Source organism: Ensifer sp., from assembly GCF_035999185.1.
Lineage (GTDB): Bacteria > Pseudomonadota > Alphaproteobacteria > Rhizobiales > Rhizobiaceae > Ensifer.
Window position 1 is genome coordinate 1 of record NZ_DASYHB010000219.1, and the last position, 57671, is coordinate 57671.

Below are 57671 nucleotides of genomic sequence, written 5' to 3' on the forward strand. Positions count from 1 at the left end.
TGAACCGACGAAACAAATGCATATGCGAACTCCACGACCAAGGCTTGACATTTTCTGCAGCCGAAGACGCCACCACAATTTCATGGTAAAGGGTTTGTTGACCACGTTTCTGTAGATTCGTTGCAATCCGGCAATGCAACACGCGCGGCCGGATCCGAAACAGGAGCCGCCGACGACTGCCCCCACCGTCGAGGCTGGCCCCAGACTGCCACCTTGCGGAGTGATTCGGGCCATGACGGCCGAAGCCCCGCAGAGAAACGGAACCGACAGCTGATGATCAGAAACCGCAGGACGTTTTTCCGTCATATCGCAGCCGCCCTCGTCCTATCTGCCGTGACACTCGGCACATCGCCGGCGCGCGCCGACGCCGGATTCCAGAACTGGATCAACGAATTCTACGCGACCGCGGCCAAGGCCGGGATCACCAAGGCGACCTATCGTCAGGCCTTTGCCGGCGTGAAATCGCCCGACCAGACCGTCATCGAAAAGGCGAACTACCAGCCGGAGTTCAAGCACAAGATCTGGGAATACATCGATTCCCGCGTGAACCCCTACACCAAGCGCGTCGGCCAGGAGATGGCCACGAAGCACGCCCGCACGCTGAAGGCGCTGGAAAAGCATTTCGGAGTCGACAAGACCATCCTGCTTGCGATCTGGTCGATGGAATCCAACTACGGCGCGGTGCTTGAGAAGGACGACCGCCTGCACTACGTGCCGCGCGCTCTGGCAACGCTTGCCTATGCCGACCCGAAGCGGTCGAACTATGCCAAGAAGCAGCTGATCGCTGCACTGAAGATCCTCCAGAGCGGAGACATCACGCCGCGCGAGCTGACCGGCTCCTGGGCCGGCGCCATGGGCCACACCCAGTTCATCCCGACGAGCTATCTGCTCTACGCGGTCGATGCCGATGGCAACGGTCATCGCGATATCTGGAACTCGGTGCCGGATGCTCTCGCAACCGCCGCCAACCTTCTGAAGAAGAACGGCTGGCAATCCGGCGAGACCTGGGGCTACGAAGTCGCGCCGCCGGCAAATGCCTCAAAGTACTCCGGCCAGACCAAGACGCTCAAGGAATGGGCTTCGCTGGGCTTCATCAGGCCGAACGGCAAGGGCTTCCGCAACGGCGGCACGCGCGCCGAACTGAAGCTGCCGAGCGGCGGCGAAGGTCCCGGCTTCCTGATGACCAAGAACTTCTTCGTCATCAAGCGCTACAATGCGTCCGACAGCTACGCGCTCGGCGTCGGCCTGCTTGCCGACCAGATCGCCGGCTATCAGGGTATGCAGCAGCGCTGGCCGCGCCCGGACGGTTCGCTCGACATCAGCGAAAAGTTCGAGTTGCAGAACCGCCTGAAGGAACTCGGCTACTACAACGGCGAGGTGGACGGCAACTTCGGCTCCGGCTCGAAGGCCGCCATCCAGGCGTTCCAGTCGCAGAACGGCCTTGCCCCGGACGGACAGCCGACCCAGATGCTCCTGCGGGCATTGCGCAACTGACGCGGCCCTCCGCGTCCATGCAGCATTGCAAAGTGCTACGGCGACCTTGGCGCGTCTGATAAGGACGCGCGGCGCTGTAGGGTTTCGCGATCGCCCCATCCGTGAGACCATGTGTCGACAAGCGCGCCCGCACCTTCGCGTGCGGCGCGCCGTGTCATGACGGCGGCACATTGCCGCGCGAATAAAGAGCAATGAACAAAATGACGAGCAAGCGCCGCCCGCAACTGCGCCGAACGCCCCTCACGCTTGCGACGACCTGCATCGCCGCCCTGGCGATGCTTGTGGGCGGTCTGTACGCCGGCTTTGCCGCAGCGCAGGAACCAGTCCCGCGTCGCAATCTGTTTCAGATGCTCTTTGGCGGGCTCAGCCGCGATCGGCCTGTCTACGAAGACCGCTCCTATTTTCCCGAACAGCCGCGCCCGAAACGCCAGCGCCAACAGCAGCAGCGGCAGAAGGGCCAGGGACAGCAGAAGCCCAAGACGAAGCTTGCGGACACCCCTGCCCCGCCCCCCCAGGTCGTGGAGAAGACGCCGGATGCCAAGAAGGTTCTGGTCGTCGGCGATTTCATGGCCGGCAGCCTCGGCGACGGCCTGAAGACCGCCTTCGAGATGACGCCCGGCATTGCCGTCGAGACCCGCGCCAACGGCTCCTCGGGACTGGTGCGCGAAGACTACTTCAATTGGCCCGGCACCCTTCCCGGCTATGTTGGCGAAGTAAAACCCTCCGTGATCATCGTCAGCCTCGGCGCCAATGATCGACAGCTGATGCAGATCGGCGACGCCAAGGAGAAGTTCCGCACCGACGCCTGGACGGCGGAATACCGCAAGCGCGTCAATGCGCTCGCCACCCTTGCACGGAAGGAAAAGCTTCCGGTCCTCTGGGTCGGCATGCCGCCCTTCCAGTCGGCGGCAATGACCGCCGACATGGTGACCTTCAACGGCATCTACCGCGAAGAAATCGAAAAGGTCGGCGGCCAGTTCGTCGACATCTGGGACGGTTTCGTCGACGAGGGCGGCAAGTTCGTCCTGACCGGCTCCGACATCAACGGCCAGCAGGTGCGTCTGCGCGGGGCCGATGGCGTGAATTTGACCAAGGCCGGCAAACGCAAGCTTGCCTTCTATGTCGAAAAGGACATTCGCCGGCTGCTCGGCGATGCCGCCACAACTGACAAGAACGTGCCCGGGGCGGACGAGCTCAAGGATCTGGTGGTAACGGCGCCGCTCGGCAACGAGGACATCGTCAAGACCCAGCCGATCGGGCTCACCGATCCGGAACTGGATGGCGCCGGGTCGCTGCTTGGCAGCACCGCGCCCGACAAGGGAAATGGCAAGAGCCCCCGCGATCTGTTGGTCGACAAAGGCGACGTCGCATCGGCACCGGCCGGCCGAGTCGACGATTTCCGACTGTCAAAGCCGGGCACGGTGATCAGCAATCCGGTGATCCGCAACTGAAGTCCCGGCGGGAATGACGTATCTGGTCGATCTGTGACCGAAAAAAAGCCCCGCATCACTGCGGGGCTTTTTCATGCTTGGGAGTAAATTGATCAGCGCGGCAGGGTAGTCGAGCCCATCAGCGCCTCGTCGATCGCGCGGGCGGCCTGGCGGCCTTCGCGGATCGCCCAGACGACCAGCGACTGGCCGCGGCGCACGTCGCCCGCGGTCCAGAGCTTGTCGACGGAAGTCTTGTAGTCGCGTTCATTGGCAACGACGTTGGTCGAGCCGCGACGGTCGGTGTTGAGCGTCAGCTTGTCGCCAAGATCCTTCACGACACTGTTGGTGAACGGACCGCTGAAGCCGATGGCGATGAAGGCGAGGTCCGCCTTGATGATGAACTCCGTGCCGGCAACCGGCTTGCGGCGATCATCCACCTGGCAGCACTTCACGCCGGTCAAGTTACCGTCCTCGTCGCCGATGAATTCAAGCGTCGCCACCTGGAATTCGCGGATGGCACCCTCGGCCTGGCTGGAGGAGGTGCGCATCTTCGTCGCCCAGAACGGCCAGACGGCGAGCTTGTCTTCCTTTTCCGGCGGCTGCGGACGGATGTCGAGCTGGGTCACCTTGACCGCGCCCTGGCGGAAGGCGGTGCCGACGCAGTCGGACGCGGTATCACCACCGCCGACAACGACGATGTGCTTGCCGCCGGCAAGGATCGGCTGCGACGGCCAGCCGACGCTGTCGATGTTCTCGCGGCCGACGCGGCGGTTCTGTTGGACCAGATAGGGCATGGCGTCATGCACGCCGGCAAACTCGACACCGGGGATGCCCGCGTCGCGCGGCGTTTCCGAGCCGCCGCAGTAGAGCACGGCATCGTGGTCGTCGAGCAGGCGCTGCATCGGCATGTCGACACCGACATTGATGCCGCAATGGAAGGTGACGCCTTCGCCGCGCATCTGGTCGACGCGGCGGTCGATGAAGTTCTTCTCCATCTTGAAGTCCGGGATGCCGTAGCGCAGCAAGCCACCGGGCTTGGTCTCGCGCTCGTAGACATGAACCTCGTGGCCGGCGCGCGCCATCTGCTGGGCGGCCGCCATGCCGGCAGGTCCAGAGCCGATGACAGCGACCTTCTTGCCGGTCTTGGTGACAGCCGGCTGCGGCACGATGTAGCCCATCTCATAGGCCTTGTCGGCGATCGCCTGCTCGACGGTCTTGATCGCGACCGGCGTGTCTTCGAGGTTCAGCGTGCAGGCTTCCTCGCACGGCGCCGGGCAGACGCGACCGGTGAATTCCGGGAAGTTGTTGGTCGAATGCAGGTTGCGGATCGCCTCGTCCCAGTTGCCATTGTAGACGAGATCGTTCCAGTCCGGGATCTGGTTGTGCACAGGGCAGCCGGTCGGCCCGTGGCAATAGGGGATGCCACAGTCCATGCAGCGAGCGGCCTGCTTCTGCACTTCCGGTTCGGACATCGGAATGGTGAATTCGCGAAAATGGCGGATGCGGTCGGAGGCCGGCTGGTACTTTGCCACTTGCCGGTCGATCTCGAGAAATCCAGTTACCTTACCCATCGTATCATCCTGAAAGCTTTGCGTCTGAACAGGCGCTTTTGACAAGCGCGCGTGAGGGACCCCCGAACCGATCTGTGATGAACCGGGAGCCTTGGTCACCGGGGCCTCCTATTCGGCCGCCTCTGCCATTTTCATGCGTTCCATATCCTCGAGCGCACGGCGGTATTCGACCGGCATGACCTTGCGGAATTTCGGCCGGTAATCCGCCCAGTGATCGAGGATCTCCTTCGCCCGGGGCGAACCCGTGTGGTGAAGGTGGTTGGATATCAGCTGGTAGAGCCGCTCCTCGTCGTGGCGCGTCATGTCGCCGGAGACGTCGACCATGCCCTTGTGCATGATGTCACCGCCGTGATGGTGCAGCTTCTCCAGCATGTCGTCCTCTTCCGGAACCGGCTGCAGCTCGACCATCGCCATGTTGCAGCGTCGGGCGAAATCGCCTTCCTCGTCAAGCACATAGGCGACACCGCCGGACATGCCGGCCGCAAAGTTGCGGCCCGTCGTGCCGAGCACGACGACGACACCGCCGGTCATGTATTCGCAGCCGTGGTCACCCACGCCCTCGACGACCGCGACCGCGCCGGAGTTGCGTACGGCGAAGCGTTCGCCGGCCACCCCGTTGAAGTAGCACTCGCCCGAAATCGCGCCGTAGAGCACAGTGTTGCCGACGATGATCGATTCCTGCGGAACGATCGTCGCGTTTTCCGGCGGCCGGACGATGATGCGTCCGCCCGAGAGACCCTTGCCGACATAGTCGTTGCCGTCACCCACGAGGTCGAAGGTGATGCCGCGGGCGAGAAACGCGCCGAAGGACTGGCCCGCCGTGCCCTTGAGGGTCACGTGGATGGTATCGTCCTTCAGGCCCTTGTGGCCCCAACGCTTGGCAAGCGCACCGGCAAGCATCGCGCCCGCCGAGCGGTCGACGTTCTTGATCTCGGCTTCGATCTTCACCGGAGCCTTGGTTTCCAGCGCGACCTTGGCCTCCGCGATCAGCTTGCGGTCGAGAATGTCGTCGATCGGATGCTTCTGGCGCGTGGTCCAGTAGGTCTCTTCCTTCTTTGCTTCCACCTTGTGGAAGATCTTCGAGAAGTCGAGGCCGTTCGCCTTCCAGTGCGCGAGCGCACCATCCTTTTCGAGCAGCTCGGACGCGCCGATGATCTCGTCGAGCTTCTTGACGCCAAGCGACGCCAGGATCTCGCGCACTTCCTCAGCGACGAAGAAGAAGTAGTTGATGACGTGCTCGGCCGTGCCCTTGAAGCGCTTGCGCAGGACCGGGTCCTGGGTGGCGACACCGACGGGACAGGTGTTGAGGTGGCACTTGCGCATCATGATGCAGCCAGCGGCAATCAGCGGCGCGGTGGCGAAGCCGAACTCGTCGGCACCCAGCAGCGCACCGATGATGACGTCGCGGCCGGTCTTGAGGCCGCCGTCGACCTGAAGGGCGACGCGCGAGCGCAGGCCGTTCAGCACCAGCGTCTGCTGGGTTTCGGCCAGGCCAATTTCCCACGGGCTGCCGGCGTGCTTCAGCGAGGTCAGCGGCGAGGCGCCGGTGCCGCCGTCGAAGCCGGCAACGGTGATGTGGTCGGCACGCGCCTTGGCAACGCCGGCGGCAACCGTGCCGACGCCGACTTCCGAGACGAGCTTGACCGAGACGTCCGCTTCCGGATTGACGTTCTTCAGATCGTAGATCAGCTGCGCCAGGTCTTCGATCGAATAGATGTCGTGGTGCGGCGGCGGCGAGATCAGGCCGACGCCCGGCGTCGAATGCCGGGTCTTGGCAACCGTTGCGTCGACCTTGTGGCCGGGCAGCTGGCCGCCTTCGCCGGGCTTCGCCCCTTGCGCCACCTTGATCTGCAGCATGTCGGCATTGACCAGATATTCGGTGGTCACGCCGAAACGGCCGGAAGCGATCTGCTTGATCGCCGAACGCTCGGGGTTAGCAGAGCCATCCGGCAGCGGCAGGTAGCGGTCGCTTTCCTCGCCGCCTTCGCCGGTGTTCGACTTGCCGCCGATCCGGTTCATGGCGATTGCGAGCGTCGTATGCGCCTCGCGGCTGATCGAGCCGAAGGACATGGCGCCGGTCGAGAAGCGCTTGACGATATCGGCAGCCGCTTCCACCTCGTCGACGGAGATCGGCTTGCGGCCGGCAGCCTCGGCGCTCTTCACAGTGAACAGGCCGCGGATCGTGTTCATGCGCAACGCCGAGGTGTTCACCATCTCGGCGAACTCGCGGTAGCGGTCCTGGGCATTGCCGCGCACGGCATGCTGCAGCGAGGCGATCGCGTCCGGCGTCCAGGCATGGGCTTCGCCGCGCATGCGGTAGGCATACTCGCCGCCGATGTCGAGCGTGTTGGCAAGCACCGGATCGGCACCGAAAGCCGCCTTGTGGCGGGCGACGGTCTCGGCGGCGATCTCGTCGAGACCAATGCCTTCGATCGTCGTCGCCGTGCCGAAGAAGAACTGGTCGACGAGCTTCGAGGACAGGCCGACGGCGTCAAAGATCTGCGCGCCGCAATAGGATTGGTAGGTCGAGATGCCCATCTTGGACATGACCTTGAGGATGCCCTTACCGACCGCCTTGATGTAGCGGTAGACCACTTCGCTGCCGTCGACTTCCTTGGGGAAGTCGCCGCGCTTGTGCATGTCGGTCAGCGTGTCGAAGGCGAGATAGGGGTTGATCGCCTCGGCGCCGTAACCAGCGAGCAGGCAGAAGTGGTGCACTTCGCGCGGCTCGCCGGATTCAAGCACGATGCCGACCGAGGTGCGCAGCCCCTTGCGGATCAGGTGGTGGTGCACGGCGGCGGTCGCCAGCAGCGCCGGGATCGCGACACGATCCGGGCCGACCTGGCGGTCGGACAGAACGATGATGTTGTAGCCGCCCTTTACCGCCGCTTCCGCGCGCTCGCACAGACGGTCGAGCATTTCGGGCATGCCTTCGGCACCGCGCGAAATGTCATAGGTGAAGTCGAGCGTCTTGGTGTCGAAGCGGTCTTCCGTGTGACCGATCGAGCGGATCTTTTCGAGATCGCCATTGGTCAGGATCGGCTGGCGCACTTCGAGCCGCTTGGCATGCGCCATGCCTTCATGGTCGAGAATGTTCGGACGCGGGCCGATGAAGGAGACGAGGCTCATCACCAGTTCTTCGCGGATCGGGTCGATCGGCGGGTTGGTGACCTGCGCAAAGTTCTGCTTGAAATAGGTGTAGAGCAGCTTGCGCTTGTCCGACATTGCCGAGATCGGCGTGTCGGTGCCCATCGAGCCGATCGCTTCCTGACCGGTCGTCGCCATCGGCGACATCAGGATCTTGGTGTCTTCAAGCGTGTAGCCGAAGGCCTGCTGGCGGTCGATCAGCGAGACGTCGCGACGCAGAGCCCGCGGCTCCACCGGCTTCAGGTCTTCGAGGATCAGCTGGGTGTCTTCAAGCCACTTGCTGTAGGGGTGCTTCTGGGCAAGCGACGACTTCACCTCCTCGTCGGAGATGATGCGGCCCTGCTCCATGTCGATGAGCAGCATCTTGCCCGGCTGCAGGCGCCACTTCTTGACGATCTTTTCCTCGTCGACCGGCAGCACGCCGGCTTCGGATGCGAGAATGACGCGATCGTCGGACGTGACGATGTAACGGGCCGGACGCAGACCGTTGCGGTCGAGGGTTGCGCCGATCTGGCGACCGTCGGTGAAGGCAACAGCGGCCGGTCCGTCCCACGGCTCCATCAGCGCTGCATGGTATTCGTAGAACGCCTTGCGCTCGGGCGACATCAGCTGGTTGCCGGCCCATGCTTCCGGGATCAGCATCATGACGGCATGCGACAGCGAGTAACCGCCCTGCACGAGGAACTCGAGCGCGTTGTCGAAACAGGCGGTGTCCGACTGGCCTTCATAGGAGATCGGCCAGAGCTTGGAGATGTCGTCGCCGAAGAGCGGCGAAGAGACCGACGCCTGACGTGCCGCCATCCAGTTGACGTTGCCGCGCAGCGTGTTGATTTCGCCGTTGTGCGCGACCATGCGGTAGGGATGCGCAAGCTTCCACGACGGGAAGGTGTTGGTGGAGAAGCGCTGGTGGACGAGCGCGACCGCACTTTCGAACCGCGGGTCGGCCAGGTCCTTGTAATAGGCGCCAACCTGGTAGGCGAGGAACATGCCCTTGTAGACGATCGTCGAGGACGACAGCGACACGGGATAGAAGTTGCTCTCCTCGCCCTTGTATTCATCATAGATGCGGTTGGAGATCACCTTGCGCAGCGTAAAGAGACGGCGCTCGAACTCGGGGTTCGTGGCCGCGTCGCGGCCGGCACCGATGAAGATCTGGACATGGCGCGGCTCTGTCGCGGCGATCTCGGGCGCCTTCGACAACGACGAATTGTCGACCGGTACGTCACGGTAGCCGATGAGCACCTGGCCCTCGTCAGTGACGACGTCCTTGATCACCTGCTTGAAGTGTTCGACGAGCGCATCGTCCTGCGGCATGAAGATGTGGCCGACGGCATATTCGCCCGCCTTCGGCAGGGTGATGCCTTGCTTGGCCATCTCTTCGCGGAAGAAGCGGTCGGGGATCTGCACGAGGATGCCAGCACCATCGCCCATCAGCGGGTCGGCGCCGACGGCACCGCGGTGCGTCAGGTTTTCGAGCATGAAGAGGCCGTCGCGCACGATCTGGTGCGACTTCTGACCCTTCATATGCGCGACGAAGCCGACACCACAGGCGTCATGTTCATTGCGCGGATCGTAGAGACCCTGTTTTCGCGGCAGGCCAGTCGGGAATGCGGGCGTTTTTTCAGCCGTCGCAACGCTGTGTGCGAGGTTGAGCCCAGATTGCTGTGATGGCGAATGATCCGTCATCGTTTTCCCTCCTGTTGAACCCGGCGACCGCCGGGCATGGCACCGCCCGCGCATGACTCTTCGTTGCGTGCGAAGGCACGCTGAAAAGCCGGGGCATTCATCGTCTCATGATCCTGATCAGGTCGCAAATAAGCACGGCATCATCAGGCACTGATGTCTGCGACCATCCTGACGGCAGGCGTTAACAACCGGATGAAATCCGGCCAATCCCCCTGCTGCGCACGCCGGATGCCATTTTTTTAGGCACTCGCGGCGATTGTTCCGGTCCCTAGACCGAAATAGGACAGCAAACCTGTCCTATTTCATGTGCTCTATGCCAGAAACCACCCCCCTCCGCAAGGGGCATATCAGCAAATAATAGAGAAGATTTTGCCGAACATTGCCGGAAATTTCCGGCTTTTATAATTTAATTACGGCTTGCCGGCGTTTTCTTCCATTTGGTTTCAAACAGCCCTCCTGTTGGCCTCCCGGCGCCAAACCGCGATTGATCCCGTCAAGAACTCAGCTAAGGTCGGATAAACCCGTCAAAAACACGGTAAAACAGAGTGAGAAGTGATGATTTTTTCGTCTGACAACTGGGCCGGCGCCCATCCTGCGATTGCCGAAAGCCTGATGGCGCATGCCAGCGGCTACGCGTCGGCCTACGGTACAAGCGAGCTCGACCGGAAGGTGGAAAAGAAATTCGCCGAGGTTTTCGAGCGGGACGTCGCCGTCTTCTTCGTCGGCACCGGAACCGCTGCCAATTCGTTGGCGCTCGCGAGCGCCAACCGCGCCGGCGGCATCGCATTCGGTCATCGCGAGGCGCATGTGATTGCCGACGAGTGCGGCGCACCGGAGTTCTTCTCGCACGGCTCCCGGCTGAAGCCCGTGGACGGACCGCGCGGCAAGATGGAAGCCGCACGGCTGGAAGCCGAGATCCGCCGCTTCCCGCTCGACAATGTCCATGGCGGCCAGCCGGCGGCGGTGACGCTGACCCAGGCAACGGAAAGTGGCACGGTCTATTCGCTCACCGAGATCGAGGCGATCGCCAAGGTTGCCAAGGCGCACAAGCTGCCGGTCCACATGGACGGCGCGCGCTTTGCCAATGCGCTGGTCAGTCTTGGCGCGACACCGGCCGAAATGACCTGGAAGCGCGGTGTCGATCTCGTCTCCTTCGGCGGCACGAAAAACGGTTGCTGGTGCGCCGAGGCATTGGTGCTCTTCGATCTCTCGAAGGCGCATGAAATGCACTTCCTCAGGAAGCGCGCAGCACAACTCTTCTCCAAGTCCCGCTTCGTCGCCGCCCAGTTCGACGCCTATCTCTCGGGCGACCTCTGGCTGAACCTTGCCCGTCATGCCAACGCCATGGCCGCGCGCCTTGCGGAAGGCATCGCCGCATCCGCCACGAGCCGGCTCGCCTGGCCTGCGGATGCCAACGAAGTCTTCGCAATCATCAGGAAGGACGTGGCGGCCAAGCTTCGCCAACAGGGCGCGGTCTTCTATGACTGGCCGGTGCCGCACGACCTTGATGGCCACCTCAGCGAAAACGAAGGCCTCTATCGCCTGGTCACCAGTTTTGCGACCAAAGCCGACGACGTCGATCGGTTCGTCGCCGCCTGCTGAAGCATCAGGCCTGCCCCTGCAGCGTCCTCAGATTGGCGAGGATCTCGACCGAGAGTGCAGCACTCAGCTTTCGGTCGACGCCCTTGCTTGGCACCAGCACGAATTCCACGTCTTCAAGCGGCGGCAGGGCACCCGGGGGCATTTCCTTCAACCCCTGCGGCACCATGCTGCGCGGCTGGACAAGCACGCCCATGCCGGCGCGCGCCGCCGCCGTTAGCCCACTGAGACTGCCGCAGGTGCACACGATCCGCCATGGCAAGCGGTGCCGGTCGAGCACTTCGAGGGCGACGCTGCGGGTGATGCTCGGTGGCGGAAACGCGATCAGCGGCAGCACCTTGTCGCGCTTCACTCTTTCCGGATCGCGCGCCAGCCATACGAGCGGCTCGCGATAGACGAGCTCGCCCCTGATATCGCCGAGCCTGCGTTTGGCGAGCACGAGATCGATCTCGCCATTGTCCTGCATCTGATAGAGCACGCCGCTCAAGGCAACCGTGAGCTCCAGGTCGACGGACGGATGCGCGCGGACGAAATCCTCGAGCACCGCCGGCAGCCGGCTCATGACGAAATCTTCGGACACCCCGAGCCGCAGGCGGCCGCGTAGGCTGCTCTCGGCAAAAAGCGCCGTGACCTCGCCGTCGATCGCCAACATCGAACGGGCGTGGGCAAGCAGCGCCTGCCCGTCCGCGGTCAGCGAAACGCGATGGGTGTCGCGGTCAACCAGCGTGCGCCCGAGAGACGCTTCAAGCCTTTGAATATGCTGGCTGACCGTCGATTGTCCGAGCGACAGTTTCTCCGCCGCAAGCGTGAAACTGCCCATCTGCTCCAGGGCGACAAAGCTGCGCAGCTGCACGAGATCCAACATGGCTCATCTCAAATCGTGATAACTGTTATTCCTTGCATCCTGCTTCATAATGCATGATCCCGGCAAGACGTTTCATGACGAGCAAGTGACCCGATATGCGCCGCTACCTACCCGATACGTTCACGATCCTGCTTCTCGCGACGGTGCTCCTCGCATCGGTCCTGCCGATCCACGGAGAGCCGACCGTCTGGTTTGGCCTGGCGACGAAGGTGGCGGTCGGCATGGTCTTCTTCCTCCACGGCGCGCGCCTGTCGCGCGACGTGGTCATCGCCGGCATCCTGCACTGGCGGCTGCATCTGACGATCCTTGCCTCGACCTTCGTGCTCTTCCCGCTGATCGGCCTTGCCATCGGCTTCGTGCCCGACAGTGTGCTGCCGCAATCGCTCTACACCGGCCTGCTGTTCCTCTGCGTGCTGCCCTCAACGGTGCAGTCGTCGATTGCCTTCACCTCGATGGCCGGCGGCAACGTGCCGGCGGCAATCTGCTCGGCGTCTGCCTCCAACATCTTCGGCATGTTCCTGACGCCGCTTCTGGTCGGGTTGCTGTTTTCCGCCGGCGGCCACGGCACCGTCACGCTTGATGCGGTCAAGCAGATCCTGCTGCAGCTGCTCGCACCCTTTGTCATCGGCCAGATGTTGCAGCCCTTGATCGGCAACTGGATCCGCGCCCGCAAGGGACTGCTTGCGCCCGTCGACCGCGGCTCGATCCTGATGGTCGTCTATCTCGCCTTCAGCCAGGCTGTGACCTCGGGCCTGTGGCAGACCTTCTCGCTCACCGATCTCGGCGTGCTCGTCGTCATCGAAATCGTCATGCTGGCAGTCGTATTGGCCGTCACCATGTATGGCAGCCGCCTGCTCGGCTTCGACAAGGCGGACGAGATCGCCATCACCTTCTGCGGTTCGAAGAAGAGCCTCGCGAGCGGCGTCCCCATGGCAAGCGCCATCTTCGCCGGCCAGAACATCGGCGCAATCGTGCTGCCGGTCATGCTGTTCCACCAGATCCAGCTGATGGCCTGCGCCGTGATCGCCCAGCGCTATGCCGCCAAGAAAGCGGCAGCGACAGCCTCCACCGTGCCGGCGCCGGCCCAGTCCTGATAAGCAAAAAGCGGCGCCCCTGAGGGACGCCGCTCCTTTTGGGAGGCCTGTTTCGTGCCCTACCCGGGCATGAGGCTTAGAGGCTCTGGGCCTCGATCTGCTTGGCTTGCGCGGCGACCGACGCGATTTCGATCCGGCGCGGCTTGGCGGCTTCCGGGATCTCGCGGGTGAGGTCGATGTGAAGCAGCCCGTTTTTCAGCGAAGCGGACTTGATCTCCACATGGTCGGCAAGCTGGAAGCGGCGCTCGAAGGCGCGCTTGGCGATACCGCGATGGAGAAACTGGCTTTCATCGCCCTTTTCATCCGCCTTTTCGCCCTTGACCGTCAGCGTGTGCTCGCGCGCCTCGATCGAAAGCTCGCTCTCGTCAAAGCCGGCAACGGCCATGGTGATGCGATAGGCGTTTTCGCCGGTGCGCTCGATATTGTAGGGCGGATAGGTCTGGGGCTCCCCCGGCTGGCCGAGGCTGTCGAGCATGGTGAAGAGGCGGTCGAAGCCGACGGTGGAGCGGTAGAGGGGGGAGAAATCGAAATGACGCATTGTGTCCTCCTGGGAGCAACTGTTTGCGATGTCTGGTCGGCCACCCCATTCTGGCAGCGGCGAGACCGGTGAACGGACCCGTCTTCGGCGTCCGTGACCCTGATTTGGGGAGGCGATTTCGCGAGTTCAAGACGCGACCGCCGACGATTTTTTGGTGAACCCGACATGAATGCCGGCTTCGGTTCCGGTTCAGGAGCGGGAGACTAGAAATGAAACCCTGGAAGGAAACTTCCAGGCTGAAGTGACATGTCCCTTCCCCTTCAGCGGCCGGAAACGGTGATCGTCCGGATTTCACCCACCGTTTCCGGCTTTTTTCTTTGACGGCGATGACCCTGCCGCCTATCCCTGATGAAACCGATCAACTCGTTTTACTCGGCTTCGCGTCCATGACCTCGATCCTCCACGCTTCCCCGGACAATCCGGTACCGGACAACCATGTGGCAGGCTTCTTCGATGGCGTCGGTGGCCGCAAGATCCGCTACGCGATCTTCAAAACGAAGCAGCCGATGGCGCGTGGTACGGTCGTTCTGCTGCAAGGTCGCAACGAGTCCATCGAGAAATATTTCGAAACGATCGCGGACCTGACGGCCGCTGGCCTCTGGGTCGCCACCTTCGATTGGCGCGGCCAGGCTGGCTCCGAGCGGCTGCTGCCACAGGCGGGGCGCGGCTATGTCGACCACTTTTCCAACTATGAGCGCGACCTCAGTACGTTCATCGAGCAGATCGTGCTGCCGGATACCCGCCTGCCGTTTTCGATCGTCGCCCATTCCATGGGCGCGCTCGTCGCGCTGTCACTGGCGCCGATGCTCGCAAGCCGCATCGACCGGCTGGTGGTGCTCGCCCCCTTCGTTGGCCTTGGCGGCCAGGCGCTCGGCGAGAAGAGCATCGCGACGGTCGCAACCCTTATGCGCTGCGTCGGTCTCGGCGCCGTTCCGGCCCACCCCGACAAGGGCAATCGCCCGTTTGAAAAGAACGTGCTGACGGCCGACCGCCGCCGCTACGCGCGCAACATCGCACTGACGGACGCGCATCCGGAGTTGCGGCTCGGCCCACCGACGGCGCGTTGGCTGAGCGAAGCGTTCCGTGCCATGCGCCGGGTCATCCGCCGTGAGCATCTGACGCGCATCACTCTCCCGACGATCATTCTGGCGCCGACGGCGGACCGGCTGGTGCCGCATTTTTCCGTCGAGTGGCTGGCGCGCAATTTCCGCGCCGCCCAGATGATCCCGATCGATGGCGCGCGCCACGAACTGCTGCACGAAGCCGACCGCTATCGCGCCCAGGCAATGGCGGCGATCCTTGCCTTCATAATCCCTGAGGAAAGCGACGAACGCGAATATCCGGCCGCCTGACCTCTCCGCCAGAGGTCAGATCTCGTTTGCCGATTGATCTTGCGGGTATTTTCCGGACGTCCCACAGTGAACGTGGCGCGTTCAGCCGTTGAGGATTGCCAGAGCCTGAGCGTGCAGTTCGGCACTGCCGGCAGCGACGACTTCTCCGCCCATTTCCGCCGGTCCGCCCTGCCAGTTGGTGACGATCCCGCCGGCCTGCTCGATCAGCGGGATCAGGCCGCCGACGTCATAGGGCTTCAGCCCGCACTCGATGACGAGGTCGATGTGACCGGCAGCGAGAAGCGCGAAGGCGTAGCAATCGCAACCGTAGCGGAAGAGACGGACCTTGCTCTGGACCGCCTCGTATTTGTTCTTGAACTCGCCGGTGTAGAGGTGCGGCGACGTGGTGAAGAGGACCGCATCCGCAAGCGAATTGCAGGACCGCGTCGAAAGCACCTTTTCGCCGTCGGGGCCGCGGTAGATGGTCTTCTTGCCATCGGCAAAATAGCGCTCTCCGGTAAACGGCTGGTCCATCAGGCCCATGACTGCTTCACCGTTGCGGTAAAGGCCGATCAACGTGCCCCAGACCGGCAATCCGGAGATGAAGGCGCGTGTGCCGTCGATCGGATCGATGACCCAGACATATTCGCGGTCGAGCCCGACATTGCCGTGCTCTTCGCCGAGGATGCCGTGATCGGGGAAGTGTTCTTCGATCAGTGCCCGGATCGCCGCTTCCGACGACTGGTCGGCTTCGGTCACCGGGTCAAAACCACCTTCAAGCTTGTTGACGACGCTCGTGCCGATACGAAATCGCGGCAGGGTCTCCGCCTTGGCGGCTTCGGCAAGGCGATCGAAGAAGGCGCGGTCGGGCAGCATGGCTCTCTCTCAGGGAAGATGGCGGAAGGTGCATTCTGAATAGACGAAAATTTCGGAAAGGCAAACGGCCAGCCTCACCGCCGTCTCGCGCGTCGCGTCTCCCGTCCGGCGGGCAAGCCCCGCAAGCCTGCCCCGTGTTTTGGTCCGATCCGCCGCCAATCTGCAGTTTCGCGCCGTTAAATCGTTTCAAGCACCGCTTGCGAGTGAAATTCTTTTGATGCGACGCAAAAGTTTTCAACGTCTCAACTTGACATTTGTGCAGTGCAATATTATGGTTTTCGTACAGTCACCTGTGACTGTAAATACCCTCCTTGGGTGTTTCCTCCCTAGACTTGACCGCGCCACCGGCGCGGTTTTTTTTGAAGCTCCCCGACAGAAGAATACGGACGCGCCAAGCGCCTTCCCGCGGCGAAAGATCAGGCGCGCAACGGCGTCATCGCACTCGGTTGGTTGCGATCCGTGGTTGGCCAAGGATTTGCGGGCAGAAGCTATTCAGCCGCCAGCGGCAGATCAGAGCCGTAGTCCTCGACATGACGGGCAAGCGACGCGATGAAGGTCGTGAGATCTGCGACCAGCGCGCCAAAGCCAGGCTTGCGCACCAATGTCGCTTCATCGACGTAAAGCGACCGGTTGATCTCGATCTGAAGCGCGTGCAGCCCGCGCGTCGGCCGGCCGTAATGTTCGGTAATGAAACCGCCGGCATAGGGCTTGTTGCGCACCACGCTGTAGCCGAGCTGCTGCAGCAAATCGACCGCGGCCCGCGAAAGCTCGCCCGCGGCACTGGTCCCATAGCGATCGCCGATAATGAAGTCCGGACGCTGGGCGCTGCCAGGCAAATGCACATTGCCTGGCATCGAATGGCAATCGATCAGCACCGAGAGACCGAACTGGACGTGGGTTCGGGCGATCAGCTTGCGCAAGGTGGCATGGTACGGCTTGTAGATCGCCTCGATGCGCGCAAGCGCGTCCTCGACCGGGAAACGTCCGCGATAGATTTCCATGTTCTCGGCCACAAGCCGGGGGATCGTGCCGAGCCCGCCGGCAACGCGCATCGAACTGATGTTGGCGTGTGGTGGCAGCGGCCCGTCGAACATGCGCGGGTCGAGTTCGTACGGCTCGCGGTTGACGTCGAGGAAGGCGCGGGGGAAATGCGCCAAAAGCATCGGCGCGCCGAGGAACGTCGCATTCTGGAACAGCTCGTCGACATAGTGGTCTTCCGACCGACGTATGGAAAGCGCATCAAGGCGCGACTGGTCGAGAAAACTCTGGGGATAGGACCGGCCGCTATGCGGCGAATTGAACACAAAGGGAATGCGCTGGATCGGAGGTTCCAGGACCTCAAACAGTTCCCTCTCCGCAATTTCCCCCATCTGAACCCTTTTTTACCATATGCTGTACTTGCAATTGTCATCATGTTGCCAGTTGGCCCGCTCTGTGTCCATAGTGGCCAATCACAGCATCCTGGGGAATTGACGCCCCGCGTTCACGAGATATTTACCGCGTTGCGGTTTGGATAAATCGCCGCAATCTGCGCGCAATGAACTGAATAAAGAGAAGCACGGCCGAATTCATGACTGCGAAAATCCTTCTTGCCGAAGACGACAACGACATGCGCCGGTTCCTGGTCAAGGCGCTCGAAAAGGCCGGCTACAAGGTCATGTCCTATGACAACGGAGCCAGCGCCTACGACCGGCTTCGCGAAGAGCCGTTCTCGCTTCTCCTGACCGATATCGTCATGCCGGAGATGGACGGCATCGAGCTTGCCCGCCGGGCGACCGAGCTCGACCCGGACCTTAAAGTCATGTTCATCACCGGCTTTGCCGCCGTGGCGCTGAACCCCGACAGCAAGGCGCCCAAGGATGCCAAGGTGCTGTCCAAGCCCTTCCATCTCCGTGACCTCGTCGACGAGGTCAACAAGATGCTGACTGCCGCCTGATCACGACAGTTTTCCACAGGCGCGGCCTCTCGCGACTGTACTGATTACGACTTCGAGCCGACCGCCGCGATCCACAAGGATCTCCGGCGGTCTTTTCGTTTCAATACCTTAGCGGAAACCCAGGAAATCCGGGGCTTTGCCGATGGCTCATCCACGCTGTTCCAATCGCGAAAACCACCACCTTAAAATTTCTGTCAAAAAACCTTCGGAAACCCTATTGACGCGACAACGGCTTTTGTGGTCTATGCGCCTCATCGGATGGGCGTGTAGCTCAGCGGGAGAGCACTACGTTGACATCGTAGGGGTCACAAGTTCGATCCTTGTCACGCCCACCATTCGAATTCAAAAGGCCTTTCGAGAAATCGAAAGGCCTTTTTTCGTACTTGGGATCTGTTGACCTTCCCGACCGCGGAGCGCGCCGCAAATCCTTCGCACAAACCGCTACCACATATGCTTAGGACTTAGGTCCGACGTGAGCTGGCAAAGGTCCGGGGCACGTTGCCGAATCTGCGGCGAGATGCATTGATACGGTCAGCGCCCGGGAGCACAGCCCGCCACCAGGGCGCACCGGTCCCAGGGCGGCGCCCCGAAGCCCCAAAACCGCAGCTCTGGGACCCCGCCCTTTCCTCGCCTTTTCGCAATCCATCGACCGCCACTGTCAAAGGGCCTCCTGGGCACGAGGGCTGGCGTCTCTACCGATAATAATTGTGGTTTGCGTCATGGAAGCCGCGCCTGCCCACCCTAACTTTCCCTGTGCTATCGCCTTGCCACCTACCGGAGTTGATCAGGCACGAAGGAAGTTCGCCGAACAGACGGCGCACACCATGCCGCGCATGAGTGACCGGAGGCGGCTGCGATGTCGAACCGACCACCTCTCCATCCAAGCGAAAGGAACGGAGCATGCCTGCCGTCAAGAACATCGTGCTCGTACACGGCGCCTGGGGCGACGCCTCCCATTGGCGTCATGTGATCCCGCCACTGCATTCGAAAGGGTATAGGATTGCCGCGGTACAGAACCCGCTGACATCGCTTGCCGACGACGTCGAGCGCACGCGCAAGCTGGCGGAATCACTTGATGGCCCGACGCTGCTCGTCGGCCACTCCTATGGCGGCGCGGTCATCAGCGGCGCCGGTCATGCGGCCAACGTCGTCGGCCTCGTCTATGTCGCTGCCTTCGCGCCGGATGAAGGCGACAGCCTCGGCAGCATTTTCGCGCGGCGCGAACCGCCTTCGGGTGCCGTCAGCATTCGTCCGGACAAGGATGGCTTCCTCTGGCTTGATCAGGCTTCCTTCCGCCAGAGCTTCGGCCAGGACCTGAGCGAGACGGACGCCCTGGTGATGGCCGTAGCGCAAAAGCCGATCGCCGGGCGCTGCTTTGAAGACAAGGCCGGACCGCCTGCGTGGAAGACAAAGCCGAGCTGGTATCAGGTATCGAGCCAAGACCACATGATTCCGCCGGAGACCGAGCAATGGATGGCAGAGCGCATCAAGGCGAAGAAGATCGTCACGCTTGACGCCAGCCACGCTTCGCTCGCCTCGCATGCCAAGGAGATCGTTGCGCTGATTGACGAGGCAATCGCGTCGCTTGGTTAGAGCGGCCCGTTCATAGAATTGCGCGCAAGACGCTCTGGACTCCGCTTCCAGAGCGTCTTTCCGCCTCAGCTGATAACAAGTGAGGCCGGATGCTTTGGCTTTTGCGCCGGCAGAACGCGGCGGCGACGCCCCGCTCACAAGCACACGTTCGACATGGCCTGCGGGGCATCAGTCAAGGCTTCCGGTCGCGACTGATGCCCCTTTGCGATCACGAATGGGCGCGACGTCGCCGCTGCGGCAAGGCGTTGGTTGCGTGCGAAAACGTATCAAGATCGATGGCGGCCCCTTCCGGCGCGCGGCAAACCTCTTCCGGATGCCGGTCGCTTGCCTCGACGGCAAAGTGGATGGCCGCCGTCTCATTGGTGAAGAGGCCACCGACCACACCCTTGCGGTCGGAGACGACCCACCAGCCATGCCGGTCGCGGCCAACGACGAAACGTGCACGTGCAAGAAAACCACGACGGATCTGCTGCGTACTGCCCATGATAAAATGGTTCCTGTTGAAAATGAGGTTGAGCTCAGCCGGCGATCCAGGGAATGGCGGCCTGGATGCCGTAGGCAAGGCAAAGCACGATACCGAGCCGGATGCCGATACCGAGGAAGGCGTCGCGAACCGCGGTGTCGTTGCCGCGATGGCGCTCGGTGCTTTCAGCCGGTTTGGCGCGCCGACGCAGTTCAGCCTGGGCGGCGAGGTGAGGAAGGCGTGACATCATCTGTCTCCTGTGCGGGGGGGGCTGGGATGGAAAGCGGTCGCAACGGTCCGAGCTCGGCACGCGGCGCGACAGCGGGGTTTCGGTTGTTTTTGGCGTTGACGGCAGCGTCAGCCGGCGAGCGCGATGCGGACGCTGCGACCGATGTGCGTGGCCGGAATATCCGTCAGCGGCTCAAGCGCTGCCCGGATCTCTGCAGCGGTTTCGGGCGCGATCGGGGTAAGCGGCAGCCGCATTTCAGGGCTGAGCGCCCGCACCAGATGCAGCGCGTACTTGATCGGCCCCGGATTGGTCTCCCGCTCGAGCGCTGCAAGCAGTGGCCGCAGCCGTTCATGGATGGCGATCGCCGAAGCAACGTTGCCCGTCGCGATCGCCTGATGCATGGCCACCATCAGCCGAGGGACCACGTTGGACGCCACCGATATGGTGCCGTGGCCACCGCAAAGGTTGAACGGCAGGGCCGTCTGATCGTGGCCGGAGAGTTGGCAGAGCCGGCTCTTCACGGCCGTAGACGATGTGAGGAAACGGCCGAGATCACCAGTCGCGTCCTTGATGCCGACGATGCCAGGGAGCGCGGCCAGCCGCTCGATCGTCCGTGCCGCGAGATCAACACCGGTGCGGGACGGCACGTTGTAGATGATGATGGGCAGGTCGACGGCGCTGGTGACGGCCTCAAAGTGGCGAAAGAGGCCTTCCTGGGAGGGTTTGCTGTAATAGGGCGCGACGACAAGTGCCGCATCGGCGCCGAGCGCCCTGGCTTCCTGCGTCAGTGCGATCGTCGTCTCGGTGCTGTTGGTACCGGTTCCGGCAAGGATAGGGATCCGGCCCTCGGCAACCTCGACGCAACGCTCGATCACCATGGCCCGCTCGGCGCGCGACAGCGTTGGCGCTTCGCCGGTCGTGCCGCAGGCAACGATGCCGGAGATACCATGGCGGATCTGCCACTCGACCAGCGACATCAGTCCGACGATATCGACCTTGCCGTCACGAAACGGCGTGACGAGCGCAGTGATCGCCCCTTCGAGGCGCAGCGAATGCATGTTCATGGATATGTCCTTCAGATCGGAAAGTGGCCGCGACCGGTGGCTCCGATTGCGAGCCGATGACCGCGGCAGGAGCGCAGGAAGGCGCCAAGGATCGCAGCCGCCAGGTCGGCGTGCCGCGCTTTGAATGTGACCCGGCCGGCGCCCGGCGGCTGATAGCGCAGCGCGCAGGTCCAAAGTCCCAATTCATGGTTGAGCGTGCGCAGGCAGAGTTTCGCCTCGGTCGACGACGTCAGATGAATGGCGGCATCGACGAGCGCGTCCGCCGCCATCAATTCGCGGAACCGTCGCGACGGAAACGCGCCGGGCGCAAGGCCGGGCAATTCACGGACGAGCCGCACGGCTTCCCAGACATGATGTTCGCGCAGGCGGCGGACCGCAGACAGTCGCAGAAGCAGTGCATCCAGCCCGTCGGCAACCATTTCGCCGCCACCGGATCGTTCGCACAGCTCCTTATCGGATGGACCGCTCGAAACAGGGCGAAGGAAACTGAAATCGTGAAGAGACATGACACGCATCCGTATTCGATGCGGAAGAAGCTAATGCCGCTTGGCGTCCGGTTTCGATTCCGACTTCAGGTGCTGCGCATAAGATTTCCGTAAAGGTCCCGCTTTGCCGCTGTGCAAGGCTCGGGCGCGCCGCTAGACTTGGCACGTGAAGAGACGGAAACCCGGCAAAGCGCGGGCGCGCAGGCGTCGAAATAATCTGACGCAAAAGATGACGCGCACGCAATTTTGCGCTAGGTAGCCCCTTCGGTGGCGATCCGGATCGCCATATCCGCGCAATACCCCTGTCCGTGAAGGAACATGCCATGCCTGCCTATCGCTCACGTACCACCACCCACGGCCGCAACATGGCCGGTGCCCGCGGCCTCTGGCGCGCGACAGGCATGAAGGACAGCGATTTTGGCAAGCCGATTATCGCCGTGGTGAACTCGTTCACCCAGTTCGTGCCAGGCCACGTTCACCTCAAGGATCTCGGCCAGCTTGTGGCCCGCGAGATCGAGGCGGCCGGCGGGGTCGCCAAGGAATTCAACACCATCGCCGTCGACGACGGTATCGCCATGGGCCATGACGGCATGCTCTATTCGCTGCCGTCGCGCGAGATCATCGCCGACAGTGTCGAATACATGGTCAACGCCCATTGCGCCGACGCCATGGTCTGCATCTCCAACTGCGACAAGATCACCCCCGGCATGCTGATGGCGGCACTGCGCCTCAACATTCCCGCGGTCTTCGTCTCCGGCGGCCCGATGGAAGCCGGCAAGGTCGTGCTGCACGGCAAGACGCATGCGCTCGACCTGGTCGACGCCATGGTCGCTGCCGCCGACGACAATGTCTCGGATGAGGACGTCAAGATCATCGAGCGCTCCGCCTGCCCGACCTGCGGCTCCTGCTCCGGCATGTTCACCGCCAACTCGATGAACTGTCTGACCGAGGCGCTCGGCCTGTCGCTGCCAGGCAACGGCTCGACGCTTGCCACCCATGCCGATCGCAAGCGCCTGTTCGTCGAAGCCGGCCATCTGGTCGTCGACATAGCCCGCCGCTACTATGAACAGGAAGACGAAAGCGTTCTGCCGCGCAGCGTCGCCTCCAAGAAGGCTTTCGAAAACGCCATGGCGCTCGATATCGCCATGGGCGGCTCGACCAACACGGTTCTGCACATTCTCGCCGCCGCCCATGAGGGCGAGGTCGATTTCACCATGGCCGATATCGACCGGCTGTCGCGCAAGGTGCCGTGCCTTTCGAAGGTGGCGCCCGCCAAGAGCGACGTGCACATGGAAGACGTGCACCGCGCCGGCGGCATCATGTCGATCCTCGGCGAGCTCGAAAAGGGCGGCCTCATCAACCGCGACTGCCCGACAGTTCATAGTGCCACGATCGGCGACGCCATCGACCGCTGGGACATCACCCGCACGTCGAGCGAAACCGTTCGCACCTTCTTCCGTGCCGCCCCGGGCGGCATTCCGACCCAGGTGGCCTTCAGCCAGGAAGCGCGTTGGGACGAACTCGACACCGACCGTGAAAAGGGCGTCATCCGTTCGGTCGAACACCCCTTCTCCAAGGACGGCGGCCTCGCCGTGCTCAAGGGCAACATCGCGCTTGACGGCTGCATCGTGAAGACCGCCGGCGTCGATGAAAGCATCCTGAAGTTCTCCGGTCCGGCCCGCGTGTTCGAGAGCCAGGACGCTTCGGTCAAGGCGATCCTCGGCAACGAGATCAAGGCCGGCGACGTCGTCGTCATCCGCTATGAAGGCCCGAAGGGCGGCCCGGGCATGCAGGAAATGCTCTATCCGACGAGCTATCTGAAGTCGAAGGGCCTCGGCAAGGCCTGCGCGCTGATCACCGACGGTCGCTTCTCCGGCGGCACGTCGGGCCTTTCGATTGGCCACGTTTCACCCGAAGCGGCCAACGGCGGCACGATCGGCCTGGTGCGCGAAGGCGACATGATCGACATCGACATCCCGAACCGCACGATCAGCCTGCGCGTCGACGAGGCGGAACTTGACCGCCGCCGCACGGAGCAGGATGCAAAGGGCTGGAAGCCGACCGAGATCCGCAAGCGCAAGGTGACGACGGCGCTGAAGGCCTATGCCGCCTTCGCAACGTCGGCCGACCGCGGCGCGGTACGCGACCTCGGCGAGCTTTAGAGCAATTCCAGGAAAAGTGTAGAGCGGTTTTACGTCCAGAATTGCTAGATATCAGAGAGTGAAATCATTTCACTGTTTCGACGAAACAATGAAATGATCCAAACTTCGGTGCAGACAACAAGAAAAGGCTCCCGCATGTCGGGAGCCTTTTTCGTTGCTCGTCTTCCGCCCGCAATCTGCGTATCGCTTTGCCGGACGGAACCCATCTGTTATTTTAGGTCAATCTAAAATCAAACAGGTGGATCATGGCCAACGAGTCCGAACTGCTCGGCACCTGGAAAATGCTCTCCTGGACACGGGAGGTCGTCGCCACTGGTCAGGTGAGCGACGCCATGGGACCCAATCCCATCGGTTATCTCTCGTATTTTCCGGATGGTCGCATGAGCGCCGTGGTCGTGAAGCGCGAGCGGCCCCAACTCAAGGGACTCGTGCCGTCGCACGATGAAAAGGCGGCGCTGTTTGATTCCATGCTCGCCTATTCCGGTTCCTACACGCTGGAAGACGGCCGGATCATCCACCATGTCGACGCAAGCTGGAACCCCGCCTGGGGCGTATCCGACCTGATCCGGCCCTTTGTGGTGGAAGGGGACAGGCTGGTGATCTACGGCGCGCCGGGCATGGACCCGGCGACCGGCGAGGAAGTCATCTACCACCTCGAATTTCGCAAGATGTGACGGGCATTCACATGCCTGATATCAGAGATGGCGGGTTTCGGCCGGCGCGTGGAACCAGTTGTTGTTGCGACCGTCCATGTATTGCACCGGCGCTTCGGCCAGAACAGCCGGGTCGAGATCGTCGAGGCAGGCGACGTTGACGGAGTAGTAGGCACCGCCGATTTCCTCGATGTAGCCGTGACCGAAGGCAGCAACGCCGCATGTCTTGCAGAATCGGTGATGCACGCTGTTGCTGTTGAACTGGTAGTCGGCGATACCGGCCTCGTCGCACTGAAGACGAAAATCCTCGGGCTTGACGATCGCGCCCCAATAGCGCCGCTTCCAGCAGATCGAGCAGTTGCACTTTCCGGTGCCGGCATCGAGGTCGATATCAGCCTCGTAGCGGATGTTTCCGCAATGGCAGCTTCCCTTGTAGGTCAGTTTCATCACCATCATTCCCTGTGCTTGGGTCGCCACCAGTGTGACAACATATTGTCATAATCGCTTTTTGCATAATGACAATATGTTGTCAATAGCGGGCGCAGGCTTGCGACAACTCCGCAAGAATGACAACATACTGTCATTCGCAGTTGCCAACAGAAGCCGACACAGCCGCATGGACGATCCCGAACGCACCCCCGCCGGCGACGCTTTCGCCGAATTTGCCATCTCGGTTCTCCGTCTGGCCGGCCCGCTGACCGTGGCGGGCGACGCGCTTTCGAAACCATCCGGCCAGACGAGCGCCCGCTGGCAGGTGCTCGCCGCGGCCAATCACGGACCCATGTCCGTTGCCGACGCGGCGCGCGCGCTGGGCCTGGCCCGGCAGGGCGTACAGCGCATCGCAGACCTTTTGGCGGAGGAAGGGCTGATTGGCTATGAGGACAACCCGGTTCACCAGCGCGCCAAGCTGATGGTGCTGACTGGGCAAGGCAGCCGCATCCTCCACGATATCAAGCAGCGACAGGCCGTCTGGGCGGACAGTTTTGGAGAAGAGCTTGGAGAAGAGCGGCTGCGTCAGGCCTCGGCGTTGATCGCCGAAGCGATTGCCATCCTGAAGCCGACCGCCAGGGCTTCAGGCGAAACGTGACCTGCAGACGGAGCGCACGACCGTCACCCCCGGCCAAGGGTCAGGAGATCGGAGCGCAGTCGCCCGGCTCCTCCGTCAAGCATCGGATCTAGGGTCGCATGCAGCGCCTTCCAGGTTGGGATGGAGCGCGAAAGCAACGCTTCTCCTTCCGCAGTGAGCTGCAACCGCCTGGATCGTCGGTCATCGGGATCCGGGAAACTCTGGACCAGCCCACGCCGCTCCAAAGGCTTCAGAGCCGCCGTCAGTGTTGTCCGGTCCATGGCGAGCAACGAGGCAACCGAGCCCATGTTCGGAGCCGCCGGTCGGTTGAGCGACATCAGTAGGGAAAATTGTCCGTTGGTGATGTCGAAGGGCCGCAGCGCCTCGTCGAACCGACGGGCCATGGCGCGCGCGGCGCGCTGCACATGCAGGCAGAGACAGGTATCCCGCACATGCAGGGTCGTCTCGAACGGAACGGGGGGCTGCTTTGACATGGCCCATTAATGTTGATATCAACATAAATAGTCAAGTGCGGCGTTTGAAGGAGGAGCGGGCATGAGACACGAGCATGCAGTCGTATCGCCGGAGGCGTGGTTGAGGGCGCGCAAAGCTCTACTTGCGCTGGAGAAGGAACACACCCACCTGCGCGACAAGGTCAATGCCGCCCGCTTGGCATTGCCCTGGGTGAAAATGGAAAAGACCTACGTCTTCGACACGCCGACCGGCCGCAAGACACTGGCCGAACTATTCGACGGGCGCAGCCAGCTTGTCGTCTATCACTTCATGTTCGGCCCCTCCTGGGAGGCCGGATGCCCAAGCTGTTCCTTCCTGGTTGATCATTTCTCGGGCATGCTGCCGCATCTCAACCATCATGACGTGACCTTGATTGCCGCAGCGAACGCACCGCTTGCCAAGATCGAGGCCTACAAGAAGCGCATGAACTGGGACTTCCCCTGGGTTTCCGCCGCAGGCAACGGTTTCAACCATGATTTCCATGTGGCTTTCTCGCCGGAAGAACTCTCAAGCGGCGCGGTCTCCTACAATTTCACCGAGATCGCCAGCGCCAACGCGCATGAGGAACTGCCGGGACTGAGCGCCTTTCAGAAGGGCGAGGACGGCGCGCTTTATCACACCTATTCGACCTATGCCCGCGGGCTGGAGGAACTGGCCGGCACACTGATGCTGCTCGACCGGGCACCGAAAGGCCGCAACGAAGAGACAGCCATGAGCTTCGTGCGACGCCACGACGAATACGGGCGGCCGCGAAAGGCGGGCTAAGCCGATGCAGGCGGAACATTTCGCCCGTAGCGGCGTTTGACGAACACCCGTTTGCCGGGCCGAGAACCTGTGCCCGCACGCAACTGACATAAGAACCAAGAGCCGCACCAAAAATAAGGATGTGCCGTGAGCGTCGAACCGGAAGAAGCGCATCGCTGGCTCGAGCAAATGCTAGGCGACTGGCACGTTCGCACGCTTGGCGCAGATGGTGAGTCCGACGGCAGCGGCCCCTGGACGGAGCATGTCCGTTCGCTCCACGGTCTCTGGATCGTATGCGAGGGACAGGGAACGATGCCTGGCGGCGGCTTCGGCCAGACATTGATGACACTTGGCTTCAATCCCGAGACGAAACGCTATGTCGGGACCTGGGTCGGGTCCATGATGACCCACATGTGGATCTATGACGGCGAACTGGACGCAAATGGCATGTCTCTGTCGCTCCATTGTGACGGTCCGGATTTCGAGAACCCGGGCCAGACAGCGCGTTACCGTGACGTCATCACGCTCGTTGACCATTCCCGCCGCCTGCTGACCGCCCAGGTTCAGGCACCAGACGGAAGCTGGCGCACGATGATGACCGCGCAGTACAGCCGCAGCGACTGAAGGCGACATAAGGAAAAGCATGGCCGCTTTTCCGCCCCGTCCCGCGCGCGGATTCGAAGAGATCTTCGGGCACGGGAACAGGAGACGAGGCGCCGGGCACGCCGGATCGAAACCACCTGCAAACTGGAGGAAGGCAATGGCAGATCACGGTAAATTCGTTTGGTACGAACTGATGACGACCGACATGGCAGCCGCTGAGACCTTCTACAGGGACGTTGTCGGCTGGGATGCTCGCGATTCCGGCATGACCGGCATCAGCTACACGCTGTTTAATGTCGGTGACATGCCGGTGGCGGGCCTGATGGCCATGCCCGAAGGCGCGCTCGACATGAAGGTGCCGCCTGCCTGGCTCGGCTATATCGGCGTCGACGACGTCGATGCGGCGGCTGCCAAGATCGCGGCCAAGGGGGGCAAGGTTCATCGCGCCCCGGACGACATTCCGGGCATCGGACGCTTTGCTGTCGTGACCGACCCGCACGGCGCCGTGTTCTCCATCTTCAGGGGGATCGGCGATCCACCTCCTGTCACCGATCCGATGACGCCGGGTCTTGTCGGCTGGCACGAACTGGCCGCGGGTGATCTCGACACGGCCTTTCCCTTCTACGCCGAGCTCTTCGGCTGGACGAAGGACCAGGCCATGGACATGGGCGAGATGGGCATCTACCAGATCTTCGCCCAGGGCGGCGCTCCGATCGGCGGTATGATGACCAAGCCGAAAGAGGTTCCCGGGCCATACTGGCTCTACTACATCAACGTGTCGGGTCTCGACGCTTCCATTGAACGCATCAAGGCTGGCGGCGGCAAGATCGTGCTTGAGCCGATGGAAGTGCCCGGAGGGGCCTGGATCGTTCAGGCGCTCGACCCACAAGGCGCGCTCTTCGCACTGGTCGGGCCCAGGCGCTAGAGCAATTCCAGGAATTGTGTAGAACGGTTTTCCGTACGGAATGGCGTAATATCAGAGAGTTAGATCATTTCACTGTTTCGACGAAACAATGAAATGATCTCGTTGCAACGTCTTCGGCGCTCAGGCCGAGATTGTCGCAACAGTGTTTCCGAAGTAAAAAAGGATCAATACAAAGATGAGGTCCGCTTTCGGAAAGAAAGCGGACCTCATCCGTTGTCTCTGGAAGACCGAGTAACCAGCACCGATCCCGAGATCGCCAATGCTGCCCTGCGTCTGGCGCATCCCTCGGTTGCGGTTTAGCCCCTAGTATTTCAGGGTATTTCAAGGTTATTTAACACCTTATACGTTAACAGGCGTGGCAGGCACACTGATTTCGGATGGGTTTCTTGTCGCTTGGCAAGAATTTGTCGCGACAGCCGAGCGACGAGCGGCGACATGAGTGGAGCAACTTCGCATCGATGAGCAACAATGGCGGCAGCTTTGCGTCCCCTGCGGCGGGCGTTGCGGAAGTGCGCACGGCCAAGGTGCTGCGCCGCAAGCTTCAATGGCTCGTCGCGATCGTCGTCGCCTGCACGGGCGTTCTTGCCACCGAGATCATCGCGGCCTCCTACAGCGATTTCGTGATCGCCCGGCGCAACCTGACCGAGGTCATGGCTTTTTGTCGGGTCCTGGACGCGGCCAACTATCTTTCGGCCGAACGTGGTCCGTCGAATGGCATGCTCGGCATCGGGGTTGCGCCCGGATCACCGGTTGAAGCCCGTCTCGCCGAATTCCGTGCCCGCAGCGACGCGGCACTCGCACAACTCACCGCCGACATCGACAATGCCAGCCGCTCCGAACCGGCCGGCGCCCTTTCGCCGATCCTCTCCGAGGTCCAGCGTCGCCTGACGCTTGCGCGCGCAGAAGTCGACCGCATTGCCGCGCTGCCCCCGGAAAAGCGCGACCTTACCGAAATCCAGGCGACGATCGAGGCGATGTTCGGTGTCATCGATGCGCTTCGCCCGGCGATCGACTGGAACATTCAGCGCCTCACCAACACAGACCCGAACCTGGCCGGTATTGCGCTTGCGGCCCAGATGCTCGCCAACCTGCGCGAGGACGGCGGCCGCCTCGGTTCGCAGATCATGGCACCGGTCGCAGTCGGCAAGCCGCTCGGAGCCAAGAACCTGGCTGACAGCGAGCGCACGCGCGGCAGGTTGCAGGAGATCTGGTCGATCGTCGGCAAACCGGGCGCCCTTCCCGGCCTCAGCCAGAAAAACATAGGCGACCTTGCGAAAATCGATCGCGAATTCTTCGCAGAAGGCCTTGCGATCATCGACGGCGTCATCGCCGTAGGCAAGCATTCGGGCGCCTACCCGATGACCGCCGAGCAGCTCACCGACCGCTTTGTCCCGAAAATGAAGCCGCTCGAGGACCTGCGCCGCGCCTTCATGGATTCGACCGTCGAGCGGCTTTCGGCCAACAAGACGCGGGCGTCGGTCAAGCTTGCAATTGCCAGCCTTGCAACCTTCTCGCTGTTCCTCGTGCTGCTCATCCTGATGCGCCGCGCCCGCTCGCTGGTGTTCGAGCCGTTGCTGCTCGCCCGACACAGCATCATCGAGCTTGCCAACGACCGGCCCATCGCCCGCCTTCAGGGCAAGGGTGGCGAAGGCGAGATGGGTCGTCTGTTCGACGCGATCGACGTGCTGCGCCAAAGGCTCGACGAGCGCACGCTGCTGATGCAGCATCTTGAGCGCCAGGCCGAAACGGACGAGTTGACCGGCCTGCTCAATCGCCGTGCTCTGGAGCTCATCGGTAGTGCCGAACACAAGAACGGCGGCGATCAGGAGGCCTGCCTGATCCTGATGGATATCGACCGCTTCAAGCAGATCAACGACACCTACGGCCACCTGGTCGGCGATATCGTGCTGAAGGAAACCGCCCGCATCATTCGCAATTCGGTGCGCAGCTCGGACCTTGTCGCGCGTTTCGGCGGCGAAGAATTTGCCGTCATTACCCCCGGCGACAGCATCGAGTCCGCCCTTGCCCTCGCAGAGAGAATAAGGGCCAATCTGGCGCGCGAGCCGATCGTCGTTTCGGAAGGCCAGGCACTGACCGTGACGGCCAGCTTCGGCGTGGCTGAGGGACGAAGCGCCAATGGCGGTTGGAAACGCCTGATCGCACGCGCCGACACCGAACTTTACCGCGCCAAATCCGAGGGTCGCAACCGCGTCTGCGGCCACCCGGCGGGCTTGTCGATCGCCCACCTCACGACGGCGAAATCCGCGCGCGCGTAGCGAGAAAATCGAGCACGACCCGCACGCGCGCCGGCAGCGCGCCACCCGGACCGTGAAACACGGCATGGAAGGCCTCGGTGTCGCCAGGGTTCAGGTGTTCGGCAACCGGCAGCAGGCGGCCGAAACGGATATCCTCGCTGATCGTGAATGTCGGAAGCCGGGCGAGCCCGACACCGGCAAGCGCCAGCTGGCGCAAGCCCTCGCCATCGCTCACCCGCACCCGTTCCGTCGGCGCCAGCGTCATCGGCGCGCCGTCCAAGAGGATCGGCCAGCCGTCGACGGCCCGGGCGTAGCTGTGGCTCAGCCTGTTCAGAATCTCGAGCGCCTGAAGGTCCTTGGGCATGCCGAAACGGTCGAGATAGGCCGGCGCGCCGACGATCGTCTTCGATGTCGTGCCGAGCTTGCGGGCAATCAGGCTCGAGCTCTTGAGCGGCCCGGCACGCACGGCGATGTCTGCACGCTCCGCCATCAGATCGACAACCGTATCGGTTTGCAGAATGTCGAGCGAAACCGACGGAAATGCCGAGAGAAATTCCGGCAGCACCGGCATCAGGACATGCGCGGCATAGGAAGCGCTGACATTGAGGCGCACGCGGCCTTCGGGCGTTTCGCCGGCGCCGGCCGCACGTTCTGCCTCGTCGATGTCGGCGAGGATCCGCACAGCCCGCTCATAGAACGCGCAGCCTTCCGCCGTCAGTTGCAGCCGCCGCGTCGAGCGGTTGACCAGACGCACGCCAAGCCGCTCCTCCAGCCGCTGGACGAGTTTGCTGACCGCCGACGGCGTCATGCATGAAACCCGGGCCGCTGCCGAAAAGCCACCAAGCTCCACCACCTTGGCGAAAACCGCCATTTCGCCCGAACGATTGACCGGAAAACGCGACATGTGACTTCAACTCACAAATGATGTTCCTTCATCGGGTCTACATCGCAAATGGTTGCGACACCACCTCCTCGTCAAGGCGAGCGGATGAGATCCGTCGCCCAAACCCAGCGAGGAGCTTGAACGATGGAATACAGACGGCTTGGATCATCTGGACTGAAGGTGCCGGCCTTGAGCTTCGGCGCAGGAACCTTCGGCGGCAAGGGGCCGCTCTTCAGCGCCTGGGGCAACAGCGGCGAGGCGGAGGCGCGGCGGCTGATCGACATATCGCTGGAGGCCGGCGTCAATCTCTTCGACACGGCCGACGTCTATTCGGACGGCGCTTCCGAGAGCGTGCTTGGTGCTGCGATCAAAGGGCGGCGCGATCAGGTGCTGATCTCGACCAAGATCGCATTGCCGATGGGCGATGGGCCGAACGATGCCGGTACGTCACGCGCGCGCCTCATCAAGGGGGTCGACGACGCGCTCAGGCGTCTCGGCACCGACTATATCGATCTCCTGCAATTGCATGCGTTTGACGCCGGCACGCCCGTCGAGGAAAGTCTTGCGACCCTCGACAGTCTCGTTGCCGCCGGAAAACTCCGGTATATCGGCGCGTCCAACTTTGCCGGCTGGCAATTGATGAAGTCGCTTGCGGCCTCGGAAAAACACGGCCTCGTGCGCCACGTTGCCCATCAGGTCTACTATTCGCTGGTCGGTCGCGACTACGAGTGGGAGCTGATGCCGCTCGGCGCCGACCAGGGCGTCGGCGCTCTGGTCTGGAGCCCGCTCGGCTGGGGGCGTTTGACCGGCAAGATCCGCCGCGGCCAGCCCTGGCCGGAAGGCAGCCGCCTGCACGACACGGCCGCTTTCGGCCCACCGGTCGATGATGAAAAACTCTACGACGTCGTCGACGTGCTCGACCAATTGGCTGAAGAGACCGGCAAGACCATCCCGCAGATCGCCATCAACTGGCTCCTGCAGCGCCCGACGGTTTCGAGCGTGATCATCGGCGCCCGCAACGAGGAGCAGCTTCGCCAGAACCTCGGCGCCGTCGGCTGGTCGCTCTCTTCTGAACAGATCGCCCGGCTGGACGAGGCAAGCCGGACGACCCCTGCCTACCCCTACTTCCCCTATTATCGCCAGGAAGGCTTCGCCCGCATCAATCCGCCGATCGTCTGACCGATAGCGGAGCACCTTTCGCACGCCTGACCGGGCGTGCGAAAGCGTTGCCGCGGCTTGATTTTCCCGCCGCGCATTCGCGCTTGCATTCTCCCTTCGCATTGCACAAACTTCTCCAAAATGGGGGCGCAAGACCTACCACGAAGGGGACCAAATCCGGCATGTCGATCAAGGCCAGCATTTATCACCTGACCCACTATACCTATGACCGCCCGATCCGGCTGTCGCCGCAGATCATCCGGTTGAAGCCCGCGGCCCATTCCAAGACCAAGGTCATCAGCCACGCGCTGAAGGTTTCGCCCGGCAATCATTTCGTCAACCTGCAGCAGGATCCCTACGGCAACTACCTCGCCCGTTACGTCTTTCCCGATCCGGTCAGCGAACTGAAAATCGAGGTCGATCTGGTCGCCGACATGACGGTCTACAACCCCTTCGACTTCTTCGTCGAAGAAGAGGCTGAGCACTGGCCCTTCGCCTATCCCGAGGACCTCAGCGACGACCTGCAGATCTACATGACGCCCGAACCGGTCGGCCCGGCACTTGCCGCCTTTATGGCGACGGTCGACCGCTCCCACCAGCGCACCGTCGATATGGTCGTCGGCTTGAACGCACGCCTGCAGCAGGAAATAGGCTACGTCATCCGCATGGAGCCGGGTGTGCAGACGCCGGAGGATACGCTGACCTCGACCAGGGGGTCCTGTCGCGATTCCAGCTGGTTGCTCGTGCAGATCCTGCGCAATCTCGGTCTGGCCGCCCGTTTCGTCTCCGGCTACCTCATCCAGCTGACGCCGGATCTGAAGGCGCTCGACGGCCCCTCCGGCACCGACCACGATTTTACCGATCTGCACGCCTGGGCCGAAGTCTATCTGCCCGGCGCAGGCTGGGTTGGCCTCGACCCCACCTCGGGGCTGTTGACCGGCGAAAGCCATATCCCGCTTGCGGCCACCCCGCATTTCCGCAACGCAGCACCCATCTCCGGCGGTTTCTTCGGCGACCCTGAAACGCGAACCGACTTCGCCTTCGACATGAAGGTCGCGCGCGTTGCCGAGCATCCGCGCATCACCAAGCCCTTCTCCGACGAGAGCTGGGAGGCGCTGAACGCGCTTGGCGGCGAGGTCGACCGGGTGCTTCAAGAGAACGATATTCGCCTGACCATGGGCGGCGAGCCGACCTTCGTCTCGATCGACGACTTCGAAGCCGAGGAATGGAACACGGAAGCTGTGGGCCCGACCAAGCGCGAAAAGGCCGACGACCTCATTCGGCGTTTGCGCGAGCGCTTTGCGCCCGGCGGATTCCTGCACTACGGCCAGGGCAAATGGTACCCCGGCGAAAGCCTGCCGCGCTGGACCTTTTCACTCTACTGGCGCAAGGACGGCGTGCCGATCTGGCGGCGGCCGGATCTCATTGCCGAGGAAGCCGGTCGCCATGACGTCACCGAAAAGGACGCCGAACGGCTGCTGAAGGCGATTGCCGGCGAGCTTGATGTCTCAGCCGACATGGTCGTACCCGCCTTTGAGGATCCGGCCGAATGGCTGCTGAAAGAGGCGAACCTCCCGGACAATGTCGATCCCGCCAACTCCAAGCTCAAGGACCCGGAGGAACGCAGCCGCATGGCGCGCGTCTTCGAGCGCGGCCTGACGACGCCGACCGGCTACGTGCTACCGGTCCAGGCCTGGAACGCCCGCGCAACGGGGCGACAATGGATGAGCGAGAAATGGAGCACCCGACGCGGCCGCCTGTTCCTGGTACCTGGCGACAGCCCTGTCGGCTACCGACTGCCGCTCGGCGCGTTGCCCTACATCGCCCCGACCTGGTACCCCTATATCAACCCGCTCGACCCGACCGTGCCGCGCGACGACCTGCCGGATTTCTCCGAGCAGATCAGCCGGCCGCAACACGCGCGCTTCCAGGCGTCGGAGGTTCCCGAAACCCCGCTCCCGACGCCGCGAGACGAGATCGCCGGCCTGGTGCGCACGGCCATCAGCGTCGAGCCGCGCGACGGCCGCCTCTGTGTCTTCATGCCGCCGACGGTCAGCATCGAGGAGTATCTCGACCTGATCGCCTCGGCGGAACGCGCGGCGGCGTCCATTGGCCTGCCCGTGCACATCGAAGGCTACGCGCCGCCGCAGGACGAGCGCATCAATGTCATCCGCGTCGCGCCGGATCCGGGCGTGATCGAGGTCAACATCCATCCGGCCGCCCACTGGCGCGATTGCGTCGACATCACCACGGCGATCTACGAGGAGGCCCGCCAGAGCCGGCTTGGCGCCGACAAGTTCATGATCGACGGGCGCCACACCGGCACCGGCGGCGGCAATCACGTGGTCGTCGGCGGCGCCAATCCCAACGACAGCCCGTTCCTGCGCCGTCCCGATCTTCTGAAAAGCATGGTGCTGCACTGGCAGCGGCATCCCTCGCTCTCCTACCTGTTCTCAGGCCTCTTCATCGGCCCGACATCCCAGGCGCCGCGCATCGACGAGGCCCGGCACGATCAGCTCTACGAGCTTGAGATCGCGCTTTCGCAGGTGCCGATGCCGGGCTCGGCGACGCCGCCGCCCCTGCCCTGGCTCGTCGACCGGCTCTTCCGCAACCTGCTCGTCGACGTCACCGGCAACACGCACCGGGCGGAAATCTGCATCGACAAGCTGTTTTCGCCCGATGGCCCGACCGGCCGCCTCGGCCTCGTCGAATTCCGCGGCTTCGAGATGCCGCCCAACGCCCGCATGTCGCTTGCCCAGCAATTGCTGGTGCGCGCGCTGATCGCCCGCTTCTGGAAACACCCTGTCGATGGCCGCTTCGTGCGCTGGGGCACCACGCTCCACGACCGCTTCATGCTGCCGCATCACGTCTGGCAGGATTTTCTCGAAGTGCTGGCGGATCTGCGCGCCCATGGTTTCGATCTGAAGCCCGAGTGGTTCGAAGCCCAGCTCGAGTTTCGCTTTCCGTTCTGCGGCGAGGTCGAATACGAAGGGGCAAAGCTCGAAATCCGCCAGGCCCTGGAGCCTTGGCACGTAATGGGCGAACAGGGCGCTATCGGCGGCACGGTGCGTTATGTGGATAGCTCCGTCGAGCGCCTGCAGGTGAAGCTCGATACCGCCAATCCCGAGCGCTACACGGTTGCCTGCAACGGTCGAGCAGTGCCGCTGACGCGCACCGGCTCAAACGGTACCACAGTTGGCGGCGTTCGCTACAAGGCCTGGCAACCCGCCTCGGGTCTCCACCCCGTCCTGCCGGTCAACACTCCCCTCACATTCGATATTTATGATACATGGTCGAATCGGGCGATCGGTGGATGCATCTACCACGTCGCCCATCCGGGGGGACGCAACTACGACACGTTTCCGGTCAACGGCAACGAAGCGGAAGCGCGTCGCCTGTCGCGGTTCGAACCTTGGGGTCACACCACAGGCGCATACCCGCTTCGCCCGGAAAGCCCGTCGATGGAATTCCCGATGACGCTTGATCTCAGGCGTCCGCCAGGAGCGTAAATGGCGAAAAAGCAGACAGCGGCCGCAGACCATCGCAGTCCGGACGACGATCCGGTGTTCGGCTACCGCGCCCTTCCCGGCATAGCCGACGAAATGCTCGACCAGGAGGGAAACGTCCGCCCGGTCTGGCAGCGACTGCTTGCGACCCTCGGACGCCTCGATGAGACCGAGCTTGCCAACCGCTTCGCGCGCGCCGATCGCTATCTGCGCGATGCTGGCGTCTTCTACCGGGTCTACGGCGCCAAGGACAGTTCCGAGCGCAGCTGGCCGCTGTCACACATTCCCGTTCTGATCGACGAGAAGGAATGGGCCGCGGTCTCGCAAGGGCTCGTGCAGCGCGCCGAGCTTCTGGAGAAGGTCGTCGCCGATATCTACGGCGACAACCGGCTGGTGCGCGAGGGCCTGCTGCCGCCGGCACTTGTCGCCTCCAATCCGGAGTTTCTGCGACCGCTCGTCGGCGTGAAGCCGGCCGACGGCCACTTCCTGCACTTCATCTCCTTCGAGATCGGCCGCGGCCCCGACGGCAACTGGTGGGTCCTGTCGGACCGCACCGAGGCGCCCTCGGGTGCTGGTTTTGCGCTCGAAAACCGGGTCGCGACCACCCGCGCCTTCTCCAATCTCTACGCCGAGACCCACGTGCATCGGCTGGCGGGCTTTTTTGGAGAATTCCGCGACACGCTGCAAAGCCGCAGGCTGCACCCGGACGATCGCATCGCCGTTTTGTCGCCCGGCATCGCCAACGAGACCTATTTCGAACACGCCTATATCGCCCGCTACCTCGGCTTCATGCTGCTCGAAGGCGAGGACCTGACCGTCGTCGGCGGCCGGGTGATGGTCCGAACCGTCGCCGGTCTCAAGCCCGTGGGCGTGCTCTGGCGACGTCTTGACGCCGCCTTCGCCGATCCGCTGGAACTCAACCAGTCCTCCCATATCGGTACCCCCGGCATCGTCGAGGCGCTGCGCGCCGGCTCCGTTTCGATCGTCAACGCGCTCGGCACCGGCATCGTCGAGACCCGCGCCTTCCTTGCCTTCATCCCAGCGATCTGTCGCCACCTGCTGGGTGAGGAACAGCTGCTGCCCTCGATCGCCACCTGGTGGTGCGGCCAGAGCGCGGAGCGGGAGCAGGTCGCTGCCAATATCGAGCGCATGGTCATCGGTCCGGCCTATGCGACGCGCCCCTTCTTCGACGACAACGGCCAGTCCGTGCTCGGCGCAGCACTCGACGACGGGGCCAAGGCCTCGATCGCCGATTGGCTCGGCGCCGAAGGCGGCACGCTCGTCGGCCAGGAGGTCGTCACGCTTTCGACCACGCCCGCCTGGGTGCGCGGCCGGCTGACGCCCCGCCCCATGAGCCTTCGGGTCTTTGCAGCCCGCACCCGCGACGGCTGGCAGATCATGCCGGGTGGCTTTGCCCGCATCGGTTCGGGCGACGACGTAGCCGCGATCGCGATGCAGGCCGGCGGCACTGCCGCCGACGTCTGGATCGTCAGTGACCGCCCGGTCGAACGCACGACGCTGCTGCCGGCCGAAGAGAGCTTCACCCGCAACATGCCCGGAAGCCTGCCGAGCCGGGCAGCCGACAACCTGTTCTGGCTGGGCCGCTACATCGAACGGGCCGAAGGGGCGCTGCGCATCCTGCGCGCCTGGCATGGCCGCTTCGCCGAAACCGCAAATCCCGACCTGCCGCTGCTGAAGGATGTCAGCGACTATCTCGCAGCACTTGACATCGACACGCGCCAGCCGGTGCCCGACAGCCTGCTTGCCAATATTTCCAGCGCTCTTTTCAGCGCCGGCAACATTCGCGACCGGTTCTCGCCCGACGGCTGGCTGGCGCTGAACGACCTGTCGCAGACGGCGCGCAAGTTCCATGCGACGGTTCAGGCCGGCGACGATGCCACGCGCGCAATGACCGTCCTCCTACGCAAGCTTGCCGGTTTTGCCGGTCTTGTTCACGAAAACATGTACCGGTTCACCGGCTGGCGCTTTCTTTCGACCGGCCGCTACATCGAGCGCGGCCTGCACATGACGCGGTTGCTCGGCCATATGTCCGGTCCAGACGCGCCCGACGGCGCCTACGACATGCTTCTTGAAATCGGCGACAGCGTCATGACCCACCGCCGGCGCTACAATGTCAGCACCGCCGCCTTGACCGTGACCGACCTTTTGGCGCTCGACCCGCTCAATCCGCGCTCGGTGCTTTACCAGTTGAACGAGATCAAGACGGAGGTGGAACTGCTGCCGAATGCCCTTGTCAACGGACAGATGTCGCCCTTCTACCGTGAGGCCATGCGCCTGCATTCGAGCCTCGTGGTCATGACGCCGGAAGCGATGAACCTGGATGTCTACAACCGGATGGAGCGGGATTTCGAAAACCTGTCCGATCTGCTTGCGCGAACCTATCTGGACTAGCGGGACAGGGATCCGCCATGCTTTACGACATCAGCCTGAAGATCACCTACGACTATGAAGTACCGGTTTCCGGCGGCCGACACCTGGTGCGCGTGTTGCCGGCCACCCTTCCCGGCCGACAGCGCCTCGTCGTCGGTTCGGTGAGCTGCCAGCCGATGCCGGGCGAACGCACCGAAAGCACCGACTTCTTCGCCAACCCGTTTACCTCGATCCTCTTCCGCACCGCCCACGCCGACCTCACGATCCGCATGCAGGCGCGGGTGCAGGTGGAAGCGCAACCGCTGACCGCGGATTTTTCGCCACGGCTTGAAGGCCTTCCGACGGAACTCGCAGCCTGCTGGTCCGTCGACGCCGAGGCGCCGCATCACTTCACGGGCCCGAGCCCCCTCTTGCCGGAGGCTGCCGCGATCTCGGCCTACGCGCGCGACACGATCAACGATACGATGACGGTCCGCCAGATCGCCGCGGCGCTGTGCGAACGGATCCATCGCGACTTTACCTATGACGGTGAAGCCACGACGGTAAATACGACGCCCGACGAGGCCTTCAAGCTGAAACGCGGCGTCTGCCAGGACTTCGCGCATGTGATGATCGTGGCGCTCAGGAGCCTCGGCATTCCCGCCGGATATGTTAGTGGATTCTTAAGAACGATTCCGCCTCCGGGCAAGGAACGGCTGGAAGGTGCCGATGCGATGCACGCCTGGGTGCGCGTCTGGTGCGGCGCAACCGCTGGATGGTTCGAACTCGATCCGACCAACAATATTCCGGCTGGAACCGACCATATCGTCGTCGGTCATGGGCGCGACTACGGTGACGTTGCGCCGGTGATTGGTATCCTGAAAAGCTATGGCAGCCAGACGACGAAACAGTCCGTCGACGTCATTCCGGTACCGTGATCCGTTTTGGTACAGCCCGTTTCCCGTTTTCGAACACGACAACCTCCACGGAACGTGCTGTAAGCACTGACTTTCCTGCATTCCATTAAAATTGCAATGATTGCGGGAACGATATCGTAAGCCATCGCCGCTATTGATGCCCTCAAGCTTGCAACGTGTTCCTTTGGGGTGTGCAAAGATGGGAAGACGATACACAGTAGGCCGGTCGTTCGGAGCGTTGCTCAAGGACCGGGGTGGCAATTTCGGCATCATGGCAGCGATCGCGACACCGTTGATCCTGGCGGCCGGCGGCATGGCCATTGACTTCGCCAACGTGATGTCGACCAAAAACCAGATGCAGGATGCCGCAGACGCAGCAGCGCTCGCGGCCGCATCGTCACTGGTCGCGAACAAGGACGCACTTACGCCCGAGAAAGCCAAGGAAATCGCCTTGAATTTCTTGAAGGCGCAGTCGGGGGCGACCTCGACGGACGTGCCCGGGGGAACCGGCGGTACCGGAGCGGTTAGCGGCGCTGCCGCTGGCTCGCCGACCGACGTTCAGACCCAGCCGACGATCGATATTATCACGACGGATGTCGGCAAGAGCGACAAGGCCTACAAGGTCAACGTCATCAACAGGCAGTCGTTCCAGCTGAACGCGATGACCCGCCTGCTCGGCAAGAATTCCATCAATCTGGAAACGGTCGCCGTCGCCGAAAGTGCAACGGAAACCAAGAACGCGATGTCGATGTATCTCGTGCTCGACCGCTCGGGCTCGATGGCGTTCGTGACGAACGTGAAGGACGAGAAGCGGACAAAGTGCAAGAACTGGACGGCGGACAACTGGGGCAAGAACATCTCCGAGACCAGTCCTTGCATGGTCGACAAGATCACGACCTTGAAATCTGCGGTCGAAACGCTGCTGAAGCCACTGGCGACGATGGATCCCGACAGCAAGTATGTGCGCGTCGGCGCGGTTTCCTACAGCAGTTCCATCTTCCCGGAAGAAAAACTGGCATGGGGCACGACGAAGGCGAGCACCTATGTCAAGGCCCTGGAAGCCAACGGCGGCACGGATTCAAGCGGGGCCTTCATTAAGGCGGTCGCAGACCTCAAGCTCAAGGGCGAGACCGACGCCCATGCGGCCTCCAACGGCCTCAAGCCCAACAAGTACATCGTCTTCATGACCGACGGTGCGAATACGCACTATAACGGGAAGGCGCTGACCCTCGCGACGCCGCCAAAGCCGGAACCGGACCTCGACAAATACACGCCTCAAGACTCCAAGTCGGATACTGAAACGCTCAAGGCGTGCCAGGATGCGAAAGACGCCGGAATCCGGGTGTTTACAATCGCCTTCATGGCGCCGATCCAGGGCAAGTCGGTGTTGAAGCGCTGCGCCAGCACCCCGGCCGACTACAAGGCGCCGGAAAATGCCGACGCGCTGGTCAAGGACTTCGGAGAGATCGGCGCGACGACCTCCGGCAAGATGGCGCGCCTGACGAAATAAGAGCGACCGTATCAAGACCGTGCCGTCCGGCTCGACCGGGCGGCATTTTTTGTGTTTTGCGTCTGCCGCTATCCACCGCTTAAGACGCATCTAATCCATTTAAAAACATCTGTTGCAAGCGCTTCGGATCGATGCATAAATTGCCTTTATCCCCGGTCGGGTCCGGCCTGCGACCTCCCAACGCAAAAGGGTAAAGACAGTTTCATGATGAACAGGCTCTCCACCAACGACGTGCCGCAGCCCGCCCCAAGGTCGTCCGAACCTAGCCAGCTCGCTGTTGAAATCCTCGAACGCCTGAAATACCGCATCGGCAAGGACCCCAAGGTCGCCAAGCCGCATGACTGGCTGACCGCGGCGATCCTGGTGGCGCGCGACCGCATTACCGACAAGTGGATGGATTCCACCCGCAAGACCTACGCGACCGGCGCCAAGCGCGTCTATTATCTCTCGCTCGAATTCCTCATTGGCCGCCTGATGCGCGACGCCATGACCAATATCGGCCTGATGGACGAGATGCGCGATGCGCTCGCCTCGCTCGGCGTCGATATAGACATCGTCGCCCAGCTCGAGCCGGACGCGGCACTTGGCAATGGTGGCCTCGGCCGCCTTGCCGCCTGTTTCATGGAATCGATGGCGACCGTCGACGTACCGGCCTATGGCTACGGCATCCGCTACATGCACGGCCTCTTCCGCCAGCAGATGGCCGATGGCTGGCAGGTGGAACTGCCGGAAACATGGCTTGCCCACGGCAACCCGTGGGAATTCGAGCGGCGCGAAAGCTCCTACGAAATCGGCTTCGGCGGGATCGTCGAAACCGCCAATGTCGACGAGGAAATCCAGCGTTTCGTCTGGAAGCCGGCCGAGCGCGTCATCGCCACCGCCTTCGACACGCCCGCCGTCGGCTGGCGTGCAAAACGCGTCAATACGCTCCGCCTCTGGACGGCGCAGCCAATCGACCCGATCCTGCTTGCCGCCTTCAACGCCGGCGACCACATCGGCGCGCTCAAGGAAAGCAACAAGGCAGAAAGCCTGACCCGCGTTCTCTATCCCGCCGACGCAACGCCGGCCGGCCAGGAACTGCGGCTGCGCCAGGAGTATTTCTTCTCCTCGGCCTCGCTTCAGGACATTTTGCGCCGCCATCTGCAGCAGTATCCGGATTTCACCTCGCTGCCCGACGCGGTCGCCATCCAGCTGAACGACACCCACCCGGCGATCTCGATTGCCGAGCTGGTGCGGCTCCTGACCGACCTGCATGGCCTCGATTTCGAGCAAGCCTGGGACATCACCCGCCGCACGATTTCCTACACCAACCACACGCTGTTGCCCGAAGCGCTCGAAAGCTGGCCTGTGCCGCTGATCGAGCGACTGCTGCCGCGCCACATGCAGATCGTCTATGCGATCAACGCCAAGATCCTGATCGAGGCCCGTCGCCAGAAGGGTGCGACCGACGACGAGATCCGCAATATCTCGCTGATCGACGAGAGCGGCGAACGGCGGGTGCGCATGGGTAACCTCGCCTTTGTCGGCTCGCACTCGATCAACGGCGTTTCGGCACTGCACACCGAGCTGATGAAGGAGACGGTGTTTGCCGACCTGCACAAGCTCTATCCGGACCGCATCAACAACAAGACCAACGGCATCACCCCGCGCCGTTGGCTGATGCAGTGCAATCCCGGTCTCTTCGGGCTGATCCGCGAGGCGATCGGCGACGAATTCATGGACAACACCGAGGCGCTGCAGGCGCTCGACGCCTTCTCGGAGAAGGCGGATTTCCAGGAGCATTTCGCCGCCGTCAAGCGCGCCAACAAGGTGCGCCTCGCCCAGCTCGTCCAGAGCCGGCTCGGCATCCGGCTTGATCCGTCGGCGATGTTCGACATCCAGATCAAGCGCATCCACGAATACAAGCGCCAGCTGCTGAACATCATCGAGGCGGTCGCACTCTACGACCAGATCCGCTCGCATCCGGAACTCGACTGGGTGCCGCGCGTCAAGCTCTTCGCCGGCAAGGCGGCGCCGAGCTACCACAATGCCAAGCTGATCATCAAACTCGCCAACGACGTCGCCCGTGTCGTCAACAACGACCCGGCGGTGCGTGGCCTGCTCAAGATCGTCTTCGTGCCGAACTACAACGTCTCGCTGGCCGAAATCATGGTTCCAGCCGCCGACCTTTCCGAGCAGATTTCGACCGCCGGCATGGAAGCGTCGGGCACCGGCAACATGAAGTTCGCGCTCAACGGGGCGCTGACGATCGGCACGCTCGACGGTGCCAACGTCGAGATGCGCGACTGGATCGGCGAGGAAAACATCAAGATCTTCGGCATGACGGCCGAGGAAGTGACAAAGGCGCGCGCCGAGGGCCACAATCCGCGCGCCATCATCGAGGGTTCGCGCGAGCTGTCGCAGGCGCTGCAGGCGATCGCCTCGGGCGTGTTCTCGCCTGATGATCGCAACCGCTTCTCCAGCCTCGTCGAAGGACTCTACAATCACGACTGGTTCATGGTGGCAGCCGATTTCGAGGCCTACGCACAGGCCCAACGCGAGATCGACCAACTCTGGACCACCCCGTCCGATTGGTACGCGCAAGCGATCCGCAACACGGCACGGATGGGTTGGTTCTCGTCCGATCGCACCATCCGGCAATATGCCGGGGAAATCTGGAGAGCTGGATGACGCCTTCGGCCGGCAAGGACCCGGAACCCGCAGCTTCAGGTCTGCTGTCAGCGCCGGATATCGCGGCCATTCTTTCGGGCACGCACGACGACCCCTTTGCCGTTCTCGGCGTGCATCCGGCAGGCAAGGCCATCCTTGCCCGCTGTTTCATTCCCGATGCCGAGACCGTGACGGTGGAAACGCTTGCCGGCAAGGAATTGGGCAATCTCGAGCGGCGCGACGATGCCGGCTTCTTCGAAGGCCCGGTGTCGCTGAAGAAGCCGCAGCCGGTGCGCTACCGCGCCCGCAACCAGGGCGGCGAATGGGTCGTCGTTGATCCCTACAGCTTCGGCCCGGTGCTCGGACCGATGGACGACTATTACATCCGTGAGGGTTCGCATCTCCGGCTCTTCGACAAGATGGGCGCGCACCCGATCGAACATGACGGCGCGCGCGGCTACCATTTCGCCGTCTGGGCGCCGAACGCCAAGCGTGTTTCGGTTGTCGGCCAGTTCAACGACTGGGATGGCCGGAAGCACGTCATGCGGCTGCGCACCGACACCGGTATCTGGGAAATCTTCATCCCGGGCGTCGAGGGCGGGCTTGCCTATAAATACGAGATCCTCGACCGCAACGGCACTTTGCTGCCGTTGAAGGCCGATCCTTTTGCCCGGCGTTCCGAACTGCGGCCGAATACGGCCTCGATGACGACGCCGGAGATCGCGCAGACCTGGGAAGACGAGGCGCACCGCAATCACTGGGCGACGGTCGATGCCCGGCGCCAACCGATCTCGATCTATGAGGTCCACGCCGGTTCCTGGCAGCGCCGCGACAATGGCGACATGCTTTCCTGGGACGAGCTTGCCGACCGGCTGATCCCCTACTGCGTCGACATGGGCTTCACCCATATCGAGTTCCTGCCGATCTCCGAGTTCCCGTTCGATCCGTCCTGGGGTTACCAGACGACCGGCCTCTACGCGCCGACCGCCCGTTTCGGCGAACCCGAAGGTTTTGCCCGCTTCGTCAACGGTTGCCACAAGGTCGGCATCGGCGTGATCCTCGACTGGGTGCCGGCGCATTTTCCAACCGACGAACATGGGCTTCGCTGGTTCGACGGCACGGCTCTTTACGAACACGAGGATCCGCGACAGGGCTTTCATCCCGACTGGAACACGGCCATCTACAATTTCGGCCGCCAGGAAGTGCTGTCGTTCCTCGTCAACAATGCGCTTTACTGGGCAGAGAAGTTCCATGTCGACGGCCTGCGCGTCGATGCGGTCGCCTCGATGCTCTACCTCGATTATTCGCGCAAGCACGGCGAATGGGTGCCGAACGAATACGGCGGCAACGAGAACCTCGAAGCGGTTCGCTTCCTGCAGACGATGAACACCGAGATCTATGGCTCCCACAAGGGCATCCTGACGATCGCCGAGGAATCGACCTCCTGGCCGAAAGTCTCGCATCCGGTTCACTCCGGCGGCCTCGGTTTCGGCTTCAAGTGGAACATGGGCTTCATGCACGACACGCTGCAGTATCTGTCGCGCGAGCCGGTGCACCGCAAGTTCCACCACAACGACCTGACCTTCGGCCTGCTCTATGCCTTCAGCGAAAACTTCGTGCTGCCGCTCTCCCACGACGAAGTCGTGCACGGCAAGGGTTCGCTGATTGCCAAGATGGCCGGCGACGACTGGCAGAAGTTTGCCAACCTTAGAGCCTACTACGCTTTCATGTGGGGCTATCCGGGCAAAAAGCTCTTGTTCATGGGCCAGGAATTCGCCCAATGGCGCGAGTGGTCGGAGGACCGCGCTCTCGACTGGAACCTTCTGGAATACCACCTGCACGAGGGCATGCGGCGCCTCGTGCGTGACTTGAACGGCACCTATCGCGCCAAGCCGGCGCTGCACGCCCGTGATTGCGAGGGCGATGGTTTCGAGTGGCTGCTGGCAGACGACCGCGACAACTCTGTTTTCGCCTGGCTGCGCAAGGCGCCCGGCGAAAAGCTCGTTGCTGTCATCACCAACTTCACGCCCGTCTACCGCGAGAGCTATGCCATCCCGCTGCCGTTCGAAGGTCGCTGGAAAGAGATCCTCAACACCGACGCGGAAATCTATGGAGGAAGCGGCAAGGGCAACGGCGGTGCCGTCCATGCCAAGAAGAGCACCACGGGAGCGATTATGGCCAACATCACCCTGCCGCCTCTGGCGACACTGATGTTGGAACAGGACTAAGCAGCCAATTTCGAGGGCCGCGAGGCGTCTGCGAAAGCCGCCTTGACGACCCCGAGGTCAATGTTATGGGGAGGACAAATGGTGGAAAAGCGTACGCAACCTCTGGCACGTGATGCCATGGCCTATGTTCTCGCTGGCGGCCGCGGCAGTCGCCTGAAGGAACTGACCGATCGCCGGGCGAAGCCGGCCGTCTACTTCGGCGGCAAGGCCCGCATCATCGACTTCGCGCTCTCGAACGCGCTGAACTCCGGTATCCGCCGCATTGGCGTCGCCACCCAGTACAAGGCGCACTCGCTGATCCGGCACCTGCAGCGCGGCTGGAACTTCTTCCGGCCTGAGCGAAACGAGAGCTTCGACATCCTGCCGGCCAGCCAGCGTGTTTCCGAGACGCAATGGTACGAAGGCACCGCCGACGCCGTTTACCAGAACATCGACATCATCGAGGACCACGGCGTCGAGTACATGGTCATCCTCGCCGGCGACCATATTTACAAAATGGACTACGAATTGATGCTGCAGCAGCACGTCGATTCCGGCGCCGATGTCACCATCGGCTGCCTTGAAGTGCCGCGCATGGAAGCGACCGGCTTCGGCGTCATGCATGTCGACGAGAAGGACCGCATCATCGCCTTTGTCGAAAAGCCCGCCGATCCGCCTGGCATTCCCGGCAATCCCGAGATGGCGCTCGCCTCGATGGGCATCTACGTCTTCCACACGAAGTTCCTGATGGACCTTCTGCGCCGCGACGCCGCCGATCCGAAATCGAGCCGCGACTTCGGCAAGGACATCATCCCGTACATCGTCGACAACGGCAAAGCCGTCGCCCACCGCTTTGCGCAGTCCTGCGTGCGGTCGGATTTCGAGCGCGAGGCCTATTGGCGCGACGTCGGCACGATCGATGCCTATTGGCAGGCCAATATCGACCTGACCCATGTGACGCCCGAGCTCGACATCTACGACAGCACCTGGCCGATCTGGACCTTTGCCGAGATCAAGCCGCCGGCAAAATTCGTGCACGACGATGAAAATCGCCGCGGCTCGGCGACCTCGTCGCTCATCTCAGGCGACTGCATCATCTCGGGCGCCGCGCTCAACCGAAGCCTGTTGTTCACAGGCGTGCGGGTCAATTCATATTCCCGTCTGGAGAATGCCGTAGTTCTTCCCGATGTGATGATCGGTCGTCACGCGACGCTGCGCAATGTGGTCATCGACAGCCGTGTCGTGATCCCGGAGGGCCTCGTCGTCGGCGACGATCCGGAGCTCGATGCCAAGCGTTTCCGACGCTCGGAAAACGGCGTCTGCCTGATCACGCAAACGATGATCGACAAATTGGGAATGTAGGCACTCTATGAACGTCCTCTCCGTTGCGTCCGAAGTCTATCCGCTGATCAAGACCGGGGGGCTCGCCGATGTCGTCGGCGCGCTCCCGACAGCGCTTTTGCCGCACGGCGTCAAAACCCGCACCCTGGTGCCCGGCTATCCGGCCGTGCTGCAGAAGCTGAAAAAGAAAAAGAAGGTCGGCACCTTCGACAACCTGTTTGGCAATCCGGCGACCATTCTCGCAGCCGAGGTCGACGGGCTCGATCTGCTGGTCCTCGACCAGCCGGCGCTCTATAACCGCGACGGCGGCCCCTATGTCGATGCGACCGGCCTCGACTACGCCGACAACTTCCGCCGTTTCGCCGCCCTTTCGCTGGCAGCGGCAGAGATCGCCGGCGGCGACGTGATCCCCGGCTGGAAGCCCGACATCGTCCATGCCCATGACTGGCAGACGGCACTGACACCCGTCTACATGCATTTCGGCCCTGCCGCCGCCACACCGACGGTCATGACGATCCACAACATCGCCTTCCAGGGCCAGTTCGGCGCATCGGTGTTCCCGGAGCTTGCCCTTCCCGCCGAAGCCTTCTCGATGCAGTTCGTCGAATATTACGGCGACGTCGGCTTCCTGAAGGGCGGCCTGCAGACCGCAAACGCGGTCACCACCGTCAGCCCTTCCTATGCGCAGGAAATCCTGACGCCCGAATTCGGCATGGGGCTCGAAGGCCTGTTGAAGAGCCGCGTCGCCGATCTCTCGGGCATCGTCAACGGCATCGACGCCGATGTCTGGGACCCGCAGACCGACCCGCACATCGCCCAGCATTTCAGCGCCACAACCTTGAAGCAGCGCGCCGGCAACCGGCGGGCGCTGGAAGAACGCTTCGGGCTTGAAAAGGGCACCGGCCCGATCTTCTGCGTCGTCAGCCGTCTCACCTGGCAAAAAGGCATGGACCTCGTTGCCGAAATCGCGGACGAACTCGTCGCGATGGGCGGCAAGCTCGTCGTGCTCGGTTCCGGTGACGCGGCACTCGAAGGCGCGCTTCTCGCCGCCGCCTCCCGCCATCGCGGCCACATCGGCATGGTCACCGGCTACAACGAGCCGCTGTCGCACCTGATGCAGGCGGGTTCGGACGCGATCCTTATCCCGTCGCGCTTCGAGCCCTGCGGTCTGACCCAGCTTTACGGCTTGCGCTACGGCTGTGTGCCGGTGGTTGCCCGCACCGGCGGCCTTGCCGATACGATCATCGACGCCAACGAAGCGGGCCTTGCGGCCAAGGTCGCCACCGGCTTCCAGTTCACGCCTGTCAATGGCGACGGCCTGCGGCTTGCGATCCGCCGCGTCCTGCGTGCATACAGCGAACCCAAGGTCTGGGCGAAAATTCAGACCCAGGGCATGAAATCGGACGTTTCCTGGGCCACAAGTGCCGAGCGTTACGTCTCTCTATATTCCGGTCTTCTCGGGAAAGGTTAAGTCAGCATGATAAGAACGGTTACCACGACCCCCTACGGCGACCAGAAGCCTGGCACGTCAGGGCTGCGCAAGAAGGTCCCGGTCTTCCAGCAGAAGAACTACGCCGAGAACTTCATCCAATCGATCTTCGATTCGCTCGAGGGCTTTCAGGGCGAAACCCTGGTGATCGGCGGCGACGGCCGCTACTACAACCGCGAAGTCATCCAGATCGCCATTAAGATGGCGGCAGCAAACGGCTTCGGCCGCGTGCTCGTCGGCCGCGGCGGCATCCTGTCGACGCCGGCCGCGTCCAACGTCATCCGCAAGTACAAGGCGTTCGGCGGCATCGTGCTTTCGGCCAGCCACAATCCCGGCGGCCCGACGGAAGATTTCGGCATCAAGTACAATATCGGCAACGGCGGCCCGGCACCGGAAAAGATCACCGACGCGATCTTTGCCCGCAGCAAGGTGATCGACAGCTACAAGATCTCCGACGTCGCCGACATCAACCTTGATGCCGAAGGCACCCAGGACATCGACGGCATGACGATCACGGTCATCGATCCGGTCGCCGACTATGCCGAGCTGATGGAGACCCTGTTCGACTTCGGCGCCATCCGCAAAATGATTGCGGGCGGCTTCCGCGTGGTCTTCGACGCCATGAGCGCCGTCACCGGTCCCTATGCCAAGGAGATCATCGAAAAGCGCCTCGGCGCGCCCAAGGGCTCGGTGATGAACTTCATTCCGCTGCCGGACTTCGGCGGCCACCACCCGGACCCGAACCTGGTCCATGCCCGCGCGCTCTATGAGACGATGATGGCGCCGGACGCACCCGACTTCGGCGCAGCGTCGGACGGTGACGGCGACCGCAATCTCGTCATCGGCCGCGGCATCTTCATCACGCCATCCGACAGTCTCGCCATGCTTGCCGCCAATGCGCACCTGGCGCCAGGCTACGCCAAGGGCATCGCCGGCATCGCCCGCTCGATGCCGACAAGCGGTGCTGCCGACCGCGTCGCCGAGAAACTCGGCATCGGCCTCTACGAGACGCCGACCGGCTGGAAGTTCTTCGGCAACCTGCTCGACGAGGGCATGGCGACGATCTGCGGCGAAGAAAGTGCCGGCACCGGCTCCAACCACGTGCGCGAGAAGGACGGCCTTTGGGCGGTTCTGCTCTGGCTCAACATCCTTGCCGCCCGCAAGGAAAGCGCGCTCGACATCGTTGAGAAGCACTGGGCGACCTACGGCCGCAACTACTACTCGCGCCACGACTATGAAGAGGTCGATAGCGACGCGGCCAACGGCCTGATCGCCAATCTGCGCGACCAGCTGACCACGCTTCCCGGCACGTCTTTCGGCGCGCTCAAGGTCGCAACCGCAGACGACTTTGCCTACAACGACCCGGTCGACCACTCCGTCAGCAAGAACCAGGGTATCCGCATCCTGTTCGAAGGCGGCTCGCGCGTCGTCTTCCGCCTGTCGGGCACCGGGACGTCGGGCGCGACATTGCGCGTCTACATCGAGCGCTTCGAGCCGGACGCCACGCGCCATGGCATCGACACCCAGGAGGCGCTCGCCGATCTCATCGCCGTTGCCGACGAGATTGCCGGCATCAAGACCCGCACCGGCCGCACCGAGCCGAGCGTGATCACCTGAGACACTGCACAAGGGCCGCTACATGCGGCCCTTCTTCTTTCGACCCTTCCCCCATGTCCGGGCAGAGGGGGTGAGCAGCGCATACGTTGAACAAGAGGGCCGCCTTCATGCCGACCACCGGAAATCCTCTCCTCGGTGCCGCCATCACGCCTGAGGGCACCGTGTTTTCGGTCTGGTCGCGCAACGCCGCCCGCATCGATCTCTGCCTGTTCGACAAAACCGGCGCCAAGCAATTGCGGCAGCTGCCGATGGCACGCAGCGGCGACGTGCACAGCCTGACGGTCGCGGATGCCCCGAAAGGCACGCGCTACGGCTTTCGCGCTGATGGCGTCTATTCGCCTGATCACGGCCTCTGGTTTGACCCCTCCAAGCTCCTGGTCGATCCCTATGCCGTGGAACTCGACCGACCCTTTCAACACGATCCGCGCCTGACGATCTTTGGCGAAGACACCGCCAATCTGGTGCCGAAGGCAATCGTCTCCGAAGCAAAGTCGGTCAAGCTGAAGAAGCCGCTGTTCCAGACCGGCGGCCTGATCTACGAGATTGCCGTCAAGCCCTTCACCATGCTGCATCCTGGGGTCCCCGAGGCCAAGCGTGGCACCGTGGCGGCATTGGCCGAACCGGTCATCATCGAACACCTCAAGCGTCTCGGCGTTTCCGCAGTCGAACTGATGCCGATCGTCGCCTGGATCGACGAGCGCCATCTGCCTCCCCTCGGGCTGAAGAACGGATGGGGTTATAATCCGATCGCACCGATGGCGCTCGATCCACGGCTGGTCCCAGGTGGCATCAAGGAGTTGCGAAAGACGGTCGAGGCGCTGCGCAAGGCCGGTATCGGCGTGATCCTCGATCTCGTCTTCAACCATTCCGGCGAAAGCGACCGCTTCGGCACCACACTGTCGATGCGCGGCCTCGACAACCTGACCTACTATCGTCACGCCACCGACCGGCCAGGCGAACTGATCAACGACACCGGCTGCGGCAACACCATTGCCTGCGACAATCCGGTGGTCGAGGCGCTGATCCTCGACAGTCTGCGCCATTTCGTAAATGCCGCCGGTGTCGACGGCTTCCGCTTCGACCTTGCTTCGATCCTCGGACGCGACATGGGCGGCTTCCACCGCGATGCCCGGCTATTCCAGGCGATCTCGGCCGATCCGCTGCTTGCCGACCGCGTGCTGATCGCCGAACCCTGGGACATCGGCCCCGGCGGCTACCAGCTCGGCAACTTCCCCTCGCCCTTCCTCGAATGGAACGACCGCGCCCGTGACGATATCCGCATCTACTGGCGCGGCGACCGTCATGCGATCGGGGCCCTGGCAACGGCGCTTGCCGGCTCGTCGAACAGTTTTTCCCGCTGGGGCGAAAGCGGCACCCGGAGTGTCAACTTCGTCGCCGCCCATGACGGCTTCACGCTCGCCGACATCGTTTCCTATGCCGGCAAGCACAACGAGGCGAATGGCGAGGAAAACCGCGACGGCCACAATGAGAACCATTCGTGGAACAACGGCGCGGAGGGTCCGACCACCGATCCGGAAATCCTCGCGGCGCGCCGCCACGACGTGATGGCGCTCATCGGCACGTTGTTTGCAACCCGCGGTACGATCATGCTGACCGCCGGAGACGAAGGCGGGCGCAGCCAGAACGGCAACAACAACGCCTATTGCCAGGACAACGCCATCACCTGGCTCGACTGGGCTGCTATGGACAATGAGATTGTTGCCCGTACCGCTGCCCTGTCGGAAATGCGCGCGCGCTTCAGCGTTTTCGGCGAGACCGCGTTTCTCACGGGAAACGGCGATGTCGAATGGCGTCGCCTCGACGGGCAGCCGATGACGACAGGCGATTGGGAGCACCCGGCCACGGACAATCTGATGATGGTTCTTGCGACCCAAGACCGCGTACAGAAACGGGCAACGCGGCTTGCCATCGTCATCAACCGCAGCCACGCGCCTCACCCGGTCAGGCTGCCTGACGGCATCGCCGGGAAGTGGCAGCAGGTGTCGGCGGAACCCGCCATCGCGGACAATGTCGCGCCACGGTCCGTCACCTTCTTGGTCGAAGTTTTCTAAAGCTTTTCCGCCGCTTGCAGGTTGCAACGGGCAGGCCTATATCGTTTCGGGGGGCTTGTATCGGGGCGTTCACATGCTTGAGGACATTTCACTTTCTGAGATCAAGGTGCTGGTCGGCAACGAGGTCGGCGTTTCCGACTGGATTACGGTCGGCCAGGACATGATCGATAAGTTCGCCGAGGCGACCAGCGACTACCAGTACATTCACGTCGACCCGGTTCGCGCGGCTGCCGAAACGCCTTTTGGCGGCACGATCGCGCATGGCTTCCTGTCGCTCTCGCTGCTGTCGGCGATGAACTACAATTGCCTCCCGAAGATCCGTGAGCAGACCATGGGCATCAACTACGGCTTCGAGAAAGTGCGCTTCATTGCGCCGGTGAAGAGTGGCGCCAAGGTGCGTGGCCACTTCGTGATGGCCGACGCCCGCTTCCGCGGTGCGAGCATGCTGATGATCACCTACGACGTCAGCGTAGAGATCGAGGGCGAACGCAAGCCGGCGCTGACGGCCACATGGCAGACGATCATCCAGTTCGACCCGAAGGACCGGCCAGCGGATGCGTAGCAACGCCGCAACCGAGTAACCCAAATGAGCGCAACACTGACGGTCGGGCCGGCCGACGACCGCTTTGCGGCTGACTTTGCCGGCTGCGACTTCTCCTTCGAAGTGACGTCCGAGGCGTTGCCGCCCTTCACCGGCCCTGGTCTTGGCGCCGTCACTCCTGTCGATGTTTACACCAAGGCTTATGGATCCGATCCAAGAGAGCTTCTGGATGCATCTGCAGAGCCCGACGCCCCTCTTTTCGTCGCGCGCATCGATGGCAGGCTTGCGGGCTACATGGCGCTATCGAAGGCATGGAACGGCTTTGCCGAGGTGGACGACATCGCTGTCGACAAAGATGCGCGGCGGGCCGGTGTTGCCAAAGCCCTCATGGACCAGGCGGTATCGTGGGCGAAGGAACAGGACCTGCCGGGAATCCGGCTCGAAACCCAATCGAACAATGTCGCGGCCTGCCGCTTCTATGAGCGCTACGGCTTCGAGCTTTCCGGCTACGACCGGCATCTCTACTCCGCGCTTAAGCCCGGAACCCGCGAGATAGCGCTCTACTGGTCCTTGCGCTTCGTCTGAGAAAATCGAACAAGACATCCAAAAGAAGGCGACGCTCGTGGTCGCCAAGTCAGTCGGCGGAGAGGCAATTGCGTCAGCGCATCATCGTGTGCCCACTCATTCGGAACGAAGGGGCTTACCTGCTCTGCAAGATGCCGCCGGATCGTGGCGTGTTTCCAGGGCAATGGGCCCTTTCCGGCGGCGGGCTCGAGCCGGGGGAGCGTCTTGAGGAGGGCCTGCGCCGCGAAATACGGGAAGAGCTTGGAGATTGCCTGCGGATCGGGGCGATCCAGCCCTGGACCTTTCGCGACGACATCAGGACCAAGTCCTATGCCGACAGCTCAAGCGAGCAGTTGCACATGATCTATCTGATTTTTGACTGCGAAGCGGAAAATCGCGACGTCACCCTCAACGACGAGTTCGTCGAACATGCCTGGGTCGAACCCGAACGCCTGCAGGATTACGACCTGAACGAGGCGACGCGACGCACGCTACAGGAAAAAGGCGTCCTGCCAACTCGGCAGTGAGAGCGAGCAGGCTCTGGACAGTCTTCGAAAGCCGAGAAGCGCCTGAGAGCACTTCCCGGCTTTTTCATTCAATGGCCTGCGTCTTTCGCACCTTCGGACAGAAGCCCGAAGACGAAGGGCGAGAACGAGCGCCAGCACTCGACACGGAACTGGTCCTCAGCCGTGCGGAAGAGAACGATCTCTGCCTTGCCGAGGATCGTGCGCGAGCACGCTCCAACCGGGAAGATCGGCAGCGACAAATCCTGCGGGCAGCCGCTGTTGATCGCCACGTCCGCACCCGGTCCGCTGACGATGACGGCGACGTTGCGGTGCGAGATGTCGGCGGCCGAATGCAGCGTGCCGCTCGAGGCTGCCGCCGCCATCAGGTCGGCTTCGCCTTCGTCAAACACCAGCCATTCGTCCGGACCGATCCACAGCGCATGACGCTGGCCCGAGGAGGCCGAGGTCTTCGGCCGCGTCGGCAGCGAGACGCCGAGTGCGGCGGAAAGTGCCGGCAGCGCATCGGCGCCTGCACGCAGCGAGATGCGCGTCGCCGCCGGTGCCGGCGTCAGGATCGCTTCGGCCGAACCGCCGCGTGCGGTAAGCGCCGCCTTGCGGCTAGCAGTAACCTGGTCAGCCATGGAGGCGTCCCCCTTCCTTGTCAAAGAACACCATGTCGCTCACTTCGACGGCGATGGTGCGATCGGTCATCGGCACGTAGAGCGTCTGCCCGAGGCGCGCGCGGCCGCCAGCGACCATGGCGAGCGCGATCGAACGACCGCAATTTTCCGACCAGTAGGACGACGTCACGTGGCCCAGCATGGTCATCGGCTTCGGCTGGTTCGGATCGGCGACGATCTGTGCGCCCTCCTCCAGCACCACCTTCGGATCCTTGGTGAGAAGGCCGACGAGTTGCTTGCGGCCGTCCTTGACGAGATCCGGGCGCTTGAGGCCACGGATACCGACGAAGTCGGGCTTCTTCTTCGAGACCGCCCAGGAAAGGCCGGCATCGTCAGGCGTCAGCGTGCCGTCGGTGTCCTGGCCGACGATGATGTAGCCCTTTTCGGCGCGCAGCACGTGCATGGTTTCCGTGCCATAGGCGCAGGCGCCCATCGGCTCGGCCCGTGCCCAGATCGCTTCCCAGACCGCCTGGCCGTAATCGGCCGGCACGTTGACTTCGAAGCCAAGCTCGCCGGTGAACGACATGCGGAAGAGCCGGGTCGGCACGCCGCAGATCTTGCCCTCGGCAACGCTCATGTGCGGGAAGGCTTCGTTGGAAAGATCGATGCCTTCGACGAGCGGCGCGATGATCTCGCGCGCCTTCGGCCCCTGCACGGCGATGACGGCCCATTGTTCCGTCGTCGAGGTCAGCCACACCTTCAGATGCGGGAACTCGGTCTGCAGATAGTCCTCCATGTGGTTCATGACGCGCGGCGCTCCGCCGGTCGTCGTCGTCACGTGGAAGCGGTCCTCGGCCAGTCGACCAACGACGCCGTCGTCATAGACGAAGCCGTCGTCGCGCAGCATGATGCCGTAGCGGCAGCGGCCGGGCTTCAGGTTGTCCCAGGCGTTGGTGTACATCAGATTGAGGAACTGGGCCGCATCCGGGCCGACGACCTCGATCTTGCCGAGCGTCGAGGCGTCGAATACACCCGCGACATCGCGCACCGTCTTGCACTCGCGCGCGACCGCCTCGTGCATGTCTTCGCCCGCCTTCGGATAGAACCAGGCGCGCTTCCAGTTGCCGACATCCTCGAACTCGGCGCCGTGCGCCTCCTCCCAGGCATGGATCGGCGTCTTGCGCGCCGGATCGAAGAGAGGCCCACGCGAGTGGTTGACGATCGTGCCGAAGGTCACCGGCGTGTAGGGCTGGCGGAAGGTGGTGAGGCCCACCTGCGGAATGTCCTTGCCGAGCGCCTCGGCGGCGATCGCCAGACCATGCATGTTGGAAAGCTTGCCCTGGTCTGAGGCCATGCCGTTGGTGGTGAAGCGCTTGATATGCTCGATCGAGTGCATGCCTTCGCGCACGGCCAGACGGATGTCCTTGGCGCAGACGTCGTGCTGGAAGTCGATGAAGGCCTTGACGGTCGTGTCCGGCCCAGCCCCTTCGGCAGCGCCGATCATGCCGCCGGTCCAGCCGAAGCGGTTTTCGCCCGAAAGCGTCACCTGCGCTCCGCCTTCGACACCGGCCGCACGCGCGGTCAGCTCACCGGCAGCGAGCGCCTCGTCGATGGTTGCCTGCAGATCGTCGGTTCCGTTGCAGGCGCCGATCGACAGGCAATCCTGCAGATAGGTGCCCGGCAGGAAGCGCTGCGTCGCCGCATCGAACTTCACCTTGCCGCGCGACTGCGAGAACAGGTGCACCGACGGCGTCCAGCCGGCCGAAACCAGCAGTGCGTCGACGGCGAACTTGCGGGCCGAGCCGCCGCCGTTGCGGGCAACGCTGATCGAATTGACCCGCAGCTTGCCGCCGGCCTTGATCACCGAATGTCCTGATAGCACTTCGATGCCGAGTTTGCGCGCTTCGGCAAGGACGGCCTCGCCCGGGTTCTCCCGGCAGTCGACGATCACGGGTACCGTGACACCGGCGCGCTTGAGGTCGAAGGCGGCCTCATAGGCCGAGTCGTGGGCCGTGTAGACACCGACCTTCGAGCCGACAGAGACGCCGAAGTGGTTGAGATAGGTGCGGCCGGCCGAAGCGAGCATGATGCCCGGACGGTCGTTGTTGGCAAACACCATGTGCCGCTCGATCTGGCCGTTGGCCAGAATCACCTTCTTGGCGCGCACCTGCCACAGCCGCTCGCGCGGCAGCGACTTGTCGAGGGCAGCGAGGTGATCGGTCACCCGTTCGACCAGGCCGACGAAGTTGTGGTTGTAGTAGCCGAAGCCGGTGGTGCGGGTGAGAAGCGTGACGTTGTCCATGGCGGCGAGCGCCTTGGCCGTCTCCTGCGCCCAGTCCCAGCCGTCCTTGCCGTCGACCGTCGTGCCGCTTTCATAGCGAAGCGCGCCGCCGACTTCCGGCTGCTCGTCGCAGATGATCACCTTGGCACCGGCCTTGGCGGCCGCAAGCGCTGCCGAAAGACCGGCAACGCCCGCACCGATGACCAGCACGTCGCAATGGGCGTAGCGGCTGGCATAGTGATCCGGGTCCGCTTCCGTGGGGGCGACACCGAGACCCGCGGCCCGGCGGATGAAGGGCTCGTAGATCGCGTGCCAGGCCGCCTTCGGCCACATGAAAGTCTTGTAGTAGAAGCCGGCGGCGAAGAACGGCGACATCAGGTCGTTGATGCCACCGACGTCGAAGGCGAGCGACGGCCAGCGGTTCTGCGATTCCACCTTCATGCCGTCGAAGACTTCCTGCACCGTGGCGCGCACGTTCGGCTGGCGACGGGCGGCATCACGCGAGACGTCGAGCAGCGCGTTCGGCTCCTCGGCGCCGGCCGACAGAATGCCGCGCGGGCGGTGATACTTGAACGAACGGCCGACGAGATGAATGCCATTGGCCAGGAGCGCCGAGGCGACGGTGTCGCCCTCAAGCGCTGTCAGCGTGCGACCGTCGAAGGTGAAGCGCGCGGTGCGGGCGGGCGTCAGGCGGCCGACGCCTGGAATGCGATTGGCCCCCATCATTTCGTGGCTCCCTTATCCTGCTCGCTCTGAAGAATGGCGGCGACGTCAGGCTTCGGCTCGCCAGCCTTGTAGGTGGTGTAGAAACGGTCGCTGACCGTGTCACGGGCGGCGTTGAAGAAACGACCGCAGCCGTGGATGTGGCGCCAGCGTTCGAAGATCAGACCCTTCGGGTTCTGACGCAGGAAGAAATATTCCTCGAACTGCTCGTCGGTGATGTCGGCGATGTTGTCAGGGCGGGCGATATGGGCGTCGCCGGCACCGCGGAATTCGAGCTCGGAGCGCTCTTCCTCGCAATAGGGGCAGTAGATCAGAAGCATCTCGAAATCCTCAGTGCGCAACGGCGGCAGCTGCCGCCTCGTCGATGAGCCGGCCGGTGCGGAAGCGCTCCAGCG

The 57671-nt window shown here is 63.0% G+C and carries 45 protein-coding genes and 1 tRNA gene (1 of these 46 running past the window's edge); 29 read left to right on the forward strand and 17 right to left on the reverse strand.

What is annotated here, in order from left to right:
• Positions 1-273: 273 nt before the first annotated feature.
• The gene (locus VGO04_RS31615; protein WP_327499945.1) at positions 274-1494 is read left to right on the forward strand and encodes a lytic murein transglycosylase; all 1221 of its coding nucleotides are present in this window, start codon (positions 274-276) and stop codon (positions 1492-1494) included.
• A 191-nt stretch (positions 1495-1685) separates the two neighbouring features.
• The gene (locus VGO04_RS31620) at positions 1686-2945 is read left to right on the forward strand and encodes a DUF459 domain-containing protein (protein ID WP_414650641.1); all 1260 of its coding nucleotides are present in this window, start codon (positions 1686-1688) and stop codon (positions 2943-2945) included.
• Positions 2946-3037: 92 nt separating this feature from the next.
• On the opposite strand, the gene VGO04_RS31625 is transcribed toward VGO04_RS31620, so the two are convergent.
• Together VGO04_RS31625 and gltB are read right to left on the reverse strand one after the other, a co-directional pair.
• Positions 3038-4495, reverse strand: coding sequence for a glutamate synthase subunit beta (locus VGO04_RS31625; protein ID WP_327499946.1), 1458 nt, complete (start codon positions 4493-4495; stop codon positions 3038-3040).
• 108 nt (positions 4496-4603) lie between these two features.
• Complete coding sequence (gene gltB / locus VGO04_RS31630) at positions 4604-9328, reverse strand: glutamate synthase large subunit (RefSeq protein ID WP_327499947.1); 4725 nt, start codon at positions 9326-9328, stop codon at positions 4604-4606.
• Positions 9329-9883: 555 nt separating this feature from the next.
• Here gltB and VGO04_RS31635 point away from each other — a divergent pair.
• Positions 9884-10930, forward strand: coding sequence for a low specificity L-threonine aldolase (locus tag VGO04_RS31635; RefSeq protein ID WP_327499948.1), 1047 nt, complete (start codon positions 9884-9886; stop codon positions 10928-10930).
• 4 nt (positions 10931-10934) lie between these two features.
• Here VGO04_RS31635 and VGO04_RS31640 read toward each other — a convergent pair whose 3' ends face one another.
• Positions 10935-11792, reverse strand: a complete 858-nt coding sequence (locus VGO04_RS31640) for a LysR substrate-binding domain-containing protein (RefSeq protein WP_327499949.1) — start codon at positions 11790-11792, stop codon at positions 10935-10937.
• Between the two features lie 95 nt (positions 11793-11887).
• Here VGO04_RS31640 and VGO04_RS31645 point away from each other — a divergent pair, with 95 nt between their 5' ends.
• Positions 11888-12886, forward strand: coding sequence for a bile acid:sodium symporter family protein (locus VGO04_RS31645; RefSeq protein WP_327499950.1), 999 nt, complete (start codon positions 11888-11890; stop codon positions 12884-12886).
• A 76-nt stretch (positions 12887-12962) separates the two neighbouring features.
• On the opposite strand, the gene VGO04_RS31650 is transcribed toward VGO04_RS31645, so the two are convergent.
• A complete protein-coding gene (locus tag VGO04_RS31650; protein WP_327499951.1) occupies positions 12963-13424 on the reverse strand; it encodes an Hsp20 family protein in 462 nt (153 codons plus the stop codon).
• 386 nt (positions 13425-13810) lie between these two features.
• On the opposite strand from VGO04_RS31650, the gene VGO04_RS31655 reads away from it, so the two are divergent.
• Positions 13811-14776, forward strand: a complete 966-nt coding sequence (locus VGO04_RS31655) for an alpha/beta hydrolase (protein WP_327499952.1) — start codon at positions 13811-13813, stop codon at positions 14774-14776.
• Between the two features lie 81 nt (positions 14777-14857).
• On the opposite strand, the gene hisN is transcribed toward VGO04_RS31655, so the two are convergent.
• Both hisN and VGO04_RS31665 read right to left on the reverse strand, forming a co-directional pair.
• Positions 14858-15631: a histidinol-phosphatase gene (gene hisN, locus VGO04_RS31660; protein ID WP_327499953.1), complete on the reverse strand. Its 774-nt coding sequence runs from the start codon at positions 15629-15631 to the stop codon at positions 14858-14860.
• Positions 15632-16119: 488 nt separating this feature from the next.
• Positions 16120-17001 (reverse strand): N-formylglutamate amidohydrolase, encoded by an 882-nt coding sequence (locus VGO04_RS31665; protein ID WP_327499954.1) that lies wholly within the window; start codon positions 16999-17001, stop codon positions 16120-16122.
• Between the two features lie 200 nt (positions 17002-17201).
• Here VGO04_RS31665 and cpdR1 point away from each other — a divergent pair, with 200 nt between their 5' ends.
• The 3 genes from cpdR1 (at position 17202) to VGO04_RS31680 (ending at position 19160) form a co-directional block, all read left to right on the forward strand.
• Complete coding sequence (gene cpdR1 / locus VGO04_RS31670; protein ID WP_327499955.1) at positions 17202-17567, forward strand: response regulator CpdR1; 366 nt, start codon at positions 17202-17204, stop codon at positions 17565-17567.
• Positions 17568-17827: 260 nt separating this feature from the next.
• A tRNA-Val gene (locus tag VGO04_RS31675) sits at positions 17828-17902 on the forward strand.
• A 565-nt stretch (positions 17903-18467) separates the two neighbouring features.
• A complete protein-coding gene (locus VGO04_RS31680) occupies positions 18468-19160 on the forward strand; it encodes an alpha/beta hydrolase (RefSeq protein WP_327499956.1) in 693 nt (230 codons plus the stop codon).
• Positions 19161-19368: 208 nt separating this feature from the next.
• On the opposite strand, the gene VGO04_RS31685 is transcribed toward VGO04_RS31680, so the two are convergent.
• The 4 genes from VGO04_RS31685 to VGO04_RS31700 all read right to left on the reverse strand — a co-directional run bounded on the left by VGO04_RS31685 (position 19369) and on the right by VGO04_RS31700 (position 21422).
• The gene (locus VGO04_RS31685) at positions 19369-19644 is read right to left on the reverse strand and encodes a hypothetical protein (protein ID WP_327499957.1); all 276 of its coding nucleotides are present in this window, start codon (positions 19642-19644) and stop codon (positions 19369-19371) included.
• Positions 19645-19678: 34 nt separating this feature from the next.
• On the reverse strand, positions 19679-19870 hold the full coding sequence (locus tag VGO04_RS31690) for a hypothetical protein (protein ID WP_327499958.1): 192 nt from the start codon (positions 19868-19870) through the stop codon (positions 19679-19681).
• A gap of 110 nt (positions 19871-19980) precedes the next feature.
• Positions 19981-20916 carry a 4-hydroxy-tetrahydrodipicolinate synthase gene (gene dapA, locus VGO04_RS31695; RefSeq protein ID WP_327499959.1) on the reverse strand — a complete coding sequence of 312 codons (936 nt, stop codon included), beginning with the start codon at positions 20914-20916 and terminating at the stop codon, positions 19981-19983.
• Positions 20917-20927: 11 nt separating this feature from the next.
• Complete coding sequence (locus VGO04_RS31700; protein WP_327499960.1) at positions 20928-21422, reverse strand: hypothetical protein; 495 nt, start codon at positions 21420-21422, stop codon at positions 20928-20930.
• 302 nt (positions 21423-21724) lie between these two features.
• On the opposite strand from VGO04_RS31700, the gene ilvD reads away from it, so the two are divergent.
• Both ilvD and VGO04_RS31710 read left to right on the forward strand, forming a co-directional pair.
• Positions 21725-23563, forward strand: coding sequence for a dihydroxy-acid dehydratase (gene ilvD / locus VGO04_RS31705; protein WP_327499961.1), 1839 nt, complete (start codon positions 21725-21727; stop codon positions 23561-23563).
• Between the two features lie 245 nt (positions 23564-23808).
• A complete protein-coding gene (locus tag VGO04_RS31710) occupies positions 23809-24237 on the forward strand; it encodes a lipocalin-like domain-containing protein (RefSeq protein ID WP_327499962.1) in 429 nt (142 codons plus the stop codon).
• A gap of 21 nt (positions 24238-24258) precedes the next feature.
• Here the strand turns inward: VGO04_RS31710 and VGO04_RS31715 are convergent, their stop codons facing one another.
• A complete protein-coding gene (locus VGO04_RS31715; RefSeq protein ID WP_327499963.1) occupies positions 24259-24663 on the reverse strand; it encodes a GFA family protein in 405 nt (134 codons plus the stop codon).
• A gap of 169 nt (positions 24664-24832) precedes the next feature.
• On the opposite strand from VGO04_RS31715, the gene VGO04_RS31720 reads away from it, so the two are divergent.
• Positions 24833-25303 (forward strand): MarR family winged helix-turn-helix transcriptional regulator, encoded by a 471-nt coding sequence (locus tag VGO04_RS31720; RefSeq protein WP_327499964.1) that lies wholly within the window; start codon positions 24833-24835, stop codon positions 25301-25303.
• 23 nt (positions 25304-25326) lie between these two features.
• On the opposite strand, the gene VGO04_RS31725 is transcribed toward VGO04_RS31720, so the two are convergent.
• Positions 25327-25776, reverse strand: coding sequence for a MarR family transcriptional regulator (locus VGO04_RS31725; RefSeq protein WP_327499965.1), 450 nt, complete (start codon positions 25774-25776; stop codon positions 25327-25329).
• Positions 25777-25837: 61 nt separating this feature from the next.
• Here VGO04_RS31725 and VGO04_RS31730 point away from each other — a divergent pair, with 61 nt between their 5' ends.
• The 4 genes from VGO04_RS31730 (at position 25838) to VGO04_RS31745 (ending at position 30343) form a co-directional block, all read left to right on the forward strand.
• Positions 25838-26560 (forward strand): thioredoxin family protein, encoded by a 723-nt coding sequence (locus VGO04_RS31730; RefSeq protein ID WP_327499966.1) that lies wholly within the window; start codon positions 25838-25840, stop codon positions 26558-26560.
• A gap of 126 nt (positions 26561-26686) precedes the next feature.
• Positions 26687-27163 carry a DUF1579 domain-containing protein gene (locus tag VGO04_RS31735; protein WP_327499967.1) on the forward strand — a complete coding sequence of 159 codons (477 nt, stop codon included), beginning with the start codon at positions 26687-26689 and terminating at the stop codon, positions 27161-27163.
• Positions 27164-27299: 136 nt separating this feature from the next.
• Positions 27300-28067, forward strand: coding sequence for a VOC family protein (locus tag VGO04_RS31740; protein ID WP_327499968.1), 768 nt, complete (start codon positions 27300-27302; stop codon positions 28065-28067).
• A gap of 458 nt (positions 28068-28525) precedes the next feature.
• On the forward strand, positions 28526-30343 hold the full coding sequence (locus VGO04_RS31745; protein WP_327499969.1) for a GGDEF domain-containing protein: 1818 nt from the start codon (positions 28526-28528) through the stop codon (positions 30341-30343).
• Here VGO04_RS31745 and VGO04_RS31750 read toward each other — a convergent pair.
• Positions 30315-31226 (reverse strand): LysR family transcriptional regulator, encoded by a 912-nt coding sequence (locus VGO04_RS31750; RefSeq protein WP_327499970.1) that lies wholly within the window; start codon positions 31224-31226, stop codon positions 30315-30317. The genes VGO04_RS31745 and VGO04_RS31750 overlap by 29 nt on opposite strands.
• A 123-nt stretch (positions 31227-31349) precedes the next feature.
• On the opposite strand from VGO04_RS31750, the gene VGO04_RS31755 reads away from it, so the two are divergent.
• The 14 genes from VGO04_RS31755 (at position 31350) to nudI (ending at position 53673) form a co-directional block, all read left to right on the forward strand.
• Positions 31350-32384 carry an aldo/keto reductase gene (locus tag VGO04_RS31755; RefSeq protein WP_327499971.1) on the forward strand — a complete coding sequence of 345 codons (1035 nt, stop codon included), beginning with the start codon at positions 31350-31352 and terminating at the stop codon, positions 32382-32384.
• A gap of 161 nt (positions 32385-32545) precedes the next feature.
• On the forward strand, positions 32546-35872 hold the full coding sequence (locus VGO04_RS31760; protein WP_327499972.1) for a transglutaminase family protein: 3327 nt from the start codon (positions 32546-32548) through the stop codon (positions 35870-35872).
• Positions 35873-38281, forward strand: coding sequence for a circularly permuted type 2 ATP-grasp protein (locus VGO04_RS31765; protein ID WP_327499973.1), 2409 nt, complete (start codon positions 35873-35875; stop codon positions 38279-38281). It begins immediately after the preceding gene.
• A gap of 17 nt (positions 38282-38298) precedes the next feature.
• On the forward strand, positions 38299-39177 hold the full coding sequence (locus tag VGO04_RS31770; protein WP_327499974.1) for a transglutaminase family protein: 879 nt from the start codon (positions 38299-38301) through the stop codon (positions 39175-39177).
• Between the two features lie 178 nt (positions 39178-39355).
• Positions 39356-40666: a pilus assembly protein gene (locus tag VGO04_RS31775; RefSeq protein ID WP_327499975.1), complete on the forward strand. Its 1311-nt coding sequence runs from the start codon at positions 39356-39358 to the stop codon at positions 40664-40666.
• A 204-nt stretch (positions 40667-40870) separates the two neighbouring features.
• Positions 40871-43336, forward strand: coding sequence for a glycogen/starch/alpha-glucan phosphorylase (locus tag VGO04_RS31780; protein WP_414650642.1), 2466 nt, complete (start codon positions 40871-40873; stop codon positions 43334-43336).
• On the forward strand, positions 43333-45543 hold the full coding sequence (gene glgB / locus VGO04_RS31785) for a 1,4-alpha-glucan branching protein GlgB (protein ID WP_327499976.1): 2211 nt from the start codon (positions 43333-43335) through the stop codon (positions 45541-45543). Before VGO04_RS31780 ends, glgB begins: the two co-directional genes overlap by 4 nt.
• A 78-nt stretch (positions 45544-45621) precedes the next feature.
• Entirely contained in the window at positions 45622-46884 is a 1263-nt protein-coding gene (gene glgC, locus VGO04_RS31790) for a glucose-1-phosphate adenylyltransferase (protein ID WP_327499977.1), read from the forward strand.
• A gap of 7 nt (positions 46885-46891) precedes the next feature.
• Entirely contained in the window at positions 46892-48334 is a 1443-nt protein-coding gene (gene glgA / locus VGO04_RS31795) for a glycogen synthase GlgA (protein WP_327499978.1), read from the forward strand.
• A gap of 6 nt (positions 48335-48340) precedes the next feature.
• Positions 48341-49969 (forward strand): alpha-D-glucose phosphate-specific phosphoglucomutase, encoded by a 1629-nt coding sequence (locus VGO04_RS31800; protein WP_327499979.1) that lies wholly within the window; start codon positions 48341-48343, stop codon positions 49967-49969.
• A 107-nt stretch (positions 49970-50076) separates the two neighbouring features.
• Positions 50077-52041 (forward strand): glycogen debranching protein GlgX, encoded by a 1965-nt coding sequence (glgX, locus tag VGO04_RS31805; RefSeq protein WP_327499980.1) that lies wholly within the window; start codon positions 50077-50079, stop codon positions 52039-52041.
• Between the two features lie 73 nt (positions 52042-52114).
• Positions 52115-52603, forward strand: coding sequence for a MaoC family dehydratase (locus VGO04_RS31810; RefSeq protein WP_327499981.1), 489 nt, complete (start codon positions 52115-52117; stop codon positions 52601-52603).
• A 24-nt stretch (positions 52604-52627) separates the two neighbouring features.
• On the forward strand, positions 52628-53167 hold the full coding sequence (locus tag VGO04_RS31815; RefSeq protein WP_327499982.1) for a GNAT family N-acetyltransferase: 540 nt from the start codon (positions 52628-52630) through the stop codon (positions 53165-53167).
• 68 nt (positions 53168-53235) lie between these two features.
• A complete protein-coding gene (gene nudI / locus VGO04_RS31820; protein ID WP_327499983.1) occupies positions 53236-53673 on the forward strand; it encodes a nucleoside triphosphatase NudI in 438 nt (145 codons plus the stop codon).
• A 68-nt stretch (positions 53674-53741) separates the two neighbouring features.
• On the opposite strand, the gene VGO04_RS31825 is transcribed toward nudI, so the two are convergent.
• The 4 genes in view from VGO04_RS31825 to VGO04_RS31840 are tightly spaced (at most 10 nt apart) and all read right to left on the reverse strand, a layout consistent with a single transcriptional unit that may run on beyond the window.
• The gene (locus tag VGO04_RS31825) at positions 53742-54293 is read right to left on the reverse strand and encodes a sarcosine oxidase subunit gamma (protein ID WP_327499984.1); all 552 of its coding nucleotides are present in this window, start codon (positions 54291-54293) and stop codon (positions 53742-53744) included.
• Positions 54286-57279, reverse strand: a complete 2994-nt coding sequence (locus VGO04_RS31830; RefSeq protein WP_327499985.1) for a sarcosine oxidase subunit alpha — start codon at positions 57277-57279, stop codon at positions 54286-54288. The genes VGO04_RS31825 and VGO04_RS31830 overlap by 8 nt, the downstream gene beginning before the upstream one ends.
• Positions 57276-57596, reverse strand: a complete 321-nt coding sequence (locus VGO04_RS31835) for a sarcosine oxidase subunit delta (RefSeq protein ID WP_327499986.1) — start codon at positions 57594-57596, stop codon at positions 57276-57278. Before VGO04_RS31835 ends, VGO04_RS31830 begins: the two co-directional genes overlap by 4 nt.
• 10 nt (positions 57597-57606) lie before the next feature.
• Positions 57607-57671 carry the 3' end of a sarcosine oxidase subunit beta family protein gene (locus VGO04_RS31840; protein WP_327499987.1) on the reverse strand. 1189 nt of this gene lie beyond the right edge of the window, so the window shows 65 of its 1254 coding nt (coding positions 1190-1254); its start codon lies off the right edge, out of view; it ends in the stop codon at positions 57607-57609.

Coding starts and splice junctions, on each gene's coding strand:
- VGO04_RS31810 (WP_327499981.1), top strand. CDS start 52,115: ATGCTTGAGGACATTTCACTTTCTGAGATCAAGGTGCTGGTCGGCAAC.
- VGO04_RS31650 (WP_327499951.1), bottom strand. CDS start 13,424: ATGCGTCATTTCGATTTCTCCCCCCTCTACCGCTCCACCGTCGGCTTC.
- VGO04_RS31625 (WP_327499946.1), bottom strand. CDS start 4,495: ATGGGTAAGGTAACTGGATTTCTCGAGATCGACCGGCAAGTGGCAAAG.
- VGO04_RS31680 (WP_327499956.1), top strand. CDS start 18,468: ATGCCTGCCGTCAAGAACATCGTGCTCGTACACGGCGCCTGGGGCGAC.
- VGO04_RS31830 (WP_327499985.1), bottom strand. CDS start 57,279: ATGATGGGGGCCAATCGCATTCCAGGCGTCGGCCGCCTGACGCCCGCC.
- VGO04_RS31725 (WP_327499965.1), bottom strand. CDS start 25,776: ATGTCAAAGCAGCCCCCCGTTCCGTTCGAGACGACCCTGCATGTGCGG.
- VGO04_RS31835 (WP_327499986.1), bottom strand. CDS start 57,596: ATGCTTCTGATCTACTGCCCCTATTGCGAGGAAGAGCGCTCCGAGCTC.
- VGO04_RS31635 (WP_327499948.1), top strand. CDS start 9,884: ATGATTTTTTCGTCTGACAACTGGGCCGGCGCCCATCCTGCGATTGCC.
- VGO04_RS31710 (WP_327499962.1), top strand. CDS start 23,809: ATGGCCAACGAGTCCGAACTGCTCGGCACCTGGAAAATGCTCTCCTGG.
- VGO04_RS31690 (WP_327499958.1), bottom strand. CDS start 19,870: ATGTCACGCCTTCCTCACCTCGCCGCCCAGGCTGAACTGCGTCGGCGC.
- VGO04_RS31825 (WP_327499984.1), bottom strand. CDS start 54,293: ATGGCTGACCAGGTTACTGCTAGCCGCAAGGCGGCGCTTACCGCACGC.
- VGO04_RS31685 (WP_327499957.1), bottom strand. CDS start 19,644: ATGGGCAGTACGCAGCAGATCCGTCGTGGTTTTCTTGCACGTGCACGT.
- VGO04_RS31715 (WP_327499963.1), bottom strand. CDS start 24,663: ATGAAACTGACCTACAAGGGAAGCTGCCATTGCGGAAACATCCGCTAC.
- VGO04_RS31730 (WP_327499966.1), top strand. CDS start 25,838: ATGAGACACGAGCATGCAGTCGTATCGCCGGAGGCGTGGTTGAGGGCG.
- glgX (WP_327499980.1), top strand. CDS start 50,077: ATGCCGACCACCGGAAATCCTCTCCTCGGTGCCGCCATCACGCCTGAG.
- VGO04_RS31745 (WP_327499969.1), top strand. CDS start 28,526: ATGAGCAACAATGGCGGCAGCTTTGCGTCCCCTGCGGCGGGCGTTGCG.
- VGO04_RS31720 (WP_327499964.1), top strand. CDS start 24,833: ATGGACGATCCCGAACGCACCCCCGCCGGCGACGCTTTCGCCGAATTT.
- dapA (WP_327499959.1), bottom strand. CDS start 20,916: ATGAACATGCATTCGCTGCGCCTCGAAGGGGCGATCACTGCGCTCGTC.
- VGO04_RS31755 (WP_327499971.1), top strand. CDS start 31,350: ATGGAATACAGACGGCTTGGATCATCTGGACTGAAGGTGCCGGCCTTG.
- hisN (WP_327499953.1), bottom strand. CDS start 15,631: ATGCTGCCCGACCGCGCCTTCTTCGATCGCCTTGCCGAAGCCGCCAAG.
- VGO04_RS31760 (WP_327499972.1), top strand. CDS start 32,546: ATGTCGATCAAGGCCAGCATTTATCACCTGACCCACTATACCTATGAC.
- VGO04_RS31615 (WP_327499945.1), top strand. CDS start 274: ATGATCAGAAACCGCAGGACGTTTTTCCGTCATATCGCAGCCGCCCTC.
- glgC (WP_327499977.1), top strand. CDS start 45,622: ATGGTGGAAAAGCGTACGCAACCTCTGGCACGTGATGCCATGGCCTAT.
- glgA (WP_327499978.1), top strand. CDS start 46,892: ATGAACGTCCTCTCCGTTGCGTCCGAAGTCTATCCGCTGATCAAGACC.
- VGO04_RS31800 (WP_327499979.1), top strand. CDS start 48,341: ATGATAAGAACGGTTACCACGACCCCCTACGGCGACCAGAAGCCTGGC.
- VGO04_RS31765 (WP_327499973.1), top strand. CDS start 35,873: ATGGCGAAAAAGCAGACAGCGGCCGCAGACCATCGCAGTCCGGACGAC.
- VGO04_RS31700 (WP_327499960.1), bottom strand. CDS start 21,422: ATGTCTCTTCACGATTTCAGTTTCCTTCGCCCTGTTTCGAGCGGTCCA.
- VGO04_RS31655 (WP_327499952.1), top strand. CDS start 13,811: ATGACCTCGATCCTCCACGCTTCCCCGGACAATCCGGTACCGGACAAC.
- VGO04_RS31775 (WP_327499975.1), top strand. CDS start 39,356: ATGGGAAGACGATACACAGTAGGCCGGTCGTTCGGAGCGTTGCTCAAG.
- gltB (WP_327499947.1), bottom strand. CDS start 9,328: ATGACGGATCATTCGCCATCACAGCAATCTGGGCTCAACCTCGCACAC.
- VGO04_RS31645 (WP_327499950.1), top strand. CDS start 11,888: ATGCGCCGCTACCTACCCGATACGTTCACGATCCTGCTTCTCGCGACG.
- glgB (WP_327499976.1), top strand. CDS start 43,333: ATGACGCCTTCGGCCGGCAAGGACCCGGAACCCGCAGCTTCAGGTCTG.
- VGO04_RS31770 (WP_327499974.1), top strand. CDS start 38,299: ATGCTTTACGACATCAGCCTGAAGATCACCTACGACTATGAAGTACCG.
- VGO04_RS31815 (WP_327499982.1), top strand. CDS start 52,628: ATGAGCGCAACACTGACGGTCGGGCCGGCCGACGACCGCTTTGCGGCT.
- VGO04_RS31640 (WP_327499949.1), bottom strand. CDS start 11,792: ATGTTGGATCTCGTGCAGCTGCGCAGCTTTGTCGCCCTGGAGCAGATG.
- VGO04_RS31620 (WP_414650641.1), top strand. CDS start 1,686: ATGAACAAAATGACGAGCAAGCGCCGCCCGCAACTGCGCCGAACGCCC.
- VGO04_RS31750 (WP_327499970.1), bottom strand. CDS start 31,226: ATGTCGCGTTTTCCGGTCAATCGTTCGGGCGAAATGGCGGTTTTCGCC.
- VGO04_RS31780 (WP_414650642.1), top strand. CDS start 40,871: ATGATGAACAGGCTCTCCACCAACGACGTGCCGCAGCCCGCCCCAAGG.
- VGO04_RS31740 (WP_327499968.1), top strand. CDS start 27,300: ATGGCAGATCACGGTAAATTCGTTTGGTACGAACTGATGACGACCGAC.
- cpdR1 (WP_327499955.1), top strand. CDS start 17,202: ATGACTGCGAAAATCCTTCTTGCCGAAGACGACAACGACATGCGCCGG.
- ilvD (WP_327499961.1), top strand. CDS start 21,725: ATGCCTGCCTATCGCTCACGTACCACCACCCACGGCCGCAACATGGCC.
- VGO04_RS31665 (WP_327499954.1), bottom strand. CDS start 17,001: ATGGGGGAAATTGCGGAGAGGGAACTGTTTGAGGTCCTGGAACCTCCG.